The sequence below is a fragment of the Mycobacterium sp. NGS51 genome, from assembly GCF_059812525.1.
Genome location: NZ_JCALCV010000001.1, coordinates 447594 through 503653, shown reverse-complemented (window position 1 = coordinate 503653; position 56060 = coordinate 447594). Strand labels below are relative to the sequence as shown.

Genomic DNA, 56060 nt, shown 5'->3' with positions numbered 1-56060 from the left:
CTCACCTTCCTGGTGATCACCAGCATGCTGCTGTACTTCTACCGGTCCATCGCCACGGTGCTGTTAATGCTGACGACGGTCTTCCTGAACCTCGCGGCGACCCGCGGCTTCGTGGCATTCCTGGCCTACCACAACCTCATTGGGCTCTCGACGTTTGCGACCAATCTGCTGGTGATGTTGGCGATCGCGGCCTCGACCGACTACGCGATCTTCCTGATCGGCCGCTATCAAGAGGCGCGTAGCGCCGGCGAGGATCGGGAGAATGCGTTCTACACGATGTATCGCGGCACCAGCCATGTGATCCTGGGCTCGGGGCTGACGATCGCCGGCGCAACGTTCTGCCTGCGCTTCACCCGGATGCCCTACTTCCAGACTTTGGGTGTCCCGTTGGCCATCGGCATGCTCGTGACCGTTGCCGCCGCGATGACATTAGGCGCCGCAGTGGTGGCGGTGGCCAGCCGGTTCGGTCTGCTGGAACCCAAGCGGGCCATGCGGATTCGGGGTTGGCGCAAGATCGGCGCAGCGGTGGTGCGCTGGCCGGGTCCGGTGTTGATCGCGACGATAGCCGTCGCGCTGGTCGGGCTGATCACGCTGCCGGGCTATAAGGCCGGCTATAACGATCGCAAATATCTGCCGGCCGATATCCCGGCCAATGAGGGGTATGCGGCCGCGGATCGGCATTTCTCCCAGGCCCGGATGAACCCGGATCTGTTGTTGGTCGAGACCGACCACGACATGCGCAACCCCGCGGACTTTTTGGTCATCGACAAGGTGGCCAAGGCGGTCTTTCGCACCTCAGGCATCGGGCGGGTGCAGGCCATCACCCGACCCCTGGGCACCCCGATCAACCACGCGTCGATCCCGTTTGCGATCAGCATGCAGGGCACCACCCAGCAACTGAACATGCAATACATGCAAGACCGCATGAAAGACATGTTGGTGATGGGTGAGGACATGGCGCGCACCATCACCAGCATGGAACAGATGCTCGAGATCACCCGGGGCATGGCCGAGACCACCCACAGCATGGTCACCAAGATGCACGACATGGAAGCCCATATCCAGGATTTGCGGGTGCATATGGCCGATTTCGAAGACATGTGGCGCCCGTTCCGCAGCTATTTCTATTGGGAAAAGCACTGCTATGACATCCCGATCTGCTGGTCGCTGCGCTCGGTGCTCGAAGCGTTCGACAGCGTCGACATCATGACCGATGACATTCAGAATCTGATGCCTGACATGGACCGGCTGGACACGCTGATCCCGCAGATGCTCACGGTGATGCCGCCGATGATCGAAACGATGAAAAGCATGCGGGTCATGCAGCTGACCATGCAGCAGACCATGGGTGGGCTGCAGGATCAGATGGCAGAAATGATGAAGAACCAGTCGGCGATGGGCCACGCCTTCGACGAGGCCAAAAACGACGACTCCTTCTATCTGCCCCCCGAAGCATTCGACAACCCCGATTTCAAGCGCGGCCTCAAGATGTTCCTGTCTCCGGATGGCCATGCGGTGCGGATGATCATCTCCCACGAAGGCGAACCGATGTCAGCGGAGGGCATCTCGCGCGTCGAACCGGTCAAACACGCCGTGCACGAGGCCATCAAAGGCACCCCGCTGGAAGGCTCCAAAATTTACCTCGGCGGTGCAGCGGCGATGTATAACGACCTCGCCACGGGCACCAGCTATGACCTGCTCATCGTCGGAATCGCGTCGCTGTGCCTGATTTTCATCATCATGTTGATCATCACCCGAAGCGTCATCGCCGCCGCGGTCATCGTGGGCACCGTGACGCTGTCGCTGGGCAGCGCCTTCGGGCTCTCGGTACTCATCTGGCAGCACCTCATCGGCCTCGAACTGGATTGGTGGGTGCTGCCCATGGCGCTCATCATCCTGCTGGCGGTGGGGTCGGACTACAACCTGCTGCTGGTGGCGCGGTTCAAAGAGGAGATCCACGCCGGACTGAACACCGGCATTATCCGGGCGATGGGCGGCAGTGGCTCGGTCGTGACCTCGGCCGGCCTGGTGTTCGCCTTCACGATGTCCTCGATGGTGGTCAGCGAGCTGCGCGGCCTCGGCCAGGTCGGCACCACCATCGGCCTGGGCCTGTTGTTCGACACCCTGGTAGTGCGCTCGTTTATGACGCCGTCGATCGCCGCGCTACTGGGCCGCTGGTTCTGGTGGCCGCAACGGGTCCGCACCCGACCTGTGCCCAAAAGCTTTCTGCCACAGCATCATCGGGTCTAAAGCCGACCAGCGCCGGGTCATCACGAGGGTCGATGACTTGCAGAGTGGTCTCAGCCGGCCACCGGCGGCCATGTTTGTCAATCGCCGCCAGCGGCAATGTTCTTGCAACAGGCGGGTACGTCGGTCGACCGGCGCATCCGCTCAGGTCTCGTCGGTTCAGCCGAGAGCCGACGAGGCCGTCTCCGTCACCCCCCACGCGCCCGGCGTTCCGGGAACGGGCTTACGTCACTCTCTTAGTTGTAGTAGCGTGCGGGCATGGACCCGGGCCTGTGGATTCTCGGCGGCTACCAAAGCGACTTCGCACGTAACCTCACCAAGGAAAGTCTCGACTTTGCAGACCTGACCAGCGAAGTTGTCGACGCCACGCTCGCTGCGGCCAAAATGGATGGGTCCGAAATCGGCGTGGTCCACGTCGGCAACGCATTCGGGGAGATGTTTGCCGCACAGGCTCACCTCGGCGCGATGCCGGCCAGCGTGTGCGAGTCGCTGTGGGACGTGCCGGCCTCCCGGCACGAAGCCGCCTGCGCATCGGGCAGCGTGGCGACGCTGGCGGCGATCGCCGATCTGCGCGCGGGAAACTACGACACCGCGCTGGTCATCGGCGTCGAGTTGGAGAAGACCGTTCCCGGCGACATCGCCGCCCAGCACCTGGGCGCCGCCGCCTGGACCGGACACGAAGGGGCCGGGGCGAAGTTTCTGTGGCCGTCGATGTTCGCTCAGGTCGCTGACGAGTATGACCGCCGCTACGGGTTGGACGACGCCCATCTGCGCGCGATCGCAGAACTCAACTTCGCCAACGCGCGCCGAAACCCCAATGCGCAAACCCGCGACTGGACGGTCCCCGACCCGATCAGCGACGACGACGCGAGCAATCCCGTCATCGAGGGCCGGCTGCGACGGTTCGACTGCAGTCAGATGACCGACGGCGGGGCAGGACTGATCCTGGTCACCGATCGCTACCTGCGTGCGCATCCCAACGCGCATCCCCTCGGCCGCATCGTCGGATGGGGGCATCGCACCGTTGGGCTGGGCCTGCGGCAAAAGCTGGTCCATGCAGCCGAAAACCCCTACGTGCTACCGCATGTGCGGGCGGCCGCACTGGATGCGTTCGGCCGCGCTGCGGTATCGCTCGAGGACCTCGATGGCATCGAGGTGCACGACTGCTTCACACCGAGCGAATACCTGGCCATCGACCACGTCGGCCTGACCGGACCCGGCGAGTCGTGGAAGGCCATCGAAAACGGCGAACTCGAAATCGGCGGCCGACTGCCGGTCAATCCCAGCGGCGGGCTGATCGGCGGCGGACATCCCGTCGGCGCATCCGGGATACGGATGCTCGTCGACGCGGCCAAGCAGGTCAGCGGAACAGCCGGCGACTATCAGGTCGAGAACGCGAAAACCTTCGCCACCTTGAACTTTGGCGGTAGCACCGCGACCACGGTCAGCTTCGTCGTCAGTGCGGCAGCGGGCTGATCACGTGGACGTCGAGATCGTCGGCAAATTCCTTTCCACGCTGCCCGAGGACGACGACCACCCGTACCGGACCGGTCCGTGGCGGCCCCAGAGCACCGAATGGGATGGCGACGACCTCACCGCTGTCGAGGGTGAAATCCCCGCCGATCTCGACGGTGTTTATCTGCGCAACACGGAAAATCCGCTGCATCCGGCGTTGAAGACATATCACCCGTTCGACGGCGACGGGATGCTGCACGTCGTCGGCTTCCGCGACGGAAAGGCCTTCTACCGCAACCGCTTCATCCGCACCGATGGCTTCCTGGCCGAAAACGACGCCGGCGGGCCGTTGTGGCCGGGCCTGGCCGAGCCGCCGACGCTGGCCCGACGCGACGACGGGTGGGGCGCCCGGGGCAGGATGAAGGACGCGTCGAGCACCGACGTCATCGTGCACCGGGGAACCGCGCTGACCAGTTTTTACCAGTGTGGTGATCTGTATCGGGTCGACCCATACTCCGCCGAAACCCTTGGTAAAGCACAGTGGAACGGTCGGTTTCCGTTCGACTGGGGAGTCTCGGCACACCCCAAGGTCGACGCCAAGACCGGCGAACTACTGTTCTTCAACTACGGCAAGCGCGCTCCGTACATGCACTACGGGGTCGTCGACGCGGACAACAACCTGGTGCACTATGTCGATGTCCCGTTACCGGGGCCGCGGCTGCCACACGACATGGCATTCACCGAAAACTATGTCGTTCTCAACGATTTCCCGCTGTTCTGGGAGCCCGAGCTGCTGACCCGCGGTCTACACGTGGCGCGGTTCCATCGCGAGATGCCGTCGCGGTTCGGGGTGCTGCCGCGACGCGGGCACCCTGCTGACATTCGATGGTTCGAAGCCGAGCCCACGTTCGTGCTGCATTTCGTCAACGCCTACGAGGACGGCGATGACATTGTGCTGGACGGCTTCTTCCAGGCCGACCCCGAGCCGGCCGACACCGGCACCGGCACCAAATGGCAACGGGCCTTTCGCTTTCTGGCCCTCGACCGCATGCAGGCACGACTGCACCGGTGGCGGCTCAACCTGGTGACCGGCTCGGTGCGAGAAGAACCGTTGTCGGAGACCATCACCGAATTCGGCATGATCAATGCCGATTACACCACCCGCGGCTACCGCTATGCCTACGCCGCCACCGGTAAGCCCGGCTGGTTCCTGTTCGACGGGCTGGTCAAACACGACGTGCTCACCGGCCGCGAGCAGCGCTATGCGTTTGGTGACGGCATCTTCGGAAGCGAAACCGCGATGGCGCCGCGCCCACGTGGCGGCAGTGAAGACGACGGCTATTTGGTCACGCTGATCACCGACATGAACGCCGATGCCTCCTACTGCTTGGTGTTCGATGCCGCACAGCTCGGCGATGGTCCGGTATGCAAACTCCTGCTGCCGGAGCGTATTTCCAGTGGCACCCATTCCACGTGGGCGCCTGGGCCGCAGCTGCGGTGCTGGGATTCCGTCGACTCGGCAGCCGAAGCGATCGGACTGTAGGTGCCGACCGCACTAACTCCCGGAGGCACCAACGCGGTGGGCCGGATCCTGGGGTTGCTCGGCGACGAGTGGACGCTGCTGATCACCCAGCAGGCACTATTGGGAGCGACTCGCTACGGCGAGTTCATGGCGCGATTGCCGATCTGCAATTCGGTTCTCACCAACCGGTTGCGGGCGCTGACACAGAACGGGTTGTTGAACCGGATGGCCTACCAGACGCGTCCGGTCCGCGCCGAATATCGGCTCACCGAACGCGGCCGGTCGTTGTGGCCGGTGCTGCTGTCGATTTGGGAGTGGGAGCGACGCTGGGCGCCCGAGCACACCCCTTGGCTTCCCGACATGCGCCACCACGTCTGCGGCACTGATTTCGCGCCGTTGTTGACGTGCCGGTCATGCGCCGAGGTAGTGACCGAGAAGCAGGTGGCGGTCCGATGGGGGCCCAGCGGCTCGTGGCCACGGTCGGTGCCCGAGGCGGTGACCCGTCGCCGAACGGCTGCCGGCGACGGACAGACTCAGGCGGGACTGTTTCCCGAGACCATGAGCGTATTCGGAAACCGTTGGTCGGCCGCGTTATTGGTGTGCACCTACTTGGGAGCCACCCGCTATACCGACTTTCAGTGCCAGCTCGGGGCGCCGCCCACACTGCTGGCCGGCCGGCTGCAGACATTCTGCGCGACCGGTGTGCTGACGACGTCGCGACTGGACGGCCCGCACAACGCTCGCTACCAACTGACGGAAAAGGGACGGGCATTCTTCCCGGTGCTGATCACCGCACTGCAATACGGGCAGCAGTGGTTTCACGCACCCGAGGGACCGGCGGTGCTGCTGACCCACCGCGGTTGCGGTGCGGCGTTCACCGGCGAGTTGAGCTGCGACCAGTGTGCTCAGCGGCTGGCAGGTGCCCAGATCAGCGCGATCGAAGCCTCCGGGCGCGATAGAGCGACGACGCCAACGCCCACACTGAACACATGACCGCGCCCGCAGCGCCGACGAAACCGACATACAAGCCGTAGGCCGCCGATACCGGCGGACTGACATTCACGTCGTAATACCAGATCGTCAACGCCGCAATCAACGCTGAAAGGATCAGCGCGGCAATCGATGCCAGCTTGACTGAGAGGCCGCGGCCGACCATCGCGCCGGCCACCAGCAGCGTCGACGAGAGCAAGACGATCAGCTGTCCCGTCCCGAATCCGCGCGGCAGGTCCAGGCTTCCCATGCTGCCACCGATGGCGTTCGCCCGGCCGCCGCCGTTGACGCCAGTCGCCAACCACGGCAGCCACGTGCTGATCGACACCACGGCGGCGAACAGCGCAACCAGCCAACCAGGATGCAGGCGGCGGGACATACTGCGACAGTAGCGCGCACTTTAGGGTAGATGCATGACCGAGCTACCCGATTGGGCACGCCAGCTGGACTTGACGCCCAACCCCGAGGGCGGCTGGTTCCGGCAGACCTGGCGCAGCGATGTCACGGTCGGACAATCTGCACTGCCACCGGACTACACCGGTCCACGCAGCGCCGGAACAGCGATCTTGCTGCTGCTGATGCCGGGTCAGCAGTCCGCATGGCACACCGTGCGCAGCGCCGAATTGTGGCTGCATCATCGCGGCAGTCCGCTGCTGCTCGACATCGGAGTCGAACGACACAGCAGCACAACACATGTGCTCGGTAGCGACATCCTGGCCGGTGAGCGACCCCAGCTGCTGGTGCCGCCGCGGTACTGGCAGCGGGCCAGACCGCGCGACGACGGGCCCAGCCTGGTCAGCTGCGTCGTAGTGCCCGGTTTCGACTACGCCGATTTTGGCCTCGGCGCAGATTAATCCTGCAGCGAGGACAGGTTGAAGACCGCACCCGCGGGGTCGGTCGCCGCGGCCAGCCGCCCATAGGGGGTGTCCTCGGCGGCCTGCAGGACCGTGCCGCCGTTGTCGGCGATCACCTGCAGCGTCTTGTCGACATCCTCGGCGCCGAAGAACGTCGTCCAGTGGGACGGGACGCCGTCGGGCAGACAACTGCTGCCGTCCATCAGCCCGAGCAACTGCTGATCGCCGAACCATGCCGTGGTGTAACGGAATTCATCGGTGTCGGAGATCTGCTCGGTCCGCCATTCGAGTATCTCGCGGTAGAAGTCGACTGCGGCGCCGTAGTTACGTGTCGTCAGCTGGTGCCAGACCGGTGCGCCGGCTTCACCGATCACCTCGAAACCGACGTGCTCCGCCGGCTGCCACAAGCCAAACGCTGCGCCGGACGGATCGATGGCCATGCTCATGGTTCCCTTGGCCGGTATCTCCATCGGCCCAAGGCAGGACGAGCCTCCTGCCGCAGTCAGCGCAGTTACGGTGGCGTTGACGTCAGCCGTGTGAAAGTAAGTGGTCCAGGCGTCGGGGCCCTGCCATTCCGGATTGTTGGCCATCAGCCCGGCAACCGGCCGCCCGGCGGTGGTGACGTTGATGTAGCCGCCGTATTCGGGGCCCGCCGATTCGAAGGACCAGCCGAACACCGCGCCATAGAAGTCTTGGGCGCGATCCAGGTCTGACGACATCAGGTCGATCCAGGTGGGCGCGCCCAGCGGCGCGCCGTGACGAATGGGCACGATGGTCCCTTCGGTGCGGTCTAGACCCGTACGGGGTTCACCGATACCGACTACCGCTGACGCCGAAACTCATCGCGGCGCGCATCAAACCGGCTCACGCCGGGGCGAACACCGTGACGAACTTCTGCAATGACTCGCGGATATCGCCCTTGAGTGCACCCGCGACCACCATCCCGATCGGACCGAACAGTGCCGGACCACCCAGATGCACATCGAAACTCACGACCGAGCCGTCACCCTTGGGTTTGACCTTGGCGAGCAGCTTGACCTTTACGCCGCCGACGCCCTGGCCGTTGAGGGTCATGGCCTCCGGTGGCTTGTAATGCACGATCGTCCATTTGATCCGGTTGGGCATGCCCTTGACTTCGACGATCGACTCGATGACCGTGCCTTTTTCCAGGGTCTCGGGAAGTTTGCTGCGCCAGACCCGGTGAATGGTCAGCCAATCCTTGAAGCGGGAGAGGTCGGAGGCATGTCCCCAGGCCTGTTCGGGCGGCAGGGGTACATCGATGGAGCCGGAAAGTTTTGCCATGACTAATTCTGCGGGTCGCCTTTGTCGACGGCCTTTTTGGCAGCGTCCTGCACCTTGTCGACGGTGTCCTTGTATTTGCCTTGCGTCTTGTTGTCGACGAAATCACCTGCTTTGTCGATCGCCTGATCAACCTTGTCGGCGTTCTGCGACAACAGATCCTTGGCCTTGTCCAGGAATCCCATGAGTCCCTCCCTTCCGTTGCAGAGCCTATCGTCCGGCTATTCGTATCGTGGGCCGCTACTGCCACAACTGCCGGCGTTCGCCCAAGGCAAAGCCCTGAATCCACCACACCGCCTCGACCGCCGCCGCACCGAGCACACCGATGCCCATGGCCGTCGACGTGATAACCAGGTTCGAGGGATCCAGCAGGAACTTCTCCTGTGCCAGCGGCAGACTGAGGATCACCGCATAGGCCAGCCCCGACGCGACTACCAGCGCTAACCGCCACCACTGATAGGGGCGCGCCACCACGGCCAGCACCCAGATCGCGGTCATCAGCAACGTGATCAGCGCACCCGTCGACGCCTGGGTCTGCTGCTCCGGTCCGGCCGCGCGGCCCTGATAGGCCGCCAGGTACGAGATGAACGTGGCGATGCCGACGACGAGTCCGAAGGGCAGCGCAGACGTCATGACTCTGCGGACAAAGCCGGGGTGAGCGCGCTCGTTGTTGGGCGCCAGCGACAGGATGAACGCCGGAACGCCGATGGTGAACCAGGCCGCGATCGTGACGTGGATGGGCTGAAAGGGAAACAGCAACGGATCGGCGCCGAACAGCTTTGAACTCAGCCCGGCAATACCCACCAACAGCGCCAGCAATACCGAGTACACCGTTTTGGTCAAGAACAGATTCGCGACCCGCTCGATATTGCCGATCACCCGGCGGCCTTCGCCGACGACGTAGGGCAGCGTGGCGAATTTGTTGTCCAGCAACACGATCTGTGCCACCGCCCGCGACGCCGGACTGCCCGAGCCCATCGCGACGCCGATGTCGGCGTCTTTGAGCGCCAGCACGTCGTTGACTCCGTCGCCCGTCATCGCCACCGCGTGCCCGTGCGCCTGCAGCGCATGCACGATCTCCCGTTTCTGGTCGGGACGCACTCGGCCGAAGGTGGTGTACTGCTCCAGCGTGTCGGCCAACTCGGCCGGCTCGGTGGGCAATCGCCGCGCATCCATGGTCGCTCCGTGCAGGCCAAGCTTGTCGGCGACCGCACCAACCGACACCGCGTTGTCGCCGGAGATGACTTTTATCGAGACCTGCTGTGCGGCAAAATATTCCAGGGTCTTGCGGGCGTCGGGACGCACCTTCTGCTCGAGAACGACCAGCGCAATCGGCGTCACCCGGCCCGGTGCATCCGGGTGCTCGACGGATAAATCACTGGACCCCAGCAGCAGGACGCGCAGGCCCCGCGCGCCGATCTGTTCGGCCTGCTGGGCGGCCGCCGACGTCGGATCGGCCAGCACATCGGGCGCACCGATCACCCAGTTGCCGTGTTCGCGGTAGGAGGCGCCGCTCCACTTGGTCGCCGACTTGAACGGCGCCATCGCGGTCGCTACCCAGCCGGGCGGCCGGTTATAGGCGCTGCCGATGGCCTGCATGCTGGCATTCGGCCGGGCGTCGGCGACAGCCAGCGAAGCCAGCACGTCGGTGAGGTCTTCGCGGTGTCGGCCCGAATCGGCGACCTCGACGACCTCCGAGACCCGCATGCCGTTTTCGGTCAGCGTGCCGGTCTTGTCCGCGCAGACCACGTCAACTCGTGCCAGGCCTTCGATGGCAGGCAATTCCTGCACCAGGCACTGCCGCTGGCCGAGCCGAATGACGCCGACCGCGAACGCAATCGAGGTCATCAGCACCAGCCCTTCGGGCACCATCGGCACCAGCGCGCCGACCATCCGCAGCACCGACTCCCGCCAGCCCGCGTGCGTGGTGAACAGTTGGCTGTAGATCGTCAGCAGACCGGCGGGCACCAGCAGGTAGGTGATGAACTGCAGGATTTTGTTGATGCCGACGCGCAGTTCGGATTTCACCAGCGTGAACTTGCTGGCTTCCTCGGCCAATCTGGCCGCATAGGCTTCCCGGCCCACCTTGGTGGCGCGGTATGCGCCGATGCCGGCGACGACGAAACTCCCGGACATGACCGGATCGCCGGCACTCTTGCCGATGGCATCAGCCTCCCCCGTGAGCAGTGACTCGTCGATCTCGAGGCTGGCCGCCTCCACCAGTTCACCGTCGACGACGACCTGGTCACCGGGACCCAGTTCGATGATGTCGTCGAGCACCACCTCGTTGGCGAGTACCTCGCGAATCCCAGATTGCCGCCGCACCACCGGTTTTGATTGACCGACAATCGCGAGCTTGTCCAGCGTCTGCTTGGCCCGGATCTCCTGAACCATGCCGACGATGCTGTTGGCGACGATGAGCAAGCCGAACATGCCGTTGATCACCGAACCGGTCGCCAACACGATGACCAACAGCACGCTCAAAATGGCGTTGATGCGGGTGAAGACGTTGGCGCGGATGATCTCTGGCACGCTGCGCGTCGCACGCGCGGGGACGTCGTTGCTCTTGCCGTCTGCTACCCGCTGCGCCACCTCGGCGTCGGACAGGCCAGCGCTCAGCGAGGTGGTCATCGGCTCAAAGCCGCCACCATGGTTCGAATTCCGCCGGACGCTTCGGATCCACGCGCTGGCCAGGCTTGGGCACCACCACTCGGACGTCGGATGCCTCGGCGGCGGCCAGCAGCCGCTCGACCGGCTCGGCCCACGGGTGTGGCGCCAGCCGGAAGGTGCACCAGTGGATCGGCACCAACAGTCGGCCACCGATGTCCAGGTGCGCCCGGACCGCCTCCTCGGGGTTCATGTGGATGTCTGGCCAGGCCTTGTTGTAGGCACCTACCGGCATCAGCGTGACGTCGAACGGTCCGTGGTCGGCGCCGATTTCCCCGAAGCTCGTGGTGTATCCGGAGTCACCGGCGAAAAACGCGCGATGGCTCGGACCGATGATCGCCCAGGATGACCACAGTGTGGTGTTGCGGTTCAGGAACCGCCCGGAGAAATGCCGCGCCGGTGTGCAAATCAGGGTGAGCTCGTCGATCTGGGTGCTTTCGTTCCAGTCGAGTTCGATGATGCGCTGGTCGGGAATCCCCCATTCGCGCAGGTGCGCGCCGACGCCGAGTGGGACGACGAACGGTGCCCGTTGGCTACGGGCCAACGCCACGATGGTGTCGACGTCCAGATGGTCGTAGTGGTCGTGGCTGATCACAATGGCGTCGAGAGCCGGCAGTCCGTCCAACTCCCCCGGCGGCGGATGCATCCGCTGCGGACCGACGACATCGGACGGTGAGCAGCGCTCACTCCACACCGGATCGGTCAGCACGCGGTAGCCGTCGATATCGAGCACCGCCGTGGCATGGCCGTACCAGCAAACCTCCAGAGCACTGGAGTTGCTGTCGCAGCCCGGCGGCGATTCCATCGGGATCGGCGCCGAGGGCCGGGAGGCGGCCCGTCCGCCGAGAACCTCGCGCAGGACCAGCCGCTGCTGCTCGCGGTCCATGCTGAACAGGGACGCCGGTTCGAGGTTGGTGAAGACACCGTCGTGGAAATTGGGTGAGCGATCGGCGACCGCACGAATTTTGGCGGGGCCGGCGCCGAGCGCGGCCGGTGCGCCGTGCACCGCGCGCAGCACCCACCCGCCACCGGCCAGCGTCACCGTGCCGGCGGCCAGTCGCAGCGCTCCGCGCAGCATGCGGTCAGGCCCCCTGAAACTTCGGTGGCCGCTTCTGCACCCGAGCGACCTGCGCTTCGATCACGTCCTGACTGCCCCACGCCTTGTCGAAGAGCTCTTTGTGGACCGAACTCGCCTCCTCGATGGCGTCGTCATTGAGCACCCGCTTGGCGTGCTGCAGCGCCAGCGGCGCCAGCCCGGCGATCTCGGCAGCCCACTCTTGTGCCTCGGTCAGCGTTCCGATCCGGTTGGCCATACCGGTCTGCAACGCGACGTCGGCGCTCAGCTTTTCCGCCGACAGCAGCATCGCCCGTGCACGGCCATGGCCGACCAGCGACGCCAGTCGACGGATGCTCCAGTTATCCAGCGCCAGGCCGTATTTCGACGTGGGGAATTGGAAGAATGCTTCGGGTGCCACCACCCGCAGGTCACATTGCATCGCCAGTTGCAGCCCGGCGCCGATCGCGGGGCCGTTGATCGCCCCGATAATCGGCATCGGCGACGCATCCAACACTTTGTGCAGCTCGACGAGCCGGTCCGGGTAGTCGGCGGCGAACGCGTCGCCGCTCAAGTCCGCGCCGGCGCAGAATACGGTGCCCTGCCCGGTCAGCACGATCGCGCGGACGTTCTCCCCCGATGCCTTCTCCACCGCCTCGCGCAACTCCTCGACAAGCTGGGAGTTCAGCGCGTTGCGCCGTTCGGGTCGCTGCAACTCGATGGTCATGACGAGTTCGACCTGGGTGACACCGATCATGCGGGCCAGCCTATTAGCCTCTCCTCGTGAGCCGGATCGGGACCGTCGAACTGCGCGACGCCGTGCTCGACGATGGATCCTTCACCAGCTGGGACGACACGCCGCTGACCGTGCCGACCAACGAGTCGTATGCACGCGAGCTGGCGAAGGCCCGCGCCGCGACCGGACGTGACGAGTCGGTGCTGACCGGCGAGGGCCGGGTGTTCGGTCGTCGGGTGGCCGTGGTGGTCGGCGAGTTCGGCTTCCTGGGCGGTTCCATTGGCGTCGCCGCGGCCGAGCGAATCACGACTGCCGTAGAGCGTGCGACCGCCGAGCGGCTGGCGCTGGTCGCATCGCCGAGCTCCGGGGGCACCCGGATGCAGGAGGGCACCGTCGCATTCCTGCAGATGGTGAAGATCGCCGCGGCCGTCACCTTGCACAAGCAAGCGAACCTGCCCTACCTGGTGTATCTGCGCCATCCGACAACCGGCGGGGTGTTCGCGTCATGGGGTTCGCTTGGGCATCTGACCCTCGCCCAGCCCGGAGCGCTGGTGGGCTTTTTGGGACCACGCGTCTACGAGCAGCTCTATGGCGAACCGTTCCCGGCCGGTATCCAGACCGCCGAGAACCTGGCGCGCCACGGGGTGATCGACGGCGTCATACCGCTCGCGGAGCTCCGAGAAACGCTGGACCGCACATTGACGGTGGTCGCCGACGATCCCGAGCCGCCACCGGCGCCGGCGCCGGTCGAGGAAATGCCCGACGTCGAAGCGTGGGATTCGGTGGTCGCATCACGACGCCCCGATCGGCCCGGGGTCAAGCATCTACTGCGGCACGGCGCCACCGACCTGGTCCTGCTGTCCGGCACGGGCCAGGGCGAGGCGGCGACAACACTGTTGGCGCTGGCCCGCTTCGCCGGCCAGCCCGCAGTTGTCCTCGGCCAGCAACGCGTCGTAGGCGGGATCGTGGGGCCGGCAGCGCTGCGCGAGGCTCGCCGGGGCATGGCTCTGGCCGCCGAACTGCGCCTGCCGCTGGTCCTGGTCATCGACACCGCCGGACCGGCCCTGTCGGCCGAGGCTGAGGAGGATGGGCTGGCCGGTGAGATCGCCCGATGCCTGTCCGATCTGGTCACACTGGACACCCCGACGGTGTCGGTGCTGTTGGGGCAGGGCAGCGGCGGGCCGGCGCTGGCGATGGTGCCCGCCGACCGGGTCCTGGCCGCACGCCACGGCTGGCTGGCGCCGCTGCCGCCGGAAGGCGCCAGCGCGATCGTCTTCCGCGACACCGCGCACGCCGCTGAACTGGCTGCCGCACAAGGAATCCGGTCGGCCGATTTGTTGGCGTCGGGGATCGTCGACGCGGTGATGCCCGAGTACCCTGATGCCGCCGACGAGCCCGTCGAGTTCTCCCAGCGCCTCTCCCGCATGATCGCCACCGAGCTTCATGCGCTGCGCGGGGTGGCGGACGCCGAGCGTACGGCGGCGCGGTTGCGGCGCTACCGGCGTATCGGGCTGCGCTGACCCGGAGCTCAACCGTCAGGCAGCAGGTATGCCACGGGTCATGCCGCCGCCTCGGAATCCGCCGCGCCGAACTGGGTCTCGTACAGCTCCGCGTACCGCCCGGCATGGCGCAGCAGCTGCTCGTGGGTGCCACGCTCGACGATCCGGCCCTCTTCCACGACGAGGATTTGATCGGCGGCCCGCACGGTGGACAGCCGGTGCGCGATGACGATGGACGTCCGGCCGGCCAGGGCTTCTGAAAGCGCTTGCTGCACAGCCGCTTCCGACGACGAATCCAGCGAGGCCGTCGCCTCGTCGAGGATGACCACTCGCGGATTTCCCAGCAGCAGCCTGGCGATCGTCAGCCGCTGCCGCTGACCGCCGGAAAGCCGATAGCCACGTTCGCCGACCACAGTGTCCAGCGCGTCGGGCATCTCGGCGACGACATCGGCCACCCGCGCGCGTCGCAGTGCCTGCCACAACTGGTCGTCAGTGGCGTGCGGCGCGGCCAGCCGCAAATTGGACCGGATGGACTCGTGAAACAAATGACCGTCCTGGGTGACCAGCCCGACCGACTCGCGCAGTGATGCGGTGGTCAGGTCGCGAACGTCGGCCCCCGACAGGCGCACTGCTCCGGAGTCGACGTCGTAGAGCCGGGCCAGCAGGGCGGCGATCGTCGACTTGCCGGCGCCGGACGACCCCACCAGCGCCACCATCTGACCGGGCGCGGCGGTGAACGAAATGCCATGCAGCACTTCCGCTCCCCCGCGATCGTCGAGAGTCGCCACTTCCTCCAGCGAGGCCAGCGACACCTTGTCCGCCGGCGGGTAGGCGAACCGCACGTCGTCGAACTGCACCGAGATGCCGCCGTCGGGTACCGGCACGGCGTCGGGCTGCTCGGTGATCAGCGGCTCCAAATCGAGCACCTCGAAAACCCGCTCGAAGCTGACCAACGCACTCGCGATCTCCACCCGGGCATTGACCAACGCGGTCAGCGGAGCGTACAGCCGGGTCAGCAGCAGTGCCAGCGACACGATGGCGCCGGCCTGCAAGTGGCCGCCGATGGCCAGCACACCGCCCAACCCGTACACCAGCGCCAGCGCCAACGCCGACATCAGCGTCAGCGAGTTCATGAACACCGACTGCAGCATCGAGGACTTCACCCCGATGTCGCGCACCCGAGAGGCCCGCAGCGCGAACTCGTGCGACTCGCGGTCGGGGCGACCGAAGAGCTTGACCAAGGTGGCGCCGGGCGCGGAGAACCGCTCGGTCATCTGGCTGTTCATCGTGGCGTTGTAGGCGGCGCGTTCCCGGCTCAGCCGCGCCATCGTGGTGCCGATGCGCCGGGCCGGAACGACGAACAGCGGTACCAGCAGCAGCGACAACAGGGTGATCTGCCAGGAGATGCCGGCCATCACCACCAGCGTCAGCGTCAGCGTCACCAAGTTGGACACCACACCGGAGAGCGTGTCGGAGAATGCGCGCTGGGCTCCCATCACGTCGCTGCTCAGTCGGCTGACCAGCGCACCGGTGCGAGTGCGGGTGAAAAACGCCACCGGCATGCGCTGCACGTGGTCGAACACCGCCGTGCGCAGGTCCAGGATCAGGCCCTCGCCGATCAGCGCCGACAGCCAGCGGGTCAGCAGTGATACCACCGCCTCGGCGACAGCCACCGCCGCGATCACCGATGCCAGCAGCACCACCGCCGCGGCGTGCACCCCGGTGACGATCTCGTCGACCACCTTGCCGGCCAGCACCGGCGTCGCCACGGTCAGCAGCGCGCTGACCACGCTGACAGCCACAAAGAAACCCAACCTGCGATGATGGTGCCCGGCGAAGCGCCAGATCCGCCCGACCAACCCCCGGCCCACCAGGGTGCGAAGCTCGCCCGACCTCGCGTGCATCTGGCGATACAGCGTGCGGCTCGCTACCGATTCCATGCTCATGAGCTTGACGGTAAAACCTCAACAAAGGATGAGGTCAATCGACGCGCTGGGACGCGGGCGGATCCTCCCACAGCCCGGCGTCTCGATCAGGCAAGATGGGCGCATGGACACTGGTGCGACCTCACCCCGGGTCTTGGTCGTCGACGACGACTCCGACGTGCTGGCCTCGCTGGAACGGGGCCTTCGGCTGTCCGGTTTCGAGGTGTCGACCGCGGTCGACGGCGCCGAGGCGCTGCGCAGTGCCACTGAGACCCGGCCGGATGCGATCGTGCTCGACATCAACATGCCGGTGCTGGACGGCGTCAGCGTGGTCACCGCGCTGCGCGCCATGGACAACGACGTGCCGGTTTGTGTGCTGTCGGCGCGCAGTTCGGTCGACGACCGGGTGATGGGTTTGGAGGCCGGCGCTGACGATTACCTGGTCAAACCATTCGTGTTGGCCGAACTGGTAGCGCGGGTCAAAGCGCTACTGCGGCGCCGCGGATCCACCGCGACGTCCTCGTCGGAAACCATCACGGTCGGCCCGCTGGAGGTCGACATCCCCGGCCGGCGGGCACGCGTCAACGGTGTCGACGTCGACCTGACCAAGCGGGAATTCGACCTGCTCGCGGTGCTGGCCGAGCACAAGACCGCGGTGCTGTCGCGCGCTCAACTGCTGGAGCTGGTGTGGGGCTACGACTTCGCTGCGGACACCAACGTGGTCGACGTGTTCATCGGCTACCTGCGGCGCAAGCTGGAGGCCGGCGGCGGCCCGCGGCTGCTGCACACCGTACGCGGAGTGGGATTCGTACTGCGCATGCAGTGACCAGGCGGCCATGAACTTCTTGTCCCGGATCCTTACCCGTACGCCCTCGCTACGTACCCGGGTGGTGATCGCGACCGCGATCGGTGCGGCGATCCCAGTGCTCATCGTCGGCACCGTGGTGTGGGTCGGCATCACCGGCGACAGCAAGGAGCGGCTAGACCGCCGACTCGACGAGGCGGCTGGTTTCGCAATCCCCTTCCTGCCCCGCGGCCTCGACGAGATTCCCCGATCGCCGAACGACCAGAACACGGTGATCACCGTGCGCAAAGGCGCTCAAGTGACCTCCAACGCAAACATCACGCTGCCGGAGTTGCCCGTCGGGTACGCAGACACCTACGTCGACGGCGTGCGCTACCGGGTACGCACCGTCGAAATCCCGGCGCCGCAACCGATTTCGGTGGAGGTAGGAGCCACTTACGACGACACCATCCTGCGCACCAACAACCGGCACCGGCGAGTGATTCTGATCTGTGGCTTAGCGATTGGCGCGGCAGCGGTGTTTGCTTGGCTGCTGGCCGCATTCGCGGTACGACCGTTCAAACGGCTGGCCCAGCAGACCCGGGCGATCGACGCCGGCGACGAAGCGCCGCAGGTGAAAGTCCGCGGCGCGACCGAGGCAGTGGAAATCGCCGAGGCGATGCGGGGCATGCTGCAGCGAATCTGGAACGAGCAGGACCGCACCAAAGACGCGCTGGCGTCGGCCCGCGACTTCGCGGCGGTGTCGTCGCATGAACTGCGCACTCCGCTGACCGCGATGCGCACCAACCTCGAGGTGCTCTCCACGCTGGATCTGCCCGACGACCAACGCAAGGAAGTGCTCAACGACGTGATCCGCACGCAGTCGCGCATCGAGGCCACCCTGAGCGCACTGGAGCGGTTGGCCCAAGGTGAGTTGTCGACGTCGGATGATCATGTGCCAGTCGACATCACCGAGTTGCTGGATCGCGCAGCCCACGACGCCATGCGGGTCTACCCCGATCTCGATGTCTCCCTAGTCCCGTCGCCGACGTGCATCATCGTCGGGCTGCCGGCCGGGTTGCGGCTGGCTGTCGACAACGCGATCGCGAACGCGGTCAAACATGGCGGCGCCAGCCGGGTTCAGCTGTCAGCGGTCAGCTCGCGAGCCGGGGTTGAAATCGCCGTCGACGACAACGGCAGCGGAGTGCCCGAGGAGGAACGTCACGTGGTGTTCGAGCGGTTCTCGCGTGGCTCGACGGCCTCGCATTCGGGCTCGGGCCTGGGTCTGGCGCTGGTGGCTCAGCAAGCGCAATTACATGGCGGCACCGCGTCTCTGGAGAACAGCCCGCTAGGCGGAGCGCGGCTGTTACTGCGACTCCCCCCGCCACGCTGACTCCGTCATCGACGTACGGATCAGCCGGCAGCGCCGCCCGTTGTGGCGTCGTCCTCAGCGGCATCGGAGCCAGCCGGCACATCAGGTTTGACCCGCCGAATCATCAGCGCGAAGGTCAGCGCCAACCCGAGCACGAAAGCCAGCACCATCAACCACCAGTTCGGGTCAGTCATGGCGCTCCAATCTCACGCGAACCGGGCGTCTCCGCGAGGGCCTGCTCTGCGCTGGTGCGCTTGACAGACACCACGGTGATCGCCCAGGCGACCCCCGAACCCACCACGAAAGCCAAGAGGTACCAGAGCCATTGGATGACGAAGTCCATATCGGATTCTCCTCAGTGGCCGCGATCTCAGCGCGGTCCGGTCGGCATGACGGGACCGCTGGTCTCCATCTCATTGACGAGATTCAGGTTGGGCCAGGCGTCTTCGGCTGCCTGCTCGACCGCATCCTCCTGATCGGCCGATGCGGCGGTCCCGGTTAGCGCGATGGTGTCACCCTCGACGGCCAGGCTGAAATCGGGAATCGCCGCTGCCGCGTTGAAAACCGGCCCCGCATCTGAGAAATCGAGCGAGTTGACGTCGGGGTTGATGCCGAGATAGTCGATGACGTTGGCGTTCGAACCGACCGATGCGATCACCGCGTCCAGCAGCGCCGCCTTGGCTTTGGCATCGGGAAATTCGCCGCGCAGCGTGATGTCGTTGCCCGTCCGGATGATCGACACCGGCGCCAACGTTATCGGCGGAATGGTCGGCGTATTCGGCAAGGCGCCCGGCTGCGACGGCGGGTTCAGCGTCGGCAGCGCGCCGGGCGACTCGTTGGTCTCCGAGCGCGTTCGATCCAGCAAGCCGTAGCCGATCACTCCCAAGAGCAGCGGAATCACCACCAGCCCGATCAGCCACGGGACACCAGGAGATCGTCGGTAGAACTTCGAAGCTGCCCGCCGCTCGGGGGTTTTGGGTGCTTCGCCGGAATCCGCCATCGGCCCTCCACGGTCGGGTTCTTGTTCGGGCGATTTGAAGCCTAAGCCTGCGGGCTATCGGGTGGCGAGCAGGTCGATGACGAAGATCAGCGTTTTACCTGACAGCTGGTGCCCCGAGCCGGCCGGGCCATAGGCCTGTGCGGGCGGGATAACCAGTTGGCGCCGGCCGCCCACCTTCATTCCGGGGATGCCGTCCTGCCAGCCCTGGATCAGGCCACGCAGCGGAAATTCGATGGACTCGCCGCGACTCCACGAACTGTCGAATTCCTCGCCGGTGTCGTACTCCACCCCCACGTAGTGGACCTCGACGGTGCCGCCCGGGACGGCTTCGGGCCCGTCGCCGACCACCAGGTCTTGGATGACCAATTCAGTGGGCGCGGGACCGGCCGGGAATTCGATCTCTGGTTTCTGTGTCACCGGGCCACCATAGCCCCGGAGCCGCGGCAGCCGGTCGGCTACCGCGCGTCGATGGTGGCGTAATTCCGCTCGGTGTAGCCGGTGTAGATCTGGCGCGGACGGCCGATCTTGCTGTCGCCCTCGTCGTGCATCTCGCGCCAGTGCGCGATCCAGCCCGGCAGCCGCCCAAGCGCGAACAGCACGGTGAACATCCGCGTCGGGAAACCCAACGCCCGGTAGATCAGCCCGGTGTAGAAGTCGACGTTGGGGTACAGCTTGCGCTCGACGAAGTAGTCGTCGGTCAGTGCGGCCTCTTCGAGTTCCTTGGCGATGTTGAGCAGGTCGTCGTCGCCGCCGAGCTTGGCGAGGATCTTGTCGGCCTGTTCCTTGACGATGCGCGCCCGTGGGTCGTAGTTCTTGTAGACGCGGTGGCCGAATCCCATCAGCTTGACGCCTTCTTCACGGTTCTTGACCTTGCGGACGAACTCGCCGACGTTGTCGTCGCTTTCGCGGATCTGCTCGAGCATCTCCAGCACCGCCTGGTTGGCGCCGCCGTGCAGCGGCCCCCACAGCGCGTTGATGCCGCCCGAGATCGAGGTGAACAGGTTGGCCCGCGACGAGCCCACCAACCGCACCGTCGACGTCGAACAGTTCTGTTCGTGATCGGCGTGCAGGATGAACAGCATGTCCAGCGCCCGAACGATCTCGGGGTCTGGGTGGTAGGGCTCAGCGGGCAACCCGAACGTCATCCGCAGGAAGTTCTCCACCAGCGTCTGTGAGTTGTCCGGGTAGAGGAACGGCTGGCCGACCGATTTCTTGAACGCATAGGCCGCGATGGTCGGCAGCTTGGCCAGCAACCGGATCGTGGAGACCTCAACCTGGTCGCCGTCCATCGGGTCCAGTGAATCCGGGTAGTAGGCCGAGAGCGCGTTGACCACACTGGAGAGCACCGGCATCGGGTGGGCGTTGGGCGGGAAGCCGTCGAAGAACCGCTTCAGATCCTCGTGCAACATGGTGTGCCGCTGGATACGACGGGTGAACTGATCCAGTTCGTCCTTGGTCGGCAATTCCCCGTAGATCAGCAGATAACTGACCTCGATGAACGTCGACTTCTCGGCGAGCTGCTCGATCGGATAGCCCCGGTAGCGCAGGATCCCGGCCTCGCCGTCGATATAGGTGATCGCGCTCTTGGTGGAAGCGGTGTTCATGAAGCCACTGTCGAAGGTGGTGTACCCCGTCTTGGCCAGCAGCGAGCCGAGCGCAATACCGTCGGCCCCCTCGGTGGCGTGTGTGATCTCCAGGTCCAACTCACCACCCGGGTACCGAAGAGTGGCGGTGTCGTCGGTTGCGGCCACAAGAACCCCTTTGCGCGTTTCTGATGCTGCCTAGGTTGCGTATAGCTGAAGGTAGTCGTTATTGCGACGGCGCGCCCGCCCGGGGGCGGAGTGCGCGACGGGCGATGGTCAGGTAGAGCCCCGGCGCGCCGCCGCTCTCGGTGCGCGGTAACGGACGAACGCCGGGGCGGCCAGCGCGGCGACCACGATACCCGCGACCACCAGCGCACCTCCGCCCGCGGCGGTGGCCGATGTTCCGATCACTTCGGCCGCGGCGCCGTGCACCGCGTCGGCCAATCTGGGCCCACCGGCAACCACCACGATGAACACTCCCTGCAGGCGTCCGCGCAGGTCGTCGGAGGCGGCCTCTTGCAGGATCGTCGAACGGAAGGCGGCCGACACCATATCCGCGGCACCGCCAAGAGCCAGAAACGCCAACGCCGCCCACAGCAGCGACCCGGCCCGACCGTGCGCCGCGCCGCTGACCACTCCGAAGCCGACCATCGCCATCCCCCATACCGTGATCGCGGCGACGGTTACCAAGCCTTGGCGCCCGACGCGGGGCAACCAGCCGGAGAACACGCCGCCCGCCACCGCGCCGACCCCCATCGCGACGAGGCGGCCCGCGGTTCGATGACCGGCATCGGTGTCAGCCGAAACGTCGCCCACATCGGCGCCAAACAGGTCAGCGTGTCAATCAGATACAGCGTCGACAGGTCAACCCAGTTCAGCATCAATCCGGCCAACAGCGGGCCGACGATCACGCCGAACGACGTCACGGTCATGTTCAGCGAATTGGCGGCCGGCAGTTGGTGGCCGGGCAGCATTCGCGGGATGGCCGCCGAGCGGGTTGGCGAATTGACCGCATAGAACGCCTGTTGCACCGCCAACAGGCCCAGCACCACCCACACGTCGTCGACCGACAGCGCAGCCTGCAACCACAGCAGCAGCGACGACACCGCCAGTCCGCACGAGGCGATGATCAGCAGGATGCGCCGGTCCATGGCGTCGGCCCAGGCGCCGCCCAGCAGACCGAAGACGATCAGCGGAACCAGCGCGAAAATTCCGGAAAGCCCGACATATGCCGAATTGCGGGTGAGCGCATAGATTTGCACCGGCACCGCGAAGATCGTCAGGTTCGCGCCGATCACGGTGACGATTCCAGACAGCCACAGCCGGCGGAAGTCCGCGGTCCGCAGCGGCGTGGTGTCGGCGATAAGCCCGCGCATTTACGGCTGCAGGCGTTCGACAACCCCGCTGATGACGCGAATTCGGTTGTGTACCCGGTTTTCTCGACCCTGCCAGAATTCGACCACATCGGGCGCGATGCGGTAGCCACCCCAGGCCGGCGGGACCGGGATGTCCTCGGTGTCGGCGAAGCGCACGGTCACCTCGGCGAGCTGGTCGAGCAGCGCGGCACGCGACGCGATCGGCTGTGACTGCTGCGACGCCCATGCGCCCAGCTGTGAACCGCGGGGTCGTTTCGACCAGTAGTCCTGCGTCGTCTGCGGATCCACCTTGGTGACCGGGCCGCGGATGTGGAATTGCCGGCCCAGCTGATACCACGGGAACGTCGCCGACGCATACGGCGTTGCGGCAAGTTCGGCACCTTTGGCCGAGTCGTAGTTGGTGTAGAAGGTGATGCCGTCCTCGTCGACGTGCTTGCACAGCACCGACCGGCTGGCCGGCCTGCCGGACTCGACGGTGGCCAACACCATGGCGTTGGGCTCGGGAATCCCCGCGCGTTCGGCGTCGTCGATCCACTTGCAGAACAACGCAAGCCATCCCTCGTCGAGCCACTTCTCGTCGAGGTCGCCGCTGCCGTCTTTCTCTGACCCGTATTCCACTCGCATTGCCGCCAGGTGCTCGTTGTCTGGACCTGCCACCGGTCAACGCTACCGCCCGGCTCACCGCCGCTTGATTACCGGCCGGTAGCAACGAGCCCGGAGCAGGGTGCGAGAATTCACCTATGACTGTGATCCCGGAGAATTTCGTCGCCGGCCTCGATGGTGTGGTGGCATTCACTACCGAGATTGCCGAGCCGGACAAGGACGGCGGCGCCCTGCGCTATCGCGGCGTGGACATCGAAGATCTGGTGAGCCGACAGGTCACCTTCGGTGATGCGTGGGCTCTGCTGGTCGACGGCAAGTTCGGTCACGGCCTGCCGCCGGCCGAGCCGTTCCCGCTGCCGATCCACACCGGCGACGTGCGGGTCGACGTGCAGGCGGGCCTGGCGATGCTGGCACCGATCTGGGGATACCAGCCACTGCTCGACATCGACGACGACACCGCCCGCGCCCAGCTGGCGCGGGCCTCGGTGATGGCGCTGTCCTACGTCGCCCAATCGGCCCGCGGGATCTACCAGCCCGCGGTGCCGCAGCGTGTTATCGACGAATGCTCCACGGTCACAGCGCGTTTCATGACGCGGTGGCAGGGCGAGCCGGACCCCCGGCACGTCGAGGCCATTGACGCCTACTGGGTGTCGGCCGCCGAGCACGGGATGAACGCCTCGACGTTCACCGCACGGGTGATCGCCTCGACAGGTGCGGACGTGGCCGCCGCGCTGTCAGGAGCGATCGGGGCGATGAGCGGCCCGCTGCACGGCGGCGCGCCGGCCCGGGTGCTGCCCATGCTCGAAGAGGTCGAGCAGACCGACGACGCACGTGGACTGGTCAAGGGCATCCTGGACCGCGGCGAAAAGCTGATGGGATTCGGTCACCGCGTCTACCGTGCCGAGGATCCGCGGGCCCGGGTGTTGCGCGCAACCGCGAAGCGATTGGGTGCGCCGCGCTACGAGGTGGCGCTGGCGGTGGAGCAGGCGGCGCTGTCCGAACTGCGGGAGCGCCGGCCAGACCGCGCGATCGAGACCAACGTCGAGTTCTGGGCGGCGGTGATCCTGGACTTCGCCCGCGTGCCCGCCAACATGATGCCGGCGATGTTCACCTGCGGTCGCACCGCCGGATGGTGTGCTCACATTCTCGAGCAGAAGAGGCTGGGCAAGCTCGTCCGCCCGTCGGCCATCTATGTCGGCCCGGAGCCGCGCAGCCCGGAATCCATCGAGGGCTGGGGTCAGGTACCCGACGCCTCATAGTCCGCCGCGATGACATTGCGGCGCCGCTTAGGAGATCCGGTCCACCAGCGCATCGAGCAGGCGTCGGCCAACCGATGGTCTGGGCGCGGTCGCCGCGATCGACAACATGTCGTCGACGGCGGTGAACTTGTCGCGCGGGCGGTCATCGGCGGCGCCGCGCGCGACCTCGGCGGCGTCGATGGCGTGCCAGCCGGCGGCGTCGATAACCTCGGGCCGGCGAGCGTGCACCAGCCTGGCCAGGGCCCGCGGCCCGGCTTGTGGATCGGTCAGCAGGCCGTCGTTGAAGTCGGCGACCAGCGCCTGGACGGTGTGCAGAGAGCAGGACTTGTTGGTGCCGATGAACCCGGTCGGTCCGCGTTTGATCCACCCCGCCACGTATGCGCCGGTCACCGGTTGTCCCGAGTCCGGATCAACGACGCGGCCCCCGTCGTTCGGCACTACGCCGGCGGCATCGTCGAACGGCAGATCACGAATTGGGTTGCCGTGATAGCCAATTGACGTCAGCAGCAGCCCGGCGTCCAATTGGCGCACCTCGTCGGTGCCGGTGACCGTGAACTCCACGCCGCTAACGCGCTGCTCGCCGAGGACGCGCGCCGGGGTGAGCTGATAGGTCAGCCGGATCCGCGGTCTCGACGGCACCGCTGAGGCGTCGCCGAGTTTGCTGAGGATCTCCAGTTTCTGCCTGGTCGATTTGTCGGAGACGGACGCGAGGTCGCGGCGCACCAAGTCGTGATCGGCGGCGTCGAGCACCACGTCGGCGGTGGTGGTCAACCCGATCAGCTCCGGCAGCGTGAACGCCGACTGTGCGGGTCCGCGCCGAGCCACGATCACCACCTCGCGCACCCGCGACGCACGTAGCACCTCCAGCGCGTGGTCGGAGATATCGGTGCTGGCCAGCTGATCGGGATCGGCGGTGAGAACGCGGGCGACATCGAGCGCAACGTTGCCGTTGCCGACGATGACTACTCGCTCATGGCTCAAATCGACTGGCAGATCCGTGAAATCGGGATGGCCGTTGTACCACGCCACCATCTCCGTCGCGGTGCCCGTGCCGTTGAGGCCCATCCCGCCGATGTCGAGCCGTCGATCATTCGGCGCACCAACGGCATACACCACGGCGTGGTGGTGAGCCAACAGATCTGCGTGGCTCAGGTGCCTGCCAACTTCCACGTTGAGAAAGAACTGGAAGCCTCGACGATCGGCGACCTGGTCGAACAGCCGAGTTACCCGCTTGGTGCTTTGGTGATCGGGTGCCACTCCGGCACGCACCAAACCGTAAGGGGTAGGCAGCTTTTCGAAAACATTGACCCGCACCCCGGATTGGGTGAGCAGCTCGTCGGCCGCGTACATCGCCGCCGGCCCGGAGCCGACGATCGCCACGGTCAGCGGGCAGCCGCGGGCATGCACCTCCGACGCCGGAATAACCGGGGCCAGCTTCGAAGTCGGCGGCAGCTTCACATCGGCGGGCCGCTCCGGGTAGAACGACGAGTTGATCTCGATGAATGGCAGTTGCCTAGGCTCCAGCCGGCTATCGGGCGCAATGGCTCCCACCGGGCAGGCGCTCACGCAGGCTCCGCAGTCGACGCAGGCCACCGGGTCGATGTAGAGCATCTCGGAGGTGGCGAAACCCGGCTCGTCCGGTGTGGGGTGGATGCAGTTCACCGGACAAGCGAAGACACAGGACCCGTCGTTGCAGCACGACTGGGTAATAACGTGCGGCATGAATCAACCGGGACTGTCAGGCAGCCGGCACCGCGGCCAAGTGCTGGCGCGCTGGCTCGCTGCGGTAGCGCGACGGCTTGCCGTTGATCTTGCAGATCCGCCATATCAACTTGGCGACCGGGTTCATCAACCCGGTGTCGTGACACAGCATCCGCACATCGCCGAACATGTCGCGGAGCATCTGCTGCGACTCCGGCGAGCGGAAGAACACCTCCTTGCGCACCCGGCGGGGAATGTCGAACTCGCGCCAGAAAGCCTTCGGCGGAACCACGATCGCCGAGCACAGGATCCGCATGGTCACCGGGACAAACAATGACAGCCAGAACCGCTTGCGGCGCGGCAGGTCCGGGACACGCTTGCGCAGGTACTCGTGGGCAAACGAGATGTGGCGAGCCTCTTCGGCGACGTGAATCGCCATCACCCGTTCCATGATCGGGTGCAGCTCCTTGCCCTCGCGCAGCACGTTCTTCTGCGTGTGGTCGATGGGCTCCTCGCCCGCCAGGATGCCGAACCAGAACGGGATCGGCAGCGGGCCGGCCACCAACGGGATCAATGGCTGAACCCATTTCAGCAGCCGCGGCATGCCAGGCACGTCGGCCCCGATGTGGTTCACCATCTCCTGGAACATCATGGTGTGGTTGCACTCTTCGACCGCTTCGTGCAGGCAATACCGATACTCCGGCGAGCCGTTCGGGACCCAGAAGGCGTACTCCATCAGGCCGCGAATCAGGATCGACTCGAAGTGCAAACCGACCTTGGCGACGTTCGCCTGCCGCCACATGCCGATCTGGATCTGGCGTTCGTCGGACTGGGCCTGATACCAGGGGTGGCGGCCCAACGGATCAGTCCCTGGCAGTTTCCAGCGCGGGTCGTTGTCGGTGACCGCGAACTCGGGTGACTTCCAGTCGATGTCGGTATAGGGGTTGAAGTTGCGCCGCACCGACCCCTCGGACAGCGTGTTCAGCATGTCCACGTACTGCTGGTCATCCTGGACGTCCATGTTGCGGCGCCAGCGCCGTACTATCTTCGTCCGAGCCATCTTCTGAGCCATCCCCGGTCTCTCCTGATGAGGTTTACATTTCGGCGTCTGATGTCTAGACAGTACCGGAGGTATCGCAAACTTTCTAGACCTACGCGGCCACTGTGGTGCAGCGGCGAACGACGACCGTGATGTGGTCTGGGTCACATAGCCGGAGTCATTAGCCTGGTGATCATGGCTGAGGCATTGACGATTCCCGACGGCATCAAACCCGGCGACGGCCGATTCGGATCGGGTCCCTCCAAGGTGCGCCCCGAGCAGCTGCAGGCGCTTGCCACCAGCGCCGCCGGGCTTTTCGGAACCTCGCACCGGCAGGCACCGGTGAAGGATCTGGTCGGCCGGGTACGCACCGGCTTGCGCGACTTTTTCTCGGTGCCCGACGGGTACGAAGTCATCCTGGGCAACGGCGGCGCGACCGCGTTCTGGGACGCCGCGGCGTTCGGGCTGATCGACAAGCGGTCGCTGCACCTGTCCTACGGCGAGTTCAGCTCGAAGTTCGCTTCGGCGGTCACCAAGAATCCGTTCATCGGGGAGCCGATCGTCGTCAAATCCGAGCCCGGTAGCGCACCAGAGCCGCAGAGCGACCCATCGGTCGACGTGATCGCCTGGGCACACAACGAGACCTCGACCGGCGTGGCGGTGCCGGTGCGGCGTCCCACCGGCTCGGGTGACGCGCTGGTCGTCATCGACGCCACCTCCGGCGCCGGCGGGCTGCCGGTCGACATCACCGAGACCGACGCCTACTACTTCGCGCCGCAGAAGAACTTCGCCAGCGATGGCGGTTTGTGGCTGGCGATTCTGAGCCCGGCGGCGCTGGCCCGCGTCGAGACCATCGCAGCATCCGGACGCTGGGTGCCCGATTTCTTGTCGCTGCCCATCGCGGTGGAGAACAGCCTGAAGAACCAGACCTACAACACCCCGGCGATCGGAACGCTGGTGCTGCTGGCCGAGCAGATCGACTGGCTGTTGGGCAATGGCGGGCTGGATTGGGCAGTCAAGCGGACTGCGGACTCGTCGCAGCGGCTGTATGGATGGGCCCAGGAGCGGCCGTACACAACGCCGTTCGTTGCCGAACCGGGGCTGCGTTCGCAGGTAGTCGGCACCATCGACTTCAGCGACGACGTGGATGCCGCGGCCGTCGCGAAGGTGCTACGGGCCAACGGCATCGTCGACACCGAGCCGTACCGCAAATTGGGCCGCAACCAGTTGCGCGTCGCGATGTTCCCCGCCGTGGAGCCCGACGACGTCAGTGCCCTCACCGAATGCGTCGACTGGGTCGTCGAACGGCTCTGAGCCGGGCGGCGTGTCAAAACGGTAACGGTCGGTCGCTGCACTAAAGTGCGCACCAATCGGGTCGGATGCAACGGCTCGGAGGAGGTCGCCATGCGGGAACTCAAAGTCGTCGGACTCGACGTCGATGGCAACCACATCATCTGCGAGAGCGACAACCCGGCCGACACGTTCACCCTGCGGCTCGACGACCGGTTGCGGTCCGCGGTGCGCGGTGACGGGGCACGGGCGGGGCAAACTCAGATCGAGATTGAGGTCACCAGCATGCTGCGTCCCAAGGAGATTCAGGCCCGTATCCGTGCCGGCGCGTCCGTCGAGCAGGTAGCCGCGGCCGCCGGTGTGGACGTCGCGCGGGTCGAGCGGTTCGCTCACCCAGTGCTGCTGGAACGTTCGCGCGCCGCTGAGCTGGCGACTGCCGCACACCCCGTCCTGGCCGACGGTCCCGCCGTGCTGACACTGCTGGAGACCATCACCGCCGCACTGGTGGCGCGCGGCCTCAACCCGGATGCCACCACGTGGGACGCCTGGCGCAACGAGGACGGACGCTGGACGGTGCAGTTGGGCTGGAAGGCGGGGCGCTCCGATAACCTGGCGCATTTCCGCTTCGTCCCGGGTGCCCATGGCGGGACGGTTACCGCGCTCGACGACACGGCCAGTGAGCTGATTGACCCAGACTTCGACCGCCCACTGCGGCCACTGGCACCGGTCGCCCAGTTGGACTTCGACGAACCGGAACCGCCGACCGCAGAAGACACTGCGCCGGAGCCCCCGAGCGAGCCGGCACGCGGACGTCGCGGCAAGCCGCCGGTCCCGGCGTGGGAGGACGTGCTGCTGGGGGTCCGCTCCGGCGGGCAACGCTGATCTGCGCTACGTCCCCAATAGCGCGAGCGTCAGCAGGGCCAGCCACGCGCCCGTGACGCCTACTCCTGCGCCCAACACGAACCAACGCAACACCGGCGTGTACCGCCACCCCCACAGGGTGGGTGCTAGACCTCCAGCCGCGACGACGTTGAGCCCGACTGCCAGTAACGGATGCACACGGACCAACCCCAGACTGAGCACCACGATCGCGACTGCCGTTACTGCGGCGACAAAGCCGGCCACCGTCAAACCCGTTGCCCACGGGGTGGTTTCGTCAGACACCAGCCGAGCCTAACCTGATTGCTCGCGTGCACGTTCGTAGAAGGCGAGCGCCGCCGCGGTTGCGACATTGAGCGAGTCGGTGCCGCGCGACATCGGAATGCGCACCCGTAAATCGCTTGCCTGCATCGCGGCACGACTCAGTCCGTGTCCTTCGGCGCCCACCAGCACTGCAACCGCTTCGTCACGCACCATGCGCATCGCCGCCGGCAGCGTCTTGGTATCGCAGCCGGGCGTCATGGCAAGTAGCCGAAAACCTTTTTGCCGCAGGATGTGTAAGTCATCAGGCCACTCGGCTACCCGGGCATACGGCACCAACAGCGCGTGGCCCATCGATACCCGCACCGCCCGCCGGTACAGCGGATCCGCGCATCCCGCACCGAACACCACCGCGTCCACGCCGAGCCCGGCCGCGTTGCGAAAGATAGACCCCAGGTTCTCGTGGTCGTTGACGCCCTCGAGCACCGCAACCGTCCGCGCTCCGTCGAGAACCTGCGCGACACTCGGATCCGGCACCCGACGCGCCGCGGCCAGCACACCGCGGTTGAGGTGAAAGCCAACCACCTGTGCCATCACTTCCGCACAAACCCGGTAGTACGGGGCGGTACTGCCGGCAAGGTCCGACCCAAGCTCGGCGAGCCTGCGATCGGTGCCCAGAAACGCCAGCGGCGTGAACCGGGATGCCAACATGCGCTGCACCACCAGCACACCCTCGGCGATGACCAGACCTTTACCGGTCGGAAGGTCGGGACGACGATCGATGCTGTTCAGATCCCGGAAGTTGTCGAGCCGCGGATCGCCGGGATCGTCGATATCGCAGACCACGACGTGGTCTGTGCTCACGGACTTTCGTCGACCAGCGCCAAGATGAGGTCCGCGGCGTGGCGCAGCGTGTCCCGCTCGGCAGAGGCCAGACCCGCCAACCGCTGAGCGAGCCACTCCTGGCTGGCCCGATATTCGGCCTCCAGCAGTTCAGTGCCGGCTTCGGACACCGAAACCAGCACCTGCCGACCGTCGTCGGGGTGTGCGACGCGGTCGACGAACCCCAGATCGGCCAGTGACGCGATCACTCGGGTCATCGAGGGCGGCCGGACCCGTTCCCGACAGGCCAACGTGCCGGGCGTCATCGGCCCGTCTTTGGCCAACGTCGACAACGCCGACAGTTGCGACAGCGATACCGGGGACTGCGGGCGCCGAAACCGCAGCTGCCGGGCCAGCCGCATGACGGCCAACGACAAGTCGCTGGCCAGCCGCGTATCGCCGTTGATCACAGCGCGAAGGTTACGACACAACGTCCGTTCGTAAACAGCGAATCACCGACACATCCGGCGTCGGGCCGGGTTTGATGGGCCGCTTGCCGCCGGGTTAGCGTGATCTCGATGTCCGTCGAGCCAAGGCAAAGCCCCAAGCCGCCACGTCTGCCGGTGGCGTTGCTCGACGTGTGGCCCGTCATCGCGGTGGGCGCGCTGGCCTGGCTGATTGCTGCGGCGGCTGCGTTCATCGTGCCGAGCCTGGACAACTGGCGACCGGTGACGCTGGCGGGGTTGGGTGTCGGGCTGCTGGGCACCGCGATATTCCTCTGGCAGCGTGACGCTGCGCGCCGCGGCGCGCGCGGCGCACAGATCGGGTTCGAATCCCAACTCGATCGGGTCCAAAGTGACTTTCACCCGACGAGCGAAGACCACTAACAGGAGGACAGTTGAATGGCAGCGCCGCTATTGCAAGCACAAGTCGACATCAAAGCGCCGGTGGCCACAGTCTGGTCATTGGTATCGGATTTCCGCCGGATGCCGCAGTGGAGTCCGCAGTGCCGCTGGATGAAGCAGCTCGGCCCGCTACGCGAGGGCACCCGGACCCTCAACCTCAACCGCCGCAACTTCCTGTTCTGGCCCACGACGTGCACCGTCACCGAGGTCATCCCCGAGGAGAAAGTGGCGTTCAAGGTCAACGCCAACGGCACCATCTGGAGCTACGAGCTGCAAGCGATCCCCGAGGGCACCCGACTGGTCGAGAGCCGGCACGCCGAAAACGGGGTCAAGGCGATCTCCACCTTGACCGTGAACGCGCTGATGGGTGGGTCGGACAACTTCGACCGGGAACTGGTGGAGGGAATGAACGCCTCGCTGGCCAACATCAAAGCCGCCGCCGAGAACGGTTAAGACTCCGCGGGCTTGTCGGCGGGTGTCTCGGCGACGTCGAGCACCCCGTCGTCGTACGGCTCGTATGCCGGCGAGCCGCTGCCCGCCGGAGCCGGCGTGTCAGAATGCGCGCCGCACCCGTACTCGTAGTCGACGACGTGACCATCGGCGGACATCTCATTGCCGCAGACACCGAACATCGCGCCCAGCGACCCCGCCAACGGCAGGAAGAAGCCACAGTCGCGGCACACTCGTTTGGTCGACCGCGCCATCGGCGAGCCGGGGCCGTAGTCGCCGTCGTGCCAGCGCCCCGCCGCCTGCGAGCGGCCCCAGGCACTCATCACCCGCCGCCGTCCGAATCCAACGTCGGCGGCGACATCGTCGACCTGCGGGTCGCCGCTGGCCAGATAGCCCGGCACCAGTCGCGGGTCGTCGGGCAGCGGTGCGAGGAGATCTCCAGGTCCTAGATCGCCCGGTCGCACCCGTTGATCCCACGGCACCCAGTCCGGTGCCAGCAGCGCCGTCGGGCCCGGGACCAGCACGACCTCGCTGATGGTGGCGTGGTCGGCGCCGGGGTAGGCGGCGACGACGACGGCCCATTGCCAGCCCTGATAGCCAGGCAGGTGGGCCAAAAAGCGGTGGGTGCCCGCGGTTGGGCCCTCGTAGCCGGCGCCCAGGTATTCGCCGACCACGTCGGCGCCACTGAACTCGACCACGGCCGTCCGAGCCTGGTCGACGGCACCGGTGAGGACAGCCGCCAACGCCGGCGGCCACTCGGCCGTTGCCGTCGCCGCCGACTCCCCTGTGGGCCCGGTCACGCTGTCCGCTGTCTCCATACTTCGTCAATACTGCCGCAGGTCCGTAGCGGCCAGCCACACCGGTCGCCTACGCGCTTGATCATCCGCGATGAGCGAGAATTGATTCGTGGCGCAACGGCGGCGTGATCACCCGACCGAGCATCCCGGGATGGCCAACTATCCGACGGCCGACCCGGTATATCGTCGACCGCGCGCCACGATGCCCAGCGCCAACCGCTACCTCCCGCCGCTGAACCGTCAGCCGGACCCTGGCCGGCACAGCGAGGCGCCGCGTGCCGTTCCCACCGCCGAGCGGATCACCGTCACCCGCGCCGCGGCGCAGCGCAGTCGTGAAATGGGTTCGCGGATGTACGGTTTGGTGCAGCGGGCCGCGACCGCAGACGGCGCCGACAAGTCCGGTCTGACGGCGTTGACCTGGCCCGTGGTCGCGAATTTCGCGGTCGACTCCGCGATGGCGGTGGCGCTGGCCAACACGCTGTTCTTCGCGGCGGCCACCGGGGAGAGCAAGGACAGAGTCGCGCTGTACCTGCTCATCACGATCGCGCCGTTCGCGATGATCGCCCCGCTGATCGGTCCGGCGCTGGACCGGTTGCAGCACGGCCGTCGCGTCGCGCTGGCGCTGTCGTTCGTGCTGCGTACCGCACTGGCCGTGGTACTGATCACCAACTACGACGGCGCCACCGGCAGCTTTCCGTCCTGGGTGCTCTACCCATGCGCGCTGGCCATGATGGTGCTGTCCAAATCGTTTTCGGTGCTGCGCAGCGCGGTGACGCCGCGGGTGATGCCGCCGACGATCGATTTGGTGCGGGTCAACTCCCGGCTGACCACCTTCGGGCTATTGGGCGGCACCATTGTCGGCGGCGGTATCGCCGCCGGCGTGGAGTACGTGTTCGACCACCTGTTTGCGCTGCCCGGCGCGTTGTTCGTCATCATCGCGGTGACCGTGGTGGGCGCTTGGCTGTCGATGCGGATTCCGCGTTGGGTCGAGGTGACCGCGGGCGAGGTCCCCACCACCTACCGCTACCGGCAGTCGCGTCGACGGGGGCACCTCCCGCGTGCGGGGGACTGGCCCGAAGAGGTTCGCCGCGCTAGCGGGGCGATTCGACAGCCGTTGGGCCGCAATATCATTACTGCTTTATGGGGCAATTGCACCATCAAAGTGATGGTCGGGTTCTTGTTCTTGTATCCCGCCTTCGTCGCCAAGGCGCACGACGTCAGCGGGTGGGTGCAGTTGGGTATGCTGGGTCTGATCGGCGCTGCGGCCGGGATCGGCAACTTCGCGGGCAACTTCGCCAGCGCCCGCCTGCAACTGGGCAGGCCCGCGGTGCTGGTAGTGCGTTGCACAGTGGCGGTGACGGCGGCGGCGCTGGCGGCGGCCGTCGCCGGCAGCCTCGTTGCGGCCACCATCGCCACCTTGGTCACGTCCGGGTCAAGTGCGATCGCCAAAGCCGCACTGGATGCCTCATTGCAAAACGATCTGCCTGAGGAGTCACGCGCCTCGGCGTTCGGACGCTCGGAGTCGACGCTGCAGTTGGCTTGGGTGCTCGGCGGCGCGCTGGGCGTGCTGGTGTACACCGAGCTGTGGGTCGGATTCAGCGCGGTGGGCGCATTGCTGATCCCGGGTTTGGCGCAGACCATCCTCAGCTTCCACGGCGACTCGTTGATACCCGGCTTCGGCGGTAACCGGCCCGTCATGGTCGAACAGCAGGGCCACCGCCGCGACGACGCCGCCGCGGTGCTGCGCAAGTGAAACGCCCTGTCGCGGTGCTGGTCGCCGTCGTGGTGGTGCTGGCTGCGGCCGGCGCCGGGTTCGGTGCCTGGCTGCTGGTGCGCGGACACGGCCCGTCGCGGCCCGAGATCAGTGCGTATTCGCACGGTCATCTGACTCGGGTCGGGCCATACCTGTATTGCAATGTGCTGGACCTCAACGATTGTCAGACGCCGGGTGCACAAGGCGAGTTGCCGGTGAATGACCGCGATCCGGTGCAGCTTTCGGTGCCGACGGCGATCGGCCGGGCGCCTTGGCGGCTGTTGCGGGTGTATGAGGATCCGGCCAACACCACGACCACCGTGTTCCGGCCGGACAGCCGGCTGGCGGTCACCATCTCCACCGTCGACCCGCAGCGCGGCCGGCTGAGCGGAATCGTCGTCCAGTTGATGACCCTGGTGGTCGACCCGGCCGGCGACTTGCACGATGTCCCGCACGCCGAGTGGTCGGTGCGCCTGGTCTTCTGACGCCGAGCGTCGAGTTGTTGGGTGAAATTGCGTGATTTGGCCCAACAACTCGACGCTCGACCGCAGGTGTCGGTACCGACGGGCATCGTTTGCGCATGGCAACCCTGGATTGGCCCTTTCGAGGCAACGAAGCTCTCGCCGCGGGAATCGTCACACCGCATCAGCTGCGAACCGAGTTCGAAAGCGTGCACCGGAATGTGTACATCCTGCGCGGACAGCCGCTGACACCGGTAACCCGCGCGGTCGCGGCGTGGCTGTGGTCGGGCCGCGCCGCGACCGTGGCGGGGCTATCCGCCGCGGCCCTGCACCGAACAGCGTGGATCGACGCATGGCTGCCCGCCGAGCTGAATCGCCGAAGTCGCGACAAGACGCACGGCATTGTTCTGCACAGCGACACGCTGTGGGACGACGAGTGGTGTGTGCGAGACGGTATCCGGTTAACGACCCCAGCCCGTACGGCATTCGACCTCGGGCGGCGAAACGGGTTCGCTGCGGCGGTGATTCGGCTTGACGCGCTCGCGCATGCCACCGGGTTGAAGGTGGCCGATGTGGAGCCGCTGGCGGACCGTCATCGCGGGGCGCGTGGGCTGGTGCAGCTGCGCCGGGTGTTGTCGGTAATCGACAGCGGTGCCGAATCGCCGTACGAGACGAAGACCCGGCTGCTGCTTTTGGCGAGCGGCCTGCCGCGGCCGCAGACCCAGATCGAGGTGCTTAGTGAATGGGGCGCGGTGGTGGCGCGCATCGACATGGGTTGGCAAGAGTGGAAGGTCGGCGTGGAGTTCGACGGCGCCCACCACTGGACCGATCCGGCGCAGCGGACTTACGACATCGATCGACTGGCCGAACTAGAGGCCCGCGGATGGATCATCATCCGGGTGAGCGCAGATCTGCTGCGGTACCGTCCGGAAGTTCTCATCGCGCGGATACTTCGGGCGCTGCGCGCCGCCGGCTGCTGCATTTGAGCCGTCGAACGTCGAGTTGTTGGGCCAAATCGCGCAATTTCGCCCAACAACTCGACGCTCGACGTTAGTGGTTTTGCGGCACCCTCTTACCCTCCACCGGCGGGCCAGGCGGGCTGCCATCACCGAAGGGCTTGCCGCCCAGTGCTTCTCGTCCATGTGGAGTCAGCCAGTTAGCCAAGTCCGGGCCCTTGGGCACGATGCGGGTGGGGTTGATGTCGGCGTGCACGATGTAGTAGTGCTGTTTGATCTGCACGAAGTCGACAGTGTCGCCGAAACCCGGCGTTTGGAACAGGTCACGCGCATAGGCCCACAGCACCGGCATCTCGGACAGCTTGGATCGGTTGCATTTGAAATGCCCGTGATAGACCGGGTCGAAGCGGGCCAACGTGGTGAACAGCCGCACATCGGCTTCGGTGATGGTGTCGCCCACTAGGTATCGCTGCCCACTGAGCCGCTCGCTCACCCAGTCCAGCGCGGTGAACAATCGGTCGTAGGCCGCGTCGTAGGCCTGCTGTGAGCCGGCGAATCCACACCGATACACCCCGTTGTTGATCTCGGTGTATATCCGTCGGGCCACCTCGTCGATCTCGGCACGCAGCGGCTCCGGGTAGAGCTCGGGCGCGCCGTCACGCCGGTAGGCCGTCCATTCGGTCGAGAAGTCCACGGTCATCTGCGCGAAATCGTTGGTGACCACCGCGCCGGTATGCACGTCGACCATCGCCGGGACCGTGATGCCCTTCGGGTAGTCGGGAAACCGCTTGAAATAGGCGTCCTGCAAACGAGGGATCTTCAGCACCGGGTCGACGCCGCCGGGGTCGAGGTCGAAGGTCCAACTGCGCGCGTCATGGGTAGGGCCGCAAAATCCAATGGAGATAACCTTTTCCAGCCCCAGCAGCCGCCGGACGATGATCGCGCGGTTGGCCCACGGGCACGCGCGGGCGACGATCAAGCGGTATCGCCCCGGTTCGACGGGATACCCGTCCCGGCCGTCTGCGGTGATGCGGGTCTCGATGTAGTTGGTATCGCGGGTGTACTCACCCGCCCCGGCGACATAGGAAGCCATGCTGTCAGGAGTCCGATACGGTCAGGACCCGCCGGGACATGTCCTCCTCGGTGGACGCACCCGGTTCCCACTGGGCGATCCATGGCCCGGTGCCCTCCGAGGGGTCCAGGATTCCGGCTTCCAGCCACGTATAGCGTCCGCTCAGCACCTCCTCGGCCAACCGAACGTCGGTGCTGTCGGTGTTGGACCACAACGCGCCGAACAGTGCCTCGACCCGCAAGGTGGCCTGTTGGCAGAACGCGTCGGCAAGCTCGTAGGCCTGCTGGCCCTCGGCCCGGTCCGCAACCCGCTGCGCTTCGGCGCGCACGCATGCCGCCGACATGGCGAACAACTCCGCCCCGATATCCACGATGCGGCCGAGGAATCCCTGTTTTTGCTCCAAAGCGGCTTGCCAGCGCGCCATTCCGTAGAACGTGTTGCGGGCGAGCTTGCGCGCCGAGCGCTCGACAAACCGCATATGGGTCGCAAGCTTGCCGAACTCACGATAGGTGGTCGGCAGTTGCCCTTCACCGAATGCCAGTTGCGGCAACCATTTTGCGTAGAATCCACTGGCGCCTGCTGCGGCCTTGGCCTTCTGCCGCATGTCGGCTTTGGGATTCGCCAGATCCCCGGCCGTACTCAGGTGGGTGTCGACCGCCTCGCGGGCGATCAGCAGCCGCATGATCTCACTGGATCCTTCGAAAATGCGGTTGATCCGCAAGTCGCGCACCAACTGCTCCACCGGAACGGCGCGCTCTCCGCGCGCGGCCAATGACTCGGCGGTCTCGTAGCCGCGCCCGCCGCGGATCTGCAGTAGTTCGTCGGCGATCACGTCGGCCATCTCGCTGGACCACAATTTCGCCAGCGCCGCCTCGATTCGGATGTCGTTGCGGTCTTCGTCGGCCATCTGAGCGGACAGCTCGAGCACCGCTTCGAGCGCGTAAGTGGTTGCGGCAATAAACGAGATCTTGCCCGCGACCGCCGCGTGCTTGCCGACCGGTTTGCCCCACTGGACGCGTTCGCACGACCACTCCCGGGCGATCTTCAGCGACCATTTGGCGGCGCCGGCCGCCATTGCGGGGATGGAAAGCCGTCCGGCGTTCAGAGTGGTCAGCGCAATCTTCAGCCCGTCGCCTTCTCGGCCGATCAGGTTTTCCCGTGGGACGCGAACCTTATGCATGCGAGTCAGGCCGTTTTCGATGCCGCGCAAACCCATGAACTTGTTGCGTCGCTCGACGATGATGCCCGGCGAATCTGCTTCGACGACAAATGCGCTGACTCCCCCGCGGTGCCCGTCGCTCTTGGGCACTCGGGCCATCACCACCAGCAGATCGGCGACCACACCGTTAGTCGTCCATAGCTTCACGCCGTCGAGTTCGTATGCCCGCCCGTCGTCGACCGGTGTCGCCGTCGAGGCCAGCCGGGCGGGGTCGGAGCCCACATCGGGCTCGGTGAGCAGAAACGCCGAGACCCCTCCGGCCGCGCACCGCGGCAAAAACTTCCGCTTCTGTTCTTCGGTGCCGGCCAGTTTGAGTGGTTCGGGTACCCCGATCGACTGATGCGCCGACAGCAGTGCGCCAAGGCTGGGGTTGACCGTCGCAACCATGACCAATGCGCGGTTGTACGCGACCTGCGACATGTTCAGGCCGCCGTATTCGGAGGGGATTTTCATGCCAAAACAGCCGAGTTCGGCAAGACCCTTGACGTACTCGTCGGGGATCTGGGCATCTCGCTCGATGACGCTGCCGTCGACGCCCTCGAGAAACTCCCGCAGCTTGGCCAGGAATTCTTCGGTACGGGCGGCTTCCTCGTCGGTCGGTCGGGGAAACGGGTGGATCAGCTCTAACGGGAAGCGGCCGAGAAATAATTCCTTCGCGAACGACGGCTTATCCCAACCGCTTTCGCGAGACTCCTCGGCTACCGCTCTCGCTTGCTCCTCGCTGACCTGTGCCTGCTGCGCCATCGGACACTCCCTGGGTTACGACCATTGTTACGCGTCAGTAACCAGTGTTGCCCGCGGCGCACTTCCGTACACCATCTTTTAGGAGAATCGCAGTTGCGACTCAGCCGTCCAGCTCCCGGGCCACAGCTTTGACCACCTCGGAAACGCGACGGGCTGTCTTTCGGTCCGGGTAGCGGCCTTTGCGCAGTTCGGGCTGCACCGTGCTTTCCAGCAAGGTGATCATGTCCTCCACCATGCCGTGCAGCTCGTCGGGGCTGTGCTTGTGTTCGGCCGGCCCTTCGCGGCGAGTACGCGACAGGCTGGGTGGCGGATCAACCAGCTTGAGACTCAATGCCTGTGGTCCGCGACGACCAGAAGCCACGCCGAACTCGACGCGCTGCCCGGCCTTGAGGTCCTCGACGCCCGCGGGTAACGCCGATGAACGCACGTAGACGTCTTCGCCATCCTCCTGTGCCAGGAAGCCAAATCCCTTCGCGGCGTCGTACCACTTCACCTTGCCAGTCGGCACTGGTCTCACCTGCTTGTCTAACGAAATCTCTAGAATGGCCAACACAATGAAGCGTCCCGCCTGCGCAGGACGCAATGACTGCTGATCCTACTCGGACGCGGGCTGCCCAAGCACCCCCGTTACTTGTGGGTGCGGTGGCGACTCTCAGCGCTCGGCTGAGCCGCGCTGACGATCGCCACTGGGTAGGCTGGCACTACCGCTGGAGGTGATATGCGCCTGATCCTGAACGTCATCTGGCTGATCTTCGGCGGCCTGTGGCTGGCCGCCGGCTATCTACTGGCGGCTGTCGTCTGCTTTTTGCTCATCATCACCATCCCGTTCGGCTTCGCCGCCCTGCGTATCGGGCTGTATGCACTGTGGCCATTCGGTCGCACGATTGTTGAAAAGCCGGGCGCCGGGACCGGAGCGCTGATCGGGAACGTCATTTGGGTGCTGGTATGCGGCATCGCGCTGACGATCATCCATGTGACAACCGCGATCGCGCAGGCGGCGACGATCATCGGTATTCCGCTGGCGCTGGCCAACCTCAAGTTGATCCCGGTGTCGCTGGTGCCGCTGGGCAAAGAGATCGTGCCGGTCAATTCGCGCACTCGGCCCGAGTCGGTGCTGGCATGACGTTGATCGCACTCGGCGTGCCTACGGTGCGCCGCCCCGATGATGACCCGAGCCGCCACGGGCCCGCCCCTGCCACCGGGCCGTTGGTCGACACTTTCGGGCGGGTTGCCACCGACCTGCGGGTCTCGTTGACCGACCGCTGCAATCTGCGCTGCACCTACTGCATGCCCGCAGAGGGGCTGGACTGGCTACCCGGCGAGCAGCTACTCAAATCCGACGAACTGGCGCGGTTGCTGAGCATCGCGGTGACCCGGCTCGGGATCACCAGCGTGCGATTCACGGGCGGTGAGCCGTTGTTGGCCCGTCACCTCGAAGAAGTGGTGGCCGCGGTCGCGGCATTGCGGCCACGTCCGGAAATCTCGCTGACCACCAACGGCTTGGGTCTGGACCGGCGAGCCGCCGCGCTCGCCAAGGCCGGCCTGGACCGGGTCAACGTGTCGCTGGACACCGTGGACCGCGCCCACTTTGCGGCCATCACCCGGCGCGACCGGCTCGACGACGTGCTGGCCGGGCTGGCCGCGGCCAAGGAAGCCGGCTTCGATCCCGTCAAGGTCAACGCCGTACTCGATCCCACCACCGGGCGAGCGGACGTCGTGGAGCTGCTGCGGTTTTGCCTCGAGCACGGGTACCAATTGCGGGTCATCGAGCAGATGCCGCTCGACGCCGGCCACCAGTGGCGCCGCGGGGAGGTGCTGAGCGCCGACGACGTGCTGGCGGCGTTGCGGCCGCATTTCCGGCTGCGACCCGACCCGGCACCACGCGGGTCGGCGCCGGCCGAGTTGTGGCTGGTGGACGAGGGTCCGGGCACGCCGGCCGGAAAGGTCGGCGTCATCGCCTCGGTATCGCACCCGTTCTGTTCGACGTGTGATCGGGTGCGGTTGACCGCCGACGGTCAAATCCGCAACTGCCTGTTCGCCAAGCAGGAGACCGACGTTCGTAATCTGCTGCGCAGCGGCGCCGACGATGACGCGATCGAAGCAGCATGGCGCACGGCGATGTGGGCCAAAGCTGCCGGGCACGGCATCAACGACCCCGACTTCATCCAGCCGGACCGCCCGATGAGTGCGATCGGCGGCTGACCCGTGGCTCAACCATCCGACGCGCTCACAGAGATACCGGTCACGGTCCGCTATTTCGCAGCGGCACGGGCTGCGGCCGGCGTCGAGTCGGAAACCATCGCGGTGCGGGCCGGCGCCACGGTGGCTGAACTCGTCGGCGACCTGGCCGGACGCGATGCACGCCTGGCGACGGTGCTGTTGCGATGCTCCTACTTATGCGACGGAATCGCGGTCAAGGACGACGCGACCGTGCTGCGCGCCGGCGACACGATCGACGTTTTACCGCCCTTCGCCGGCGGCTAACCGCGTGATTTGCGTCACATAACGGTTTGATTACGGCACGGCCACGGGCTGATTGCGACAGGTCGTGACCTGCGCAAACTAACCACGTTCCTGGCGTTTCAGCGGTGTGCCGCAACGAAAATCGCCGAATTCACGCAGACGTGACTCTCTCGGCGCAACCCGCTACCGTCGTCCGCGGGCTTGCCGCGTCTACTCGACCGCTGGGCCTACCCCGCCTGTCGCGCCGAGCTCCATCCAGCAGACGGGGGCCAACGACAACCCGTGGATGGAGGCGGGGGACCCACCGGTCCGCCGAAATCGGACTGGAGCCTCATCAAGGCTCCTTGGGGTGAAGCCGCCGTCGTTTCCCCGTGGACACGGCAGTGGCCGGGCGACCTCTCCTAGCCCGAACCCGACAGCTGACCTCGTGGGCGCATACAGAGAGGACATCACCGGCGTATGAGTGGACGGCATCGTAAGCCCACGACATCTAGCGTCAGCGTCGCCAAGCTCGCCTTTACCGGCGCCGTGATCGGAGGCGGCAGCATCGCCCTCGCCGGCCACGCCGCGGCGGCGACCGACGGCGAATGGGACCAGGTAGCCCGCTGCGAGTCCGGCGGCAACTGGGCGATCAACACCGGCAACGGTTACCAGGGTGGGCTGCAGTTCAACCGAGGCACCTGGGCCGCTCATGGCGGCGGCGAGTTCGCCCCGTCGGCACATCTGGCCAGCAAGGAGCAGCAGATCGCAGTCGCCGAGCGGGTGTTGGCGACTCAGGGTCGCGGCGCCTGGCCGGCATGCGGTCGCGGGTTGTCGGCCGCCACACCGCGCAACGTCGTTGCCGACGAGCCGATGGACGCACCCGAAGACGACCCGGCGGCCAACGGCGAGCCGGCGGCGCTCGACGCTCCGTTGCCGCCGCCCGAAGAAGAACCGGCTCCGCCCGTCGAGTTGGTGGCCGTCGACGACCCGGCACCGCCGGTCGACGAGCCCGCCCCTGTGGTCGAGGCCGTGGCAGACGAGGCGCCGGTCGACGAGCCCGCGCCGCCGGTTGAGACCATCGCGCTCGACGAGGCGCCGCCCGCCGACGCCCCGGAGGAAATGCAGCAGGCCCAAGCGGTGTCGAGTTGGACCATCGCCGACGATGCACCGCTGGCGCCGGTTCCCAACGAGCCGGCACCGCTCGAGGCACCGCAGAACATGGACCTCGGCTTTCTTAGCAACTTGTGGCAAGCCATCCAGGCGGAGGACGTCAACGGCAACGACGCACTGACCGCGCTCGGCCAGCAGCCTGCGACCGCTCCGGCTCCGTAAGCCTGCGGTTAGGCCGAGCCCACCCACTCGTCGGTGCCGTCGGCGAAGAACTGGTGCTTCCACACCGGTAACCGCGCCTTGATGGTGTCCACCAGATGCGCGCACGTCTCGAATGCCGCGCGGCGATGATCGGAGGCCACCGCCGCCACCAGCGCCGCATCACCGATCTGCAGGACACCGACGCGGTGGCTGGCCGCGATGGCCCGCACCCCGCGGCACTGCTCGGCAACTTCGGCGAGCACGTCGGCCATGACCTGCTCGGCCGACGGGTGCGCGGAATATTCCAGCCGCAGCACGCCGCGTCCGCCGTCGTGGTCGCGGATCATCCCGACGAACCCTACGACCGCGCCGGCGGCCTGATGCCCCACTAAATCTTCGTGTTCGGCCAGCAGGATCGGCTGCTCGGTCAGCGCGGCGCGCAAAACCTGCGTCATCGCGGATGGTCCCCGCCGGCGAGTTGATCCAGCGCATGATCCAGCACGCCGTCGAGCACGCCGAGCCCGTCGCGCACTCCGCCGGTCGAGCCGGGCAGGTTGACGACGAGGGTCCGGCCGGCCACACCGCACACCCCGCGGGAGAGCACCGAGGTCGGCACCTTCGGCAAACCCGAGCTCCGGATCGCATCGGCCAGTCCGGGAATCTCGTAGTCGAGCACTGCCATCGTTTGAGCCGGCGTGTCGTCGCTGGGTGAGATGCCGGTGCCACCCGAGGTGATGACGACGTCGACAGCCTCACCGACGGCTTCGCGCAGGGCCTTCCCGACCGGGTCACCGTCGGGTACCACCAGCGGCTCGGACAGCGAAAATCCATGTCGCCCAAGCCATTCGGTGATGATGGGCCCGCACCGGTCGTCGTAGACGCCGGCCGATGCGCGAGTGGAGGCGATGATGACGCGTGCCGATCGGGCGGCCATCACCGCACCCAGGTCCCGTGCCGGCCGCCGTCCTTGCGCAGTACCCGGATGTCGTCGATGCGAGCGGCCGGGTCCACCGCTTTGATCATGTCGTAGAGCGTCAGGCCGGCCACGCTGACAGCGGTCAGCGCTTCCATCTCCACGCCCGTGCGGTCGGTGCTGCGCACTGTTGCGGTGATGTCGATTGCTGACTCGCCGACGGTGAAGTCGACCTCGACACCGGTCAGCGCGAGTTGGTGGCACAGCGGAATCAGGTCGCTGGTGTGTTTGGCGGCCAGGATGCCCGCCACTCGCGCGGTGGCCAGCGCATCGCCTTTGGGCAGCCCGCCGGCCGAGATCAGCGACACTACCTCCGCGGAAGTGTGGAAGGTGCCGGCTGCGACGGCGGTGCGCTTGGTGGCTCCTTTTTCGGTGACGTCGACCATATGCGCAGCACCTCGCTCGTCGATGTGCGAGAGCGGGCCCGAAGCTGCAGCGCCAGACATCGACCGCCTACCGGTTGACGTCAGTGACCGGGTGTAGGTAGGGCAGGTCGTCTGAGGGCAGCGGAAAGACCAGATCACCGAACGGCGAGAGCGCGCCGACTCGGTCGGTCGCCAGCTCGCTCACGGCGTGATCGTCAGGGTCGGTCGTCGGCCAGCCCTTGTCAACGTACCGCGTCTTTTGCGCCTTTTTGTCACCGTTATCAGCCACGAGGTCCATTCTGACAGGTCGCCCACCGAGGGACCTGCCGAGTAGTCAGTTAATGCATCCGATCGAGGCCACTCGGCCGTCACGCTCCGCGTCAGCCGACTGCTTTACGCTGGTCAGCAATGACCGAACACACCCCGAGCATCGCGTTGGGGTCCTGGCTGGCCGACTTGCCCGACGAGCGGCTGATCCGCCTACTGGAGCTGCGGCCCGACCTTGCGCAGCCGCCGCCCGGCAGTATCGCGGCCCTGGCCGCCCGGGCTCAGGCGCGTCAGTCGGTGCGGGCCGCCACCGACGAGCTGGACTTCCTGCGGCTGGCAGTGCTTGATGCGCTGCTGGTGCTGCATGCCGACACCGCGCCGGTGCCGGTCGCCAAGCTGCTCGCAATGATCGGTGATCGGGCGCCCGAGGCCAACGTCGTCGCCGCCCTCGACGACCTCAAGGAGCGCGCCCTGGCCTGGGGTGACGCGGAGGTTCGGGTGGCCGCCGACGCCGCCGCCGGACTGCCCTGGCATGCCGGGCAAGCAATCTTGGAGGACGAGCCGCGCACCCGGGAACAGATCGTCGCGCTGCTGGACGAACTCGACGACTCAGTGTTAGGCGTGTTGGAGAAGCTGTTGGAGGGCTCCCCACTGGGGCGTACCCGCGACGCCGCACCCGGCGCTGCCCCGGACCGCCCGGTGCCGCAACTGCTGGCCAAGGGCCTGTTGCGCCGAGTCGACGCCGAGACGGTGATCCTGCCGCGCCAAGTCGGACATGTGCTGCGTGGCGAGGATCCCGGGCCGGTGCAGCTGACGGCGCCGGATCCGGTCGCGGCCACCACCACGGCTGCCGATGCCGATGCTGCCGCCGCCGGAGCGGTCATCGACTTACTGCGCGAACTCGAAGCTGTGCTGCAAACCCTCAGCGCGGCACCGGTTGCCGAGCTGCGTAGTGGCGGTCTGGGGATACGTGACGTCAGGCGGCTGGCCAAAGTCACCGGGATCGACGAGGCCCGGCTGGGTCTGATTCTCGAACTGGCGGCGGCGGCCGGCCTAGTCGCGAGTGGCACGCCGGATCCACCGCCCGACGATGGTGAGGGCCCGTTTTGGGCGCCGACGGTGGCGGCTGACCGGTTCGCCGAGACATCCACCGCGCAGCGATGGCAGCTTCTGGCCAACACCTGGCTGGACCTCCCCAGGCGTCCCGCGTTGATCGGCACGCACGATCCGACCGCCAAACCCTATGGCGCCCTGTCGGATTCCATCTACTCGACGGCAGCACCGCTGGATCGCCGCCTGCTGTTGGACATGCTGGCCGAACTGCCGCCCGGCGCCGGCGTCGACAAGACATCCGCGTCGGCGGCGCTGGTGTGGCGCCGCCCGCGATGGGCCAAGCGACTGCAGCCGGGCCCGGTCGCCGACCTGCTGGACGAGGCGCATTTCCTCGGGCTGGTCGGCCGCGGCGCGATCAGCACCCCGGGCCGCGCGCTGCTGGATCAGGGCGAGCACGACGCAGTGCTCGCCGCGATGAACCGCGCGCTACCCCCGCCGATCGACCACTTCCTGGTCCAGGCCGACCTGACCGTGGTGGTGCCCGGACCGCTGGAACGAGACCTCGCCGAGGAACTATCCGCGGTCGCCACCGTTGAATCGGCTGGCGCGGCGATGGTTTACCGGGTCACCGAACAGTCGATCCGGCACGCGCTCGATATCGGCAAAACAGCCGACGAGCTGCACGGGCTATTCAAGACATACTCCAAAACACCGGTGCCACAGGCCCTTTCCTACCTCATCGACGATGTGGCCCGTCGGCACGGACAGCTGCGAATCGGTATGGCGGCCTCCTTCGTCCGTTGCGAAGACCCGACGCTGCTGGCCCAGGCGGTGGCAGCACCCGCGACCGAACAGCTGGGGCTGCGGGTGCTGGCGTCGACCGTGGCGATCTCTCAGGCACCGATCGCCGAGGTGCTGGCGGCTGTGCGCAACGCGGGTTTCGCCCCGGCCGCAGAGGACTCCACCGGCACCATCGTCGACATCCGGGCCCGCGGCGCCCGGGTGCCCACGCCGCAGCTGCGCCGCACGCATCGCGCGATCCCGCGCCCCAGCAGCGACACGCTGGGCGCAGTGGTCGCCGTGCTGCGCAAGGTCAGCGCGGCGCCGTTTGCCAACGTACGGATCGACCCGGCGGTCGCGATGTCGTTATTGCAACGTGCCGCGCGGGACGGCATCACGGTGGTGATCGGTTATGTCGACGCCGCCGGGGTGGCCACTCAGCGCGTGGTTACACCGGTCGCGGTGGTGGGCGGTCAGTTGGTGGCGTTCGATGCGACGTCCGGGCAGGCCCGTGAGTTCGCCATCCATCGCATCACTACCGTGTCGGCCGAGCCGGGATAATGGGGCTCTATGCCGCCGGCGACGATGCAGAGCGGAGTGATGAGGAGGAGCGGCGCTTGTGCCTGACGGGCCGTTGATCGTGCAGTCCGACAAGACCGTACTGCTCGAAGTTGACCATGAGCTGGCCGGCGCTGCACGCGCGGCGATCGCACCGTTCGCAGAACTGGAACGCGCCCCTGAGCATGTGCACACCTACCGCATCACCCCGCTGGCACTGTGGAACGCCCGGGCCGCCGGCCACGACGCCGAGCAGGTGGTCGACGCATTGGTCAGCTACTCGCGTTACGCGGTGCCGCAGCCGCTGCTGGTCGACATCGTCGACACCATGGCCCGCTACGGGCGGCTGCAGCTGGTCAAGCACCCCGCGCACGGCCTGACACTGGTCAGCTTCGATCGCGCGGTGCTCGCAGAGGTGCTGCGGCACAAGAAGATCGCACCGATGCTCGGCGCCCGCATCGACGACGACACCGTCGTCGTGCATCCCAGCGAACGCGGCCGGGTCAAGCAAATGCTGCTCAAGATCGGCTGGCCGGCCGAGGATCTGGCCGGCTACGTCGACGGCGAAGCCCACCCGATCAGCCTGCGCCAGGACGACTGGCATCTGCGGGACTACCAGGAGATGGCGACCGAGTCGTTCTGGTCGGGCGGCTCAGGTGTGGTGGTGCTGCCGTGCGGGGCGGGTAAGACGCTGGTCGGCGCGGCTGCGATGGCGAAAGCCAGTGCGACGACGCTGATTCTGGTGACCAACACCGTCGCCGGTCGGCAGTGGAAGCGCGAGCTGATTGCCCGCACGTCGCTCACCGAAGAAGAGATCGGCGAATACTCCGGTGAGCGCAAAGAGATTCGCCCGGTCACCATCGCCACCTACCAGGTGATCACCCGGCGCACCAAGGGTGAATACCGCCACCTGGAGTTGTTCGACAGCCGGGACTGGGGACTGATCATCTACGACGAGGTGCATCTGCTGCCCGCGCCGGTGTTCCGGATGACCGCCGACCTGCAATCGCGCCGACGACTTGGCTTGACCGCCACCCTGATCCGCGAGGACGGCCGCGAAGGCGATGTGTTCAGCTTGATCGGCCCGAAACGCTATGACGCGCCGTGGAAAGACATCGAAGCGCAAGGCTGGATCGCGCCGGCCGAGTGTGTCGAGGTGCGAGTGACGCTGACCGATAGTGAGCGGATGACCTACGCCACGGCAGAGCCCGACGAACGCTATCGGCTCTGCTCGACCGCGCATTCGAAGGTCGCGGTGGTCCGTTCGATTCTGAGTCGACACCCCGGCGAGCAGACGCTGGTCATCGGCGCGTACCTGGATCAGCTCGACGAACTCGGCACCGTGCTCGACGCCCCAGTGATCCAGGGATCCACCAAGACCGCCGAACGCGAGGCGTTGTTCGACGCGTTCCGCCGCGGCGAGATCACCACCCTGGTGGTGTCCAAGGTGGCCAACTTCTCCATCGACTTGCCCGAAGCCGCAGTGGCGGTGCAGGTTTCGGGGACTTTCGGTTCACGCCAGGAGGAGGCGCAGCGGCTGGGCCGGTTGCTGCGACCCAAGGCCGACGGCGGGGGCGCGATCTTCTACTCGGTGGTGGCCCGGGACAGTCAGGACGCCGAGTACGCCGCGCACCGGCAGCGCTTCCTCGCCGAGCAGGGCTACGGCTACATCATCCGCGACGCCGACGATCTGCTCGGCCCGGCGATTTAAGGTCCGTCCACCTCTAGAGCGTCAGGATCGTCGCCGAGGCGGTGCCGGGCGCGCCGTACACCTGCGCCAAGCCGACGCGGAGGTTGCCGGGAACCTGCCGCTCGCCGGCCTCGCCGCGCAGCTGCCGCACCAGTTCGTGCACCTGCCGCAATCCCGAGGCGCCGATCGGCTCACCGTTGGCGATCAGACCGCCGTCGGTGTTGACCGGAATCGAGCCGTGAATCTCGGTGGCACCGTCGGCCACTAGCTTCTCTTGCTCGCCGTCGGCGCACAGCCCCGTTTCGGCCATGTGGATGACCTCGGCGCCGGCGTCGGTGTCCTGCAGCTGGGCAATGTCGACGTCCTCGGGACCGATGCCTGCGGCGTCGTAAGCGGCTTTGGCCGCGTACACCGTCGGCGAGGCGTCCTCGTCCAGCGGTGCCGACGTGGCGTGCACTTCGTAGGCGCCGAACCGCCGGGTGCGGATCTCACTGGCTTGCACGTATACCGGCTTGTCGGTGAACTTGCGCGCGATGTCGCCGCGGCACATGACTACCGCGGCGGCGCCCTCGTCGGGTGCGCAGAACATGTACTGCGTCAGCGGGTAGTTGAGCACGGCCGAGTTGAGGATCTCCTCCTCCGGAATCGGCTTGCGGCGGAACGCATTCGGGTTCAACGCACCATTGCGGAAGTTTTTGGCGGCGACTTTGGCCAGCGTGCCTTGCGAAATGTTGTGGTCGTGAATGTATTTGTTGGCCTTCATTCCGAAGAACTTGGTGGTGACGAACTGCCCGTTCTCCGCATACCACTGCGGCAACGCCAGCTTGGCGGGGTCGTCGGTGAACGCGCCGCGCGGGTGCTTGTCCAAGCCGATAGCGATGCCGATGTCGTACTTGCCCAACCGGATGGTGTCGGCGGTCTGCTGAATGGCGCTGGCGGCGGTGGCACAGGCGTTGAATACGTTGGTGAACGTGATACCGGTCAGGCCGACCAGGCGGGTCACCGCGTCGGGGTTGGATACTTCGTAGCTGCCGCCAAAGCCGAACTGGATGTCCTTCCACTCCAGACCGGCATCGGCCAGTGCGGCCTGAATCGCGTCCGCGCCCATCTGCATCGCGGTCTTGTCGAATCGGCCGAACGGGTGCAGGCCCACTCCGATGATTGCTACGTCGTTCATCGCTTGCTCTCCCGATCAGGCCGGCTGGAAGGCGAACGTCACGACGTCGTTGCCCTCCTCGTCGGTGGTAAACGGCACCATGGTCAGCTCGACATCCATGCCGAACTGCAGCTTGTCCGGATCGCTTTCGGTCAGGCGTCCCTCGACGCGGATCACGTCGCCGAGTTGCACCAAACCGACCCCGAAGGGGGTGAAGGCCTTGCCCGTCGGTCCCGCATAGGGCGGCCCCGGGGGGAAACCCTGGGTGGTCCAGGCCACCAGGGTTCCGCGGCGGGGCAGCAACAGCTCGGACATTGCGGCGCCGCTGCACCGCGGGCACCGCTGCTGCACCGGGAACGTGGTGGCCCCGCAGCCGTCGCATTGGCTGCCGATCAATTGCGGGCTGTCGTCAGGCCAGGTCGAGATGTCGGGCGCCAGTGCCTTCTGCATCGAACGATCCTCCTAGTACGACACGAGAATAATGCTGACTAGACGGTACAACAACGTTCGATTAAAGCGGAAATCACATTCTCCTAGCTCAGGGCCGGGATCACCTCACGCTCGAAGAGCTCGAGGCCCGAGCGGTCATAGGCCGCCTCGGGGAAGTAACAGATCACGTATTGGCAGCCGAGGTCGCGCAGGCGCTCGAGTCGCTCGACGACTTGCTCGGTTGTGCCGGTCGCCGACTCGGGTCCGCTGGTGCCGGCGATCATTGAATCCGCCGCAGCTTCGGGTACATAGCCGGCCAACCGGTCGCGGACCCGGCTCAGCCGGTCGTTGACCTCGGCCTCGGTGGCGCCGACGACGGCGTTGAGGTTGGCCGAGCGCACGATGGCATCGAAATCGGTACCCACGTCGCGACAATGCTGCGCCAGCACGTCGGATTTGTGGGCGAACGCCTCGGGCTCGGGCGTGAAGTTGGTGTACTGCGCATACTTAGCGGCGATGCGCAGCGTCACCTTCTCGCCGCCCCCAGCGATCCACAACGGAATGCCGCTGGCCTGCAAAGGCTTGGGCGCGACGATTGCGCCGTCGACCTGGTAATGCTCACCATCGAAGCTGACCGTGCCGTCCCGCCAGGCGTCGCGCATGATCTGGACGCCTTCGTCGAGCCGTCCCAGTCGTTTGCCCGCAGACGGGAACCCGTAACCGTAAGCGCGCCACTCGTGTTCGTACCAGCCGCCGCCGATACCCATTTGGATCCGGCCTCCGGAGATGATGTCGGCGGTGGCGGCCACCTTGGCCAGATAGACCGGATTGCGGTAGCTGATCGCCGTGCACATCTGGCCGAGTTTGATCCGTGATGTCGTCGCCGCGTAGGCCGACATCAACGACCATGCCTCGTGGGTGGCTTCGCCGGTGGGCATCGGCACAGTGTGGAAGTGGTCGTACACCCACAACGAGTCCCATGCGCTGTTGTCGGCGTAGCCGGCCAGCTCGCGCATCATCGCCCAGTGCTTGTCGGGTTCGATGCCGACCAGATCCAATCGCCAGCCCTGCGGAATGAAGAGTCCAAAGCGCATAACTTGGGACTTTAAACCTGCATCAGATGCCCAGGGCGGCGAGCGCCCCTTCGACCGACGCGGTCCGCGCCTTGTCCAGCGGCGCATCGATGAAGTGCATGCAGCAATCCTGCAAACCGCCCAGTGCGATCACCGCACGGGCGGCTTGCTCCAGTGTCGGTTCCGGCCCGAACACCAGCCTGCCGAGCCGTTCGCGCCAGGCCAGCACCTTCTCGAACAAGTCGAGGTCTTCGAGAATCGCGAATTCGGCAAGGACCACAACGAGATCCCGCCGATGCCGGTAATGGAAGTCGAAGTACCCTTCGAGCAACTCGCGCACATCGGTGTGACCACGCTGCTCTTGCTCGACGACGAACTGTTCACCGTCGTCGATCAGCGGTTGAACAATGCTGCGCACCAGCTCTTCTCGTGACGGGAAGTGGTAGTACAACGCCGGTTTGGTGATCCCCAGCTTGTCGGCGATGTCTTGCAAGCTGGTCCGTTGCACGCCTTGTTGCACGAACAGTTCGCGGGCGGCGTCTTGGATGCGCTCGCGGGTATCCGAGCGCGGCCTGGTCACCATGCCAGTCTAACTGACTTACCGATAGGTAAGCGGGCATGGTAGCCTTACCTATCGGTAAGTAAGGAGTTGTGAGATGCGAGTACTGATCTCGGGCGCGAGCATCGCCGGACCGGTGCTGGCTTTCTGGCTGGACCGGTATGGATTCGACGTGACCGTCGTCGAGCGCACACCGACGCTACGCAAAACCGGTGGTCACGCCGTCGACCTGTTCCGCCCAGCGATGGAAATCTCGGCGAAGATGGACGTGCTCCCCCGCATCGAGGCACACGCCACCAACACGACGCGACTGAACGTCTACCGCGACGGCGTCGGGCGACCATTCCGCATTGACCTCACCAAGATCTACGGCGCCGCCTCCGACCGGCATGTCGAGGTCATGCGCGACGACCTCAGCGAAATCTATTACGACGCCGCCGATGTCGAGTACCTGTTCGGCGACTCGATCACGACGATCTCCCCCGACGGCGAGGTGACATTCGAGCATGCGGCGCCCCGCAGATTCGATGTCGTGATCGGCGCTGACGGGCTGCATTCCAACGTTCGACGACTGGTGTTCGGTGACGAGGCCGGTCTCACCCAGTACCTCGGCGGTTACCTGGCGGTCGCGTCTGCGCCGAAATCGCTGGCGCCCGATGGCGAGATGGTCGGTCAGGTCGAGATCGGCCGCATCGCGGGGGTCTACAGCGCACAACATTTGGACGACGCGCGGGTGCTGTTCATGTTCCACAGCCCTGAGCTGCAATACCACCATCGAGATGTGCTGCGGCAAAAGGACTTACTGCGCGACGCGTTCACTGGAATGGCGCCGCGGGTGAACGGCTGGCTCGAACAGCTCGACACGACGCCGGCGTTCTACTTCGACTCGATCACCCAACTGCAACTCGAGCGCTGGTCGCGCGGGCGGGTCACGCTGGTCGGCGACGCCGGCTACTGTCCGGGGCCGGCGGTGGGCGGCAGCACCAGCCTCGCGGTGATCGGCGCGTACGTGTTGGCCGGGGAACTGGCCCGCGCGGGCGGCGATCACCCAGCGGCGTTCGCAGCCTACGAACAACAGATGCGCGAACCGGTGCGCCGCAGCCGCGCTTTCGCGCGCAAAGCCGCGAAAACCGTCGTCCCCGGCTCGACTGCCGCACTGTGGGCAGTGACCCGAGGTGCACAACTCGTGTCGGCGCTGCCCACGCCGCTCACCCGGGCAGTCGCGAAGCTGAACACCACCGGAGTGCGCATGCACGACTCGATACCGGTGCCCGACTACGGTGCACGCGTTTGACAACATTGACACATGGAACTTTCCGGTGTCGGGGTATGGAGTAGTCAACTGCGGTACGGCGATCCGGCCGAATCCGCCGAAGCAGCAGCTGAATTGGAGGAACTCGGCTTCGAAGCGCTGTGGATTCCCGATGTCGGCGGGCCGGTGTTGGACGCGGTGGGTAACCTGCTGGCCGCAACCAAGCGGACGGTCATCGCCACCGGGATTCTGAACCTGTGGATGCACTCGCCGGACGATGTCGCGGCCGGCTATGCCGATTTGGCCGCCGCTCATGGTGACCGCTTCCTGCTGGGAATCGGCGTCAGCCACGCGCCGCTGATCGACTCTCGCGAGCCGGGCCGATACCGCAAGCCGCTGGCGGCGACGGCGTCGTTCCTGGACGGGCTGGATGCCGCGCAGCAACCGGTACCGGCCGAACAACGGGTCCTGGCCGCGCTCGGCCCGAAGATGCTGGCCCTGGCCGCCAACCGTGCCCGCGGTGCCCACCCGTACCTGGTCACCCCGGAGCACACCGCGGCCGCCCGCGCGGTTTTGGGAGAAGGTCCGCTGCTGCTACCGGAGCAGACCGTGATCCTGACCGACCGCGCCGATGAGGCGCGCGCCATCGGAACCGATTGGCTGCGCTCGTATTTGGCGTTGCCGAACTACGCCAACAACCTGCTGCGCAGCGGCTTCTCGCCAGACGATTTGGCGCAGGTCAGTGATCGGCTCTTCGACGCGATCATTGCCTGGGGCGACGAGGACACCATCATGCGCCGGGTGACCGAACATCAGGCCGCCGGCGCCGACCATGTCTGCCTACAGGTGCTGCTGGCTGATCCGACCACCTTCCCGCGTGAGCAGTGGCGCCGCCTCGCTGTCGCCTGCCGCGGCTAGCCTGGCGTACATGCCGCTCTCTGACGACGAACGCGAACAATTTCTGGCCGAGCCGCACATCGCCGCGTTGTCGGTGAACGCCGGCGATAGTCGCGGACCGTTGACGGTGCCGATCTGGTATCAATATGCGCCGGGCGGCGAGCCGTGGGTGCTGACCGGAGCAGGGTCACGCAAGACGCGGCTCATCGAAGCGGCCGGCTACTTCTCGTTGATGGTCGAGCGGCTCGAGCCGACGGTGCGCTACGTCGCGGTCGACGGGCCGGTCAGCCGAATCGAGCCGGGCACCGACGATCAACTTGTCGAGTTGGCTCGTCGCTATCTGGTGCCGGAACGGGTGGACGCTTATCTGGAGTACGCCCGCAACGAACTCGGGGAGAACGTCGTCATCTATCTGCAACCGCAGCACTGGCTATCCGCTGATCTTGGGGAGGTGTGAGGTTATGGCATCGAGGCACAGGCTGTTTCGGGTCTTCTACCGACTCGGGTTCACGCCATGGGACGGTCATCCGCAGTCAGCGACATTGCGCGGACTCATCGAGGGAAGCGATGCATTGCCACCCGGGTCAGCGCTTGACCTCGGCTGTGGCACCGGCGACGCGTCGATCTACCTCGCGCAACACGGATGGCAGGTCACCGGAGCGGATTTCGTACCGAAGGCCCTCGACGAGGCCCGCTCGAAAGCCCGCGCTGCCGACGTTACCGTCAATTTCGTCCACGCCGATGTCACGCACCTCAGTCAGGCCGGCATCGGAGCCGACTTCCAGATGATCGTAGACAACGGCTGCTTCCACGGCATGAGCGACAGCGATCGTGACCTCTACGTCCAAGAGGTCAGCGCGATCGCCGCCCCGGGCGCGCGGCTGTTCATGATCGCCTTCCAGCCCAGTGGCCGCTTCGGACCGCAAGGAGTCGATCACGCCGAGATCGAGCGCCGCTTCACGCCCGCATGGACGCTGCTGTCGGCCGCCGATGAACCGCGGTGGACATCTCAAAACAGATTCGCCGCGCGGTTTACGGCGCGCAGCTACGTCCTCGCTAGGTCAGCGACTTCGGCGGGGTGAACCGGTCGCCGTACTTGGCGGCCAGCTCGCGGGCCCGAGCGACGAAGCCCTCTTTACCGCCCGGGTAGCCGACGATGTATTGCGCAGTGCCGCCGGTCCACGGCGGGAAGCCGATCCCCATGATCGAACCGATGTTGGCGTCGGCCGTCGACGTCAACACACCCTCGTCGAGGCACTTCTGGGTTTCCAGCGCCTCGGCGAACAGCATCCGGTCGATCATGTCCTGTAGCGGCGGCTGCGCCGAGCCGGAGCTGAACGTCTCCCGCAGGCCCGGCCACAGCCGGGTGCGCTTGCCGTCGACGTATTCGTAGAAGCCCGCGCCCTTCAACCGGCTGGGCCGCTCGAGCTCGATCATCTTCTCGACGACGGCTTCCGCCGGGTGCGGCTCGTAGCTGCCGCCCGCATCCTCGACACCCTTGCGGGTGGCGACGGCGATCTTGTGCATCAGCTCCAGGTTGAGCTCGTCGGACAGCTGCAGCGGCGGGGCCGGGTAGCCGGCCTGCGAGCCGGCGTGCTCGATCGACGCCGGCTCCACGCCCTCGCCGAGCATCGCCAGCGCCTCGTTGACGAAGGTGCCGATGACACGCGAGGTGTAAAAGCCGCGGCTGTCGTTGACCACGATCGGGGTCTTGCCGATAGCCAGGGTGTAGTCGAACACCCGGGCCAGCGCTTCGTCAGAAGTCTTCTCGCCCTTGATGATCTCGACCAGCGGCATCTTGTCGACCGGGGAGAAGAAGTGGATCCCGATGAAGTCCTCCTGGCGCTTGACGCCGGTCGCCAGACCGGTGATCGGCAACGTGGAGGTGTTGGATCCCAGCAGCGCGTTGGGCTCGACGACGTCTTCGATCTCCTGGAACACCTTGTGCTTGAGTTCCTGGCTCTCGAATACGGCCTCGATCACGAAATCGACGCCGGCCAGGTCGGCGGCCTCACCGGTGGGGGTGATTCGGCCCAGCAGCGCCTTGGACTTCTCTTCGGTGGTCTTGCCACGCTCGAGCGCCTTGGCTTCCAGCTTTTCCGAGTAGCCCTTGCCTTTAGCGGCGGCTTCCGCACTCACATCTTTGAGCACCACGTCGAAGCCGGCCTTGGCCGAGACGTAGGCGATGCCGGCGCCCATCATGCCGGCACCGAGCACACCGATCTTGTTGATCTTGACCGGCTCAATGCCGTCTGGCCGCGAGCCACCACCGTTGATGTGCTGCAAATCGAAGAAGAACGCCTGAATCATGTTCTTGGCCACCTGGCCGGTGACCAGCGAGGCGAAGTAGCGGCTCTCGATGCGGCTGGCGGTGTCGAAGTCGACCTGAGCCCCCTCCACTGCCGCGGCCAGGATGGCCCGCGGTGCGGGCATCGGCGCACCCTTGAGCTGCTTGCGCAGGTTCGACGGGAACGACGGCAGGATGGCCGCCAGCGACGGCGACGCTGGGGTGCCGCCGGGCATCTTGTAGCCCTTGACATCCCACGGCTGAGTGTGGCTGTCCGGGTTGGCCTTGATCCACGCCTTGGCGGCGGGGACCAGCTCCTCGACGCTGCCCAGCACCTCGTCGACCAGACCCATGTCCTTGGCCTTGGCCGGCTTGAACCGGGTGCCCTGAG

General features: G+C 66.2%; 58 protein-coding genes, 1 pseudogene and 1 riboswitch (2 of these 60 cut by a window edge). Of the genes and pseudogenes, 26 read left to right on the top strand and 33 right to left on the bottom strand.

What is annotated here, in order from left to right; translation table 11 throughout:
- From AC5Y5W_RS02625 to AC5Y5W_RS02610, 4 genes are all read left to right on the top strand, one after another.
- On the top strand, positions 1–2250 hold the 3' portion of the coding sequence (locus tag AC5Y5W_RS02625) for an MMPL/RND family transporter (protein WP_500010064.1). Its footprint begins 627 nt before the window's first position; the window shows 2250 of its 2877 coding nt (coding positions 628–2877); the start codon falls outside the window, past its left edge; its stop codon occupies positions 2248–2250.
- A 255-nt stretch (positions 2251–2505) separates the two neighbouring features.
- Positions 2506–3723, top strand: a complete 1218-nt coding sequence (locus AC5Y5W_RS02620; RefSeq protein WP_500022041.1) for an acetyl-CoA acetyltransferase — start codon at positions 2506–2508, stop codon at positions 3721–3723.
- A 4-nt stretch (positions 3724–3727) separates the two neighbouring features.
- On the top strand, positions 3728–5245 hold the full coding sequence (locus tag AC5Y5W_RS02615) for a carotenoid oxygenase family protein (RefSeq protein WP_500022040.1): 1518 nt from the start codon (positions 3728–3730) through the stop codon (positions 5243–5245).
- A complete protein-coding gene (locus AC5Y5W_RS02610; protein WP_500022039.1) occupies positions 5246–6217 on the top strand; it encodes a winged helix-turn-helix transcriptional regulator in 972 nt (323 codons plus the stop codon).
- Here the strand turns inward: AC5Y5W_RS02610 and AC5Y5W_RS02605 are convergent.
- A complete protein-coding gene (locus AC5Y5W_RS02605; RefSeq protein ID WP_500022038.1) occupies positions 6153–6593 on the bottom strand; it encodes a hypothetical protein in 441 nt (146 codons plus the stop codon). The genes AC5Y5W_RS02610 and AC5Y5W_RS02605 overlap by 65 nt on opposite strands.
- Positions 6594–6627: 34 nt before the next feature.
- Between AC5Y5W_RS02605 and AC5Y5W_RS02600 the strand changes: the two genes are divergently transcribed.
- Positions 6628–7068: a cupin domain-containing protein gene (locus AC5Y5W_RS02600; RefSeq protein ID WP_500022037.1), complete on the top strand. Its 441-nt coding sequence runs from the start codon at positions 6628–6630 to the stop codon at positions 7066–7068.
- Here AC5Y5W_RS02600 and AC5Y5W_RS02595 read toward each other — a convergent pair.
- The 6 genes from AC5Y5W_RS02595 to AC5Y5W_RS02570 form a co-directional block, all read right to left on the bottom strand.
- On the bottom strand, positions 7065–7838 hold the full coding sequence (locus AC5Y5W_RS02595; RefSeq protein ID WP_500022036.1) for a VOC family protein: 774 nt from the start codon (positions 7836–7838) through the stop codon (positions 7065–7067). The genes AC5Y5W_RS02600 and AC5Y5W_RS02595 overlap by 4 nt on opposite strands.
- Before the next feature lie 94 nt (positions 7839–7932).
- Positions 7933–8370: a type II toxin-antitoxin system Rv0910 family toxin gene (locus AC5Y5W_RS02590; protein WP_499887093.1), complete on the bottom strand. Its 438-nt coding sequence runs from the start codon at positions 8368–8370 to the stop codon at positions 7933–7935.
- A gap of 2 nt (positions 8371–8372) precedes the next feature.
- Positions 8373–8552, bottom strand: a complete 180-nt coding sequence (locus tag AC5Y5W_RS02585; RefSeq protein ID WP_499887094.1) for an antitoxin — start codon at positions 8550–8552, stop codon at positions 8373–8375.
- Between the two features lie 55 nt (positions 8553–8607).
- Positions 8608–10998, bottom strand: a complete 2391-nt coding sequence (locus AC5Y5W_RS02580; RefSeq protein WP_500022035.1) for a cation-translocating P-type ATPase — start codon at positions 10996–10998, stop codon at positions 8608–8610.
- Positions 10999–11002: 4 nt separating this feature from the next.
- Positions 11003–12112 (bottom strand): MBL fold metallo-hydrolase, encoded by a 1110-nt coding sequence (locus tag AC5Y5W_RS02575; protein ID WP_500022034.1) that lies wholly within the window; start codon positions 12110–12112, stop codon positions 11003–11005.
- A 4-nt stretch (positions 12113–12116) separates the two neighbouring features.
- Positions 12117–12845, bottom strand: coding sequence for an enoyl-CoA hydratase (locus AC5Y5W_RS02570; protein WP_500022033.1), 729 nt, complete (start codon positions 12843–12845; stop codon positions 12117–12119).
- 26 nt (positions 12846–12871) lie between these two features.
- Here AC5Y5W_RS02570 and AC5Y5W_RS02565 point away from each other — a divergent pair, with 26 nt between their 5' ends.
- Positions 12872–14344, top strand: coding sequence for a carboxyl transferase domain-containing protein (locus AC5Y5W_RS02565; RefSeq protein ID WP_500022032.1), 1473 nt, complete (start codon positions 12872–12874; stop codon positions 14342–14344).
- A gap of 38 nt (positions 14345–14382) precedes the next feature.
- On the opposite strand, the gene AC5Y5W_RS02560 is transcribed toward AC5Y5W_RS02565, so the two are convergent.
- Positions 14383–16269: an ABC transporter ATP-binding protein gene (locus tag AC5Y5W_RS02560; RefSeq protein ID WP_500022031.1), complete on the bottom strand. Its 1887-nt coding sequence runs from the start codon at positions 16267–16269 to the stop codon at positions 14383–14385.
- Positions 16270–16372: 103 nt separating this feature from the next.
- Between AC5Y5W_RS02560 and prrA the strand changes: the two genes are divergently transcribed.
- On the top strand, positions 16373–17074 hold the full coding sequence (gene prrA, locus AC5Y5W_RS02555) for a two-component system response regulator PrrA (protein WP_499887105.1): 702 nt from the start codon (positions 16373–16375) through the stop codon (positions 17072–17074).
- Positions 17075–17084: 10 nt separating this feature from the next.
- The gene (locus tag AC5Y5W_RS02550; protein WP_500022030.1) at positions 17085–18425 is read left to right on the top strand and encodes a sensor histidine kinase; all 1341 of its coding nucleotides are present in this window, start codon (positions 17085–17087) and stop codon (positions 18423–18425) included.
- A 20-nt stretch (positions 18426–18445) separates the two neighbouring features.
- Here AC5Y5W_RS02550 and arfC read toward each other — a convergent pair whose 3' ends face one another.
- From arfC to pdxH, 7 genes and pseudogenes are all read right to left on the bottom strand, one after another.
- Positions 18446–18598 carry a channel accessory protein ArfC gene (arfC, locus tag AC5Y5W_RS02545; RefSeq protein WP_500022029.1) on the bottom strand — a complete coding sequence of 51 codons (153 nt, stop codon included), beginning with the start codon at positions 18596–18598 and terminating at the stop codon, positions 18446–18448.
- Positions 18595–18747: a channel accessory protein ArfB gene (arfB, locus tag AC5Y5W_RS02540; protein ID WP_500022028.1), complete on the bottom strand. Its 153-nt coding sequence runs from the start codon at positions 18745–18747 to the stop codon at positions 18595–18597. The genes arfC and arfB overlap by 4 nt, the downstream gene beginning before the upstream one ends.
- A gap of 27 nt (positions 18748–18774) precedes the next feature.
- Positions 18775–19404: a channel-forming protein ArfA/OmpATb gene (gene arfA / locus AC5Y5W_RS02535; RefSeq protein ID WP_500022027.1), complete on the bottom strand. Its 630-nt coding sequence runs from the start codon at positions 19402–19404 to the stop codon at positions 18775–18777.
- 54 nt (positions 19405–19458) lie between these two features.
- The gene (locus AC5Y5W_RS02530; protein WP_500022026.1) at positions 19459–19821 is read right to left on the bottom strand and encodes an FKBP-type peptidyl-prolyl cis-trans isomerase; all 363 of its coding nucleotides are present in this window, start codon (positions 19819–19821) and stop codon (positions 19459–19461) included.
- A 38-nt stretch (positions 19822–19859) separates the two neighbouring features.
- Positions 19860–21155: a citrate synthase gene (locus AC5Y5W_RS02525; RefSeq protein ID WP_499887115.1), complete on the bottom strand. Its 1296-nt coding sequence runs from the start codon at positions 21153–21155 to the stop codon at positions 19860–19862.
- Between the two features lie 108 nt (positions 21156–21263).
- A pseudogene (locus AC5Y5W_RS02520) lies at positions 21264–22363 on the bottom strand (MFS transporter).
- On the bottom strand, positions 22364–23020 hold the full coding sequence (pdxH, locus tag AC5Y5W_RS02515; protein ID WP_500022025.1) for a pyridoxamine 5'-phosphate oxidase: 657 nt from the start codon (positions 23018–23020) through the stop codon (positions 22364–22366). It abuts the pseudogene before it with no gap.
- A gap of 83 nt (positions 23021–23103) precedes the next feature.
- Here pdxH and AC5Y5W_RS02510 point away from each other — a divergent pair, with 83 nt between their 5' ends.
- On the top strand, positions 23104–24225 hold the full coding sequence (locus AC5Y5W_RS02510) for a citrate synthase 2 (RefSeq protein WP_500022024.1): 1122 nt from the start codon (positions 23104–23106) through the stop codon (positions 24223–24225).
- A 27-nt stretch (positions 24226–24252) separates the two neighbouring features.
- On the opposite strand, the gene AC5Y5W_RS02505 is transcribed toward AC5Y5W_RS02510, so the two are convergent.
- Positions 24253–25947, bottom strand: a complete 1695-nt coding sequence (locus AC5Y5W_RS02505) for an FAD-dependent oxidoreductase (RefSeq protein WP_500022023.1) — start codon at positions 25945–25947, stop codon at positions 24253–24255.
- 16 nt (positions 25948–25963) lie between these two features.
- On the bottom strand, positions 25964–26986 hold the full coding sequence (locus AC5Y5W_RS02500) for an AurF N-oxygenase family protein (protein ID WP_500022049.1): 1023 nt from the start codon (positions 26984–26986) through the stop codon (positions 25964–25966).
- 174 nt (positions 26987–27160) lie between these two features.
- On the opposite strand from AC5Y5W_RS02500, the gene serC reads away from it, so the two are divergent.
- Both serC and sepH read left to right on the top strand, forming a co-directional pair.
- Complete coding sequence (serC, locus tag AC5Y5W_RS02495) at positions 27161–28279, top strand: phosphoserine transaminase (RefSeq protein ID WP_500022022.1); 1119 nt, start codon at positions 27161–27163, stop codon at positions 28277–28279.
- Between the two features lie 90 nt (positions 28280–28369).
- Positions 28370–29137, top strand: coding sequence for a septation protein SepH (sepH, locus tag AC5Y5W_RS02490; RefSeq protein WP_500022021.1), 768 nt, complete (start codon positions 28370–28372; stop codon positions 29135–29137).
- Positions 29138–29143: 6 nt separating this feature from the next.
- Here the strand turns inward: sepH and AC5Y5W_RS02485 are convergent, their stop codons facing one another.
- Genes AC5Y5W_RS02485 through AC5Y5W_RS02475 form a run of 3 tightly spaced genes read right to left on the bottom strand, consistent with a single transcriptional unit; the run spans position 29144 to position 30639 of the window.
- Complete coding sequence (locus tag AC5Y5W_RS02485; protein WP_500022020.1) at positions 29144–29419, bottom strand: DUF2537 domain-containing protein; 276 nt, start codon at positions 29417–29419, stop codon at positions 29144–29146.
- Between the two features lie 9 nt (positions 29420–29428).
- On the bottom strand, positions 29429–30259 hold the full coding sequence (locus AC5Y5W_RS02480; RefSeq protein WP_500022019.1) for a TrmH family RNA methyltransferase: 831 nt from the start codon (positions 30257–30259) through the stop codon (positions 29429–29431).
- On the bottom strand, positions 30256–30639 hold the full coding sequence (locus tag AC5Y5W_RS02475; protein ID WP_500022048.1) for a MarR family transcriptional regulator: 384 nt from the start codon (positions 30637–30639) through the stop codon (positions 30256–30258). The genes AC5Y5W_RS02480 and AC5Y5W_RS02475 overlap by 4 nt, the downstream gene beginning before the upstream one ends.
- Before the next feature lie 156 nt (positions 30640–30795).
- On the opposite strand from AC5Y5W_RS02475, the gene AC5Y5W_RS02470 reads away from it, so the two are divergent.
- Together AC5Y5W_RS02470 and AC5Y5W_RS02465 are read left to right on the top strand one after the other, a co-directional pair.
- Positions 30796–31104 carry a DUF2530 domain-containing protein gene (locus AC5Y5W_RS02470; protein WP_500022018.1) on the top strand — a complete coding sequence of 103 codons (309 nt, stop codon included), beginning with the start codon at positions 30796–30798 and terminating at the stop codon, positions 31102–31104.
- Between the two features lie 15 nt (positions 31105–31119).
- Positions 31120–31575 (top strand): SRPBCC family protein, encoded by a 456-nt coding sequence (locus AC5Y5W_RS02465; protein ID WP_500022017.1) that lies wholly within the window; start codon positions 31120–31122, stop codon positions 31573–31575.
- Here the strand turns inward: AC5Y5W_RS02465 and AC5Y5W_RS02460 are convergent.
- Complete coding sequence (locus AC5Y5W_RS02460; protein ID WP_500010165.1) at positions 31572–32372, bottom strand: DUF3027 domain-containing protein; 801 nt, start codon at positions 32370–32372, stop codon at positions 31572–31574. The genes AC5Y5W_RS02465 and AC5Y5W_RS02460 overlap by 4 nt on opposite strands.
- 148 nt (positions 32373–32520) lie before the next feature.
- Here AC5Y5W_RS02460 and AC5Y5W_RS02455 point away from each other — a divergent pair, with 148 nt between their 5' ends.
- The 3 genes from AC5Y5W_RS02455 to AC5Y5W_RS02445 all read left to right on the top strand — a co-directional run bounded on the left by AC5Y5W_RS02455 (position 32521) and on the right by AC5Y5W_RS02445 (position 35569).
- Positions 32521–34122, top strand: coding sequence for an MFS transporter (locus AC5Y5W_RS02455; protein WP_500010164.1), 1602 nt, complete (start codon positions 32521–32523; stop codon positions 34120–34122).
- Positions 34119–34607: a DUF2771 domain-containing protein gene (locus AC5Y5W_RS02450; protein WP_500010047.1), complete on the top strand. Its 489-nt coding sequence runs from the start codon at positions 34119–34121 to the stop codon at positions 34605–34607. The genes AC5Y5W_RS02455 and AC5Y5W_RS02450 overlap by 4 nt, the downstream gene beginning before the upstream one ends.
- 95 nt (positions 34608–34702) lie before the next feature.
- Positions 34703–35569, top strand: coding sequence for a DUF559 domain-containing protein (locus AC5Y5W_RS02445; protein ID WP_500010046.1), 867 nt, complete (start codon positions 34703–34705; stop codon positions 35567–35569).
- Positions 35570–35633: 64 nt separating this feature from the next.
- Here the strand turns inward: AC5Y5W_RS02445 and AC5Y5W_RS02440 are convergent, their stop codons facing one another.
- The 3 genes from AC5Y5W_RS02440 to AC5Y5W_RS02430 form a co-directional block, all read right to left on the bottom strand.
- Positions 35634–36632: a glutathione S-transferase family protein gene (locus AC5Y5W_RS02440; RefSeq protein ID WP_500010045.1), complete on the bottom strand. Its 999-nt coding sequence runs from the start codon at positions 36630–36632 to the stop codon at positions 35634–35636.
- 4 nt (positions 36633–36636) lie between these two features.
- Positions 36637–38574 (bottom strand): acyl-CoA dehydrogenase family protein, encoded by a 1938-nt coding sequence (locus AC5Y5W_RS02435; RefSeq protein WP_500010044.1) that lies wholly within the window; start codon positions 38572–38574, stop codon positions 36637–36639.
- A 100-nt stretch (positions 38575–38674) separates the two neighbouring features.
- A complete protein-coding gene (locus tag AC5Y5W_RS02430) occupies positions 38675–39082 on the bottom strand; it encodes a cold-shock protein (RefSeq protein ID WP_500010043.1) in 408 nt (135 codons plus the stop codon).
- 210 nt (positions 39083–39292) lie between these two features.
- Between AC5Y5W_RS02430 and AC5Y5W_RS02425 the strand changes: the two genes are divergently transcribed.
- The 4 genes from AC5Y5W_RS02425 to AC5Y5W_RS02410 all read left to right on the top strand — a co-directional run bounded on the left by AC5Y5W_RS02425 (position 39293) and on the right by AC5Y5W_RS02410 (position 42351).
- The gene (locus AC5Y5W_RS02425) at positions 39293–39697 is read left to right on the top strand and encodes a YccF domain-containing protein (RefSeq protein WP_500010042.1); all 405 of its coding nucleotides are present in this window, start codon (positions 39293–39295) and stop codon (positions 39695–39697) included.
- Positions 39694–40776 carry a GTP 3',8-cyclase MoaA gene (gene moaA, locus AC5Y5W_RS02420; protein WP_500010041.1) on the top strand — a complete coding sequence of 361 codons (1083 nt, stop codon included), beginning with the start codon at positions 39694–39696 and terminating at the stop codon, positions 40774–40776. The genes AC5Y5W_RS02425 and moaA overlap by 4 nt, the downstream gene beginning before the upstream one ends.
- A gap of 3 nt (positions 40777–40779) precedes the next feature.
- Positions 40780–41058, top strand: a complete 279-nt coding sequence (locus AC5Y5W_RS02415) for a MoaD/ThiS family protein (RefSeq protein WP_500010040.1) — start codon at positions 40780–40782, stop codon at positions 41056–41058.
- Between the two features lie 236 nt (positions 41059–41294).
- Positions 41295–41487, top strand: a riboswitch (cyclic di-AMP (ydaO/yuaA leader).
- Between the two features lie 9 nt (positions 41488–41496).
- Entirely contained in the window at positions 41497–42351 is an 855-nt protein-coding gene (locus AC5Y5W_RS02410) for a transglycosylase family protein (protein ID WP_500010039.1), read from the top strand.
- Positions 42352–42359: 8 nt separating this feature from the next.
- On the opposite strand, the gene AC5Y5W_RS02405 is transcribed toward AC5Y5W_RS02410, so the two are convergent.
- The 4 genes from AC5Y5W_RS02405 to AC5Y5W_RS02390 are packed head-to-tail and all read right to left on the bottom strand — an operon-like array spanning position 42360 to position 43966.
- Positions 42360–42785: a molybdenum cofactor biosynthesis protein MoaE gene (locus AC5Y5W_RS02405; protein ID WP_499896389.1), complete on the bottom strand. Its 426-nt coding sequence runs from the start codon at positions 42783–42785 to the stop codon at positions 42360–42362.
- Positions 42782–43264 carry a MogA/MoaB family molybdenum cofactor biosynthesis protein gene (locus tag AC5Y5W_RS02400; RefSeq protein ID WP_500010038.1) on the bottom strand — a complete coding sequence of 161 codons (483 nt, stop codon included), beginning with the start codon at positions 43262–43264 and terminating at the stop codon, positions 42782–42784. The genes AC5Y5W_RS02405 and AC5Y5W_RS02400 overlap by 4 nt, the downstream gene beginning before the upstream one ends.
- A complete protein-coding gene (gene moaC / locus AC5Y5W_RS02395; protein WP_065013273.1) occupies positions 43264–43749 on the bottom strand; it encodes a cyclic pyranopterin monophosphate synthase MoaC in 486 nt (161 codons plus the stop codon). Before moaC ends, AC5Y5W_RS02400 begins: the two co-directional genes overlap by 1 nt.
- A 7-nt stretch (positions 43750–43756) precedes the next feature.
- Positions 43757–43966 carry a hypothetical protein gene (locus AC5Y5W_RS02390; protein ID WP_500010037.1) on the bottom strand — a complete coding sequence of 70 codons (210 nt, stop codon included), beginning with the start codon at positions 43964–43966 and terminating at the stop codon, positions 43757–43759.
- 110 nt (positions 43967–44076) lie between these two features.
- Between AC5Y5W_RS02390 and AC5Y5W_RS02385 the strand changes: the two genes are divergently transcribed.
- Positions 44077–46329 (top strand): helicase-associated domain-containing protein, encoded by a 2253-nt coding sequence (locus AC5Y5W_RS02385; RefSeq protein WP_500022016.1) that lies wholly within the window; start codon positions 44077–44079, stop codon positions 46327–46329.
- A 58-nt stretch (positions 46330–46387) separates the two neighbouring features.
- Entirely contained in the window at positions 46388–48037 is a 1650-nt protein-coding gene (locus tag AC5Y5W_RS02380) for a DNA repair helicase XPB (protein ID WP_500022015.1), read from the top strand.
- A gap of 13 nt (positions 48038–48050) precedes the next feature.
- Here the strand turns inward: AC5Y5W_RS02380 and AC5Y5W_RS02375 are convergent, their stop codons facing one another.
- The 4 genes from AC5Y5W_RS02375 to AC5Y5W_RS02360 form a co-directional block, all read right to left on the bottom strand.
- The gene (locus AC5Y5W_RS02375; protein ID WP_500022014.1) at positions 48051–49193 is read right to left on the bottom strand and encodes a thiolase family protein; all 1143 of its coding nucleotides are present in this window, start codon (positions 49191–49193) and stop codon (positions 48051–48053) included.
- Between the two features lie 15 nt (positions 49194–49208).
- Positions 49209–49622 carry a Zn-ribbon domain-containing OB-fold protein gene (locus AC5Y5W_RS02370; RefSeq protein WP_500022013.1) on the bottom strand — a complete coding sequence of 138 codons (414 nt, stop codon included), beginning with the start codon at positions 49620–49622 and terminating at the stop codon, positions 49209–49211.
- Positions 49623–49705: 83 nt separating this feature from the next.
- The gene (locus AC5Y5W_RS02365) at positions 49706–50695 is read right to left on the bottom strand and encodes an LLM class F420-dependent oxidoreductase (protein ID WP_500022012.1); all 990 of its coding nucleotides are present in this window, start codon (positions 50693–50695) and stop codon (positions 49706–49708) included.
- A gap of 22 nt (positions 50696–50717) precedes the next feature.
- Entirely contained in the window at positions 50718–51257 is a 540-nt protein-coding gene (locus AC5Y5W_RS02360) for a TetR/AcrR family transcriptional regulator (protein WP_500022011.1), read from the bottom strand.
- A gap of 73 nt (positions 51258–51330) precedes the next feature.
- On the opposite strand from AC5Y5W_RS02360, the gene AC5Y5W_RS02355 reads away from it, so the two are divergent.
- Genes AC5Y5W_RS02355 through AC5Y5W_RS02340 form a run of 4 tightly spaced genes read left to right on the top strand, consistent with a single transcriptional unit; the run spans position 51331 to position 54464 of the window.
- Positions 51331–52527 carry an FAD-dependent monooxygenase gene (locus AC5Y5W_RS02355; protein WP_500022010.1) on the top strand — a complete coding sequence of 399 codons (1197 nt, stop codon included), beginning with the start codon at positions 51331–51333 and terminating at the stop codon, positions 52525–52527.
- 12 nt (positions 52528–52539) lie between these two features.
- Positions 52540–53403, top strand: coding sequence for an LLM class F420-dependent oxidoreductase (locus AC5Y5W_RS02350; protein WP_500022009.1), 864 nt, complete (start codon positions 52540–52542; stop codon positions 53401–53403).
- A 10-nt stretch (positions 53404–53413) separates the two neighbouring features.
- Positions 53414–53839: a pyridoxamine 5'-phosphate oxidase family protein gene (locus tag AC5Y5W_RS02345; RefSeq protein ID WP_500022008.1), complete on the top strand. Its 426-nt coding sequence runs from the start codon at positions 53414–53416 to the stop codon at positions 53837–53839.
- 4 nt (positions 53840–53843) lie between these two features.
- Entirely contained in the window at positions 53844–54464 is a 621-nt protein-coding gene (locus tag AC5Y5W_RS02340; RefSeq protein WP_500022007.1) for a class I SAM-dependent methyltransferase, read from the top strand.
- Here the strand turns inward: AC5Y5W_RS02340 and AC5Y5W_RS02335 are convergent.
- Positions 54439–56060 carry the 3' portion of a 3-hydroxyacyl-CoA dehydrogenase NAD-binding domain-containing protein gene (locus AC5Y5W_RS02335; RefSeq protein WP_500022006.1) on the bottom strand. 511 nt of this gene lie beyond the right edge of the window, so 1622 of the gene's 2133 nt are visible here — the last part of the coding sequence; the start codon falls outside the window, past its right edge; it ends in the stop codon at positions 54439–54441. The genes AC5Y5W_RS02340 and AC5Y5W_RS02335 overlap by 26 nt on opposite strands.

Coding starts and splice junctions, on each gene's coding strand:
- AC5Y5W_RS02620 (WP_500022041.1), top strand. CDS start 2,506: ATGGACCCGGGCCTGTGGATTCTCGGCGGCTACCAAAGCGACTTCGCA.
- AC5Y5W_RS02605 (WP_500022038.1), bottom strand. CDS start 6,593: ATGTCCCGCCGCCTGCATCCTGGTTGGCTGGTTGCGCTGTTCGCCGCC.
- AC5Y5W_RS02600 (WP_500022037.1), top strand. CDS start 6,628: ATGACCGAGCTACCCGATTGGGCACGCCAGCTGGACTTGACGCCCAAC.
- AC5Y5W_RS02590 (WP_499887093.1), bottom strand. CDS start 8,370: ATGGCAAAACTTTCCGGCTCCATCGATGTACCCCTGCCGCCCGAACAG.
- AC5Y5W_RS02585 (WP_499887094.1), bottom strand. CDS start 8,552: ATGGGATTCCTGGACAAGGCCAAGGATCTGTTGTCGCAGAACGCCGAC.
- AC5Y5W_RS02580 (WP_500022035.1), bottom strand. CDS start 10,998: ATGACCACCTCGCTGAGCGCTGGCCTGTCCGACGCCGAGGTGGCGCAG.
- AC5Y5W_RS02575 (WP_500022034.1), bottom strand. CDS start 12,112: ATGCTGCGCGGAGCGCTGCGACTGGCCGCCGGCACGGTGACGCTGGCC.
- AC5Y5W_RS02570 (WP_500022033.1), bottom strand. CDS start 12,845: ATGATCGGTGTCACCCAGGTCGAACTCGTCATGACCATCGAGTTGCAG.
- AC5Y5W_RS02560 (WP_500022031.1), bottom strand. CDS start 16,269: ATGAGCATGGAATCGGTAGCGAGCCGCACGCTGTATCGCCAGATGCAC.
- prrA (WP_499887105.1), top strand. CDS start 16,373: ATGGACACTGGTGCGACCTCACCCCGGGTCTTGGTCGTCGACGACGAC.
- AC5Y5W_RS02550 (WP_500022030.1), top strand. CDS start 17,085: ATGAACTTCTTGTCCCGGATCCTTACCCGTACGCCCTCGCTACGTACC.
- arfC (WP_500022029.1), bottom strand. CDS start 18,598: ATGACTGACCCGAACTGGTGGTTGATGGTGCTGGCTTTCGTGCTCGGG.
- arfB (WP_500022028.1), bottom strand. CDS start 18,747: ATGGACTTCGTCATCCAATGGCTCTGGTACCTCTTGGCTTTCGTGGTG.
- arfA (WP_500022027.1), bottom strand. CDS start 19,404: ATGGCGGATTCCGGCGAAGCACCCAAAACCCCCGAGCGGCGGGCAGCT.
- AC5Y5W_RS02510 (WP_500022024.1), top strand. CDS start 23,104: ATGACTGTGATCCCGGAGAATTTCGTCGCCGGCCTCGATGGTGTGGTG.
- AC5Y5W_RS02505 (WP_500022023.1), bottom strand. CDS start 25,947: ATGCCGCACGTTATTACCCAGTCGTGCTGCAACGACGGGTCCTGTGTC.
- AC5Y5W_RS02500 (WP_500022049.1), bottom strand. CDS start 26,986: ATGGCTCGGACGAAGATAGTACGGCGCTGGCGCCGCAACATGGACGTC.
- serC (WP_500022022.1), top strand. CDS start 27,161: ATGGCTGAGGCATTGACGATTCCCGACGGCATCAAACCCGGCGACGGC.
- sepH (WP_500022021.1), top strand. CDS start 28,370: ATGCGGGAACTCAAAGTCGTCGGACTCGACGTCGATGGCAACCACATC.
- AC5Y5W_RS02475 (WP_500022048.1), bottom strand. CDS start 30,639: ATGCGGCTGGCCCGGCAGCTGCGGTTTCGGCGCCCGCAGTCCCCGGTA.
- AC5Y5W_RS02470 (WP_500022018.1), top strand. CDS start 30,796: ATGTCCGTCGAGCCAAGGCAAAGCCCCAAGCCGCCACGTCTGCCGGTG.
- AC5Y5W_RS02465 (WP_500022017.1), top strand. CDS start 31,120: ATGGCAGCGCCGCTATTGCAAGCACAAGTCGACATCAAAGCGCCGGTG.
- AC5Y5W_RS02455 (WP_500010164.1), top strand. CDS start 32,521: ATGGCCAACTATCCGACGGCCGACCCGGTATATCGTCGACCGCGCGCC.
- AC5Y5W_RS02445 (WP_500010046.1), top strand. CDS start 34,703: ATGGCAACCCTGGATTGGCCCTTTCGAGGCAACGAAGCTCTCGCCGCG.
- AC5Y5W_RS02440 (WP_500010045.1), bottom strand. CDS start 36,632: ATGGCTTCCTATGTCGCCGGGGCGGGTGAGTACACCCGCGATACCAAC.
- AC5Y5W_RS02435 (WP_500010044.1), bottom strand. CDS start 38,574: ATGGCGCAGCAGGCACAGGTCAGCGAGGAGCAAGCGAGAGCGGTAGCC.
- AC5Y5W_RS02425 (WP_500010042.1), top strand. CDS start 39,293: ATGCGCCTGATCCTGAACGTCATCTGGCTGATCTTCGGCGGCCTGTGG.
- moaA (WP_500010041.1), top strand. CDS start 39,694: ATGACGTTGATCGCACTCGGCGTGCCTACGGTGCGCCGCCCCGATGAT.
- AC5Y5W_RS02410 (WP_500010039.1), top strand. CDS start 41,497: ATGAGTGGACGGCATCGTAAGCCCACGACATCTAGCGTCAGCGTCGCC.
- AC5Y5W_RS02405 (WP_499896389.1), bottom strand. CDS start 42,785: ATGACGCAGGTTTTGCGCGCCGCGCTGACCGAGCAGCCGATCCTGCTG.
- AC5Y5W_RS02400 (WP_500010038.1), bottom strand. CDS start 43,264: ATGGCCGCCCGATCGGCACGCGTCATCATCGCCTCCACTCGCGCATCG.
- moaC (WP_065013273.1), bottom strand. CDS start 43,749: ATGTCTGGCGCTGCAGCTTCGGGCCCGCTCTCGCACATCGACGAGCGA.
- AC5Y5W_RS02390 (WP_500010037.1), bottom strand. CDS start 43,966: ATGGACCTCGTGGCTGATAACGGTGACAAAAAGGCGCAAAAGACGCGG.
- AC5Y5W_RS02385 (WP_500022016.1), top strand. CDS start 44,077: ATGACCGAACACACCCCGAGCATCGCGTTGGGGTCCTGGCTGGCCGAC.
- AC5Y5W_RS02375 (WP_500022014.1), bottom strand. CDS start 49,193: ATGAACGACGTAGCAATCATCGGAGTGGGCCTGCACCCGTTCGGCCGA.
- AC5Y5W_RS02370 (WP_500022013.1), bottom strand. CDS start 49,622: ATGCAGAAGGCACTGGCGCCCGACATCTCGACCTGGCCTGACGACAGC.
- AC5Y5W_RS02365 (WP_500022012.1), bottom strand. CDS start 50,695: ATGCGCTTTGGACTCTTCATTCCGCAGGGCTGGCGATTGGATCTGGTC.
- AC5Y5W_RS02360 (WP_500022011.1), bottom strand. CDS start 51,257: ATGGTGACCAGGCCGCGCTCGGATACCCGCGAGCGCATCCAAGACGCC.
- AC5Y5W_RS02355 (WP_500022010.1), top strand. CDS start 51,331: ATGCGAGTACTGATCTCGGGCGCGAGCATCGCCGGACCGGTGCTGGCT.
- AC5Y5W_RS02350 (WP_500022009.1), top strand. CDS start 52,540: ATGGAACTTTCCGGTGTCGGGGTATGGAGTAGTCAACTGCGGTACGGC.
- AC5Y5W_RS02345 (WP_500022008.1), top strand. CDS start 53,414: ATGCCGCTCTCTGACGACGAACGCGAACAATTTCTGGCCGAGCCGCAC.
- AC5Y5W_RS02340 (WP_500022007.1), top strand. CDS start 53,844: ATGGCATCGAGGCACAGGCTGTTTCGGGTCTTCTACCGACTCGGGTTC.